The following is a 51,737-nucleotide window of genomic DNA, read 5'->3' on the forward strand; positions in this document are numbered from 1 at the left end:
CCGGCTTCCCAGGGCTGGCCCTTGTCCTTGGCGGCGTTCTGCAAGTCCCGGCGCGTCAGGTCGACGCCGACCGCGTAGCCATAGACCAGGTCGAGGGCGCGCTCGACGGGGACGTTGGCGCCACCGCCCTTCAGCGCCACCACCAGCTCGATCTCGTGGTGCAGGTTGGCGGTGCGGGGGGGATAGGAGACCGCGCCGCCGGGAATGACGACGGCGTCGGCGGGCTTGGCGAAGAAGAACGGCGGGTCGCGGTCGTCGCCCCCCATCTCGCGCCGGTGGGCGGCATAGTTGCGGCCCACGCAATAGACGCGGCGGACGGGGAAGAGGGCGTTCGAGCCCTCGACGGGGACGCTGGTCTGGGCCGGCGGAGCAAGGACGTAATCGGTCATGAGAGCCGCCTTACGCCCGCGCCGGGTGGAAGGGAACCCCGCGCGGGCGCGCGACGGGAACCCGGCCGGCGAGATTGACAGACGCGGGGTCAGGCGGGTCCAACGGGTCCGCCATCCAAGCCGACCTGCCCGGAGCCCCCAAATGACCGACGCCGCCAACCAAGGCCCCCTGAAGGACCTGGTGGTCATCGAGATGGGCACCCTGATCGCCGGGCCCTTCGCAGGGCAGATCCTGGGCGACTTCGGGGCCCGGGTGATCAAGATCGAGGATCCCAAGGTGGGCGACCCCATGCGCCAGTGGGGCCGCAGCCTGCCCCAGGGGCTGTCGCCCTGGTGGCCGGTGATCGGGCGCAACAAGCAGTCGGTGGGCCTGGACCTGCGTACGCCCGAAGGCCGCGAGATCGCCGCGGGCCTAATCGCCAAGGCCGACATCCTGATCGAGAATTTCCGGCCTGGCACCATGGAGAAGTGGGGCATGGGATATGAGGCCCTGTCGGCCATCAATCCGGGGCTGATCATGGCCCGGGTCTCCGGCTTCGGCCAGACCGGCCCCTATGCCAGCCGCGCCGGCTATGGCCTGATCGGCGAGGCCATGGGCGGCCTGCGCCACGTCACCGGCGAACCCGACCGGCCCCCAGCCCGGGCCGGCATCTCCATCGGCGACAGCCTGACGGCCATGCACGCGGTGATGGGGATCACCATGGCCCTGCACCACCGGGCCAATACGGGCCGTGGCCAGATGCTGGACGTCGCCCTCTATGAGAGCGTGCTGGCGGTGATGGAGAACCTGGTCACCGAGTACGACCTGACCGGCTATGTCCGCGAACGCTCGGGCTCCATCCTGCCGGGTATCGCGCCGTCGAACGTCTATCCCTGCGCGGAGGGCGAGATGATCCTGATCGGCGGCAACGGGGACACCGTCTTCGCCCGGCTGGCGCAGACCATGGGCATGCCCGACCTCGCCAAGGATCCGAAGTTCGTCGACCACGCCTCGCGCGGGGTGAACCAGGCCGAGCTGGACGACATCATCGCGGCCTGGACCAAGGACTTTGCCTTGCCCGACCTGCTGGCCCTGCTGGAGGCTGACGGCATCCCCTCGGGCCGGGTGTTCCGCGCGCCCGACATGCTGGAGAACGAGCAGTTCAAGGCGCGCGAGACCATCGTGGAGACCGACCACCCGGTGTTCGGCAGGATCAAGATGCAGGGCGCCTTCCCCAGGATGTCGGAGACCCCCGGCAAGGTCCGTTGGCCCGGCCCGACCCTGGGCCAGCACACCGACGAGGTGCTGACCGGCCTGGCGGGGCTGAGCGCGGACAGGGTGGCGGAGCTGCGGGCGAAGGGCATAGTCTAGGGTCTCAGCCGGAGGCCGAGCCGATGTCCGATATTCCGCAAGACGCCTGGAAACACACCGGGGTCCGCGTGGTCCCCGGCGACCAGCTCGACACCAACACGCCCCAGACGCCGGGCATGGACCGGGCCGCGGCCATCAACTTCGCCCGCGTCGGCGCTCAGAAACTCTGGGCCGGCACCGTCCATATCCACGCCGACGCCAAGACCGGCGCCCATCACCACGGGCCGCTGGAGAGCGTGATCTATGTGCTGAAGGGCCGGGCCCGGATGCGCTGGGGCGAGAAGCTGGAATTCACCGCCGAGGCGGGCCCCGGCGACTTCATCTATGTGCCGCCCTATGTGCCGCACCAGGAGATCAACGCCTCGGCGGACGAAACCCTGGAATGCCTGCTGGTGCGCAGCGACAGCGACGCCGTGGTGGTGAACCTGGACATCGAGCCGGTGGAGAGGCCGGAGGGCGTGGCCTGGATCGACCCCATCCACAAGGCGCCCGGCTAGAACCGGCTCTGGTCTCGGCTCCGCCGGTCATCGAGGTTGCGCGCGCCGTAGATGTCGCCGGTCCGGGCCTTGGCGCGCCAGGGCCGGGCCTTGTTGAGCGCCATGTCGAGCGCCGGATCAGCCCGGTCCAGATCGGTGATCGCCAGGGCCGGCTGGCCGTCGCGGCGCGCCTGGGACAGCCAGTAGCCGTGAGGCCCTATGACGCCGGAGCTCAGGACCCGGCTGAACTGGGCCGGCGCCGACAGACTGACCCAACAGTTGGTGGCGGCCGCATAGGCCTGGGCCATCACCCCGAAGATCGGGTCCTCCGAATAGGTGGAGAACAGGACGACGTCGGCGCCCAGGGCGCCGTACTCCAGGAAGAGTTCGGGAAAGTTCACCTCGATGCAGAGCGCCAAGCCGAAACGGAAGCCGCCGGCCTCGAACACTAGGGGATCACGTCCCGGGGTGTAGAAGTCGGCGAGTTCGCTGCCCGAGATCAGCCGTTTGTCGTAGCGGCCCGCCAGTTCTCCCTGAGGCGAGATGACGTAGAGGCTGTTGTGGGGGCGGGTCTCCCCCGACAGCCGGTGGTTGGCGCCGACCACGACCCAGAGCTCGAGCTCGGCGGCGAGCTTGGCGATGTCTTCCAGCTCCCGGCGCAGGCCCTCCCAGTCCACCGACCAGCCCTTGAAATGGGGCTTGCCGGGGCCGGAGGGGTAGCCCGAAACCGCGCCTTCCGGAAAGTGCGCCAGGTCCGCCCCGGCGGCGCGGGCCTGACGCATCAAATCCCGCACCGCCGCAGCGTTGGCATGCTGGTCGAGACCGACAAGACTCTGGGCGACGGCGAGGCGAAACGTCATGGGGCGAGGTTCCAGGGTCCCTACGGGAGGTCAAGCCGAATACCGCTCCACCAGGTTCAGCAGCGCATCTTCCAGCCCTGGATCGGCCAGCACCGGCGAAGCCTCCAGCACCGCGGCGCGGATCACTCCGATCACCGCCCGGCTGATGACGAACCGGTCCAGGCGGTCACCGGGGTGGCGTTCGATCAGGCGGTTGGTGGTCTTCTCCTCGGTGGGGATAAGGTCGGTCGCCAGGATCGCCTTGAGGCAGGCCCGGCGCGTGGCGGGGCGGTCGGCCATGATGGCGATCTGGACGCGGATGGCGAGGCGCGCGCTGGACACCCCCTCCGGACCCGCCGCGGCCATCAGTTGCTCGCGGACCTTGGCGTTTTCGGCCAGCGCCATGGCCACCAGGATCGAGGCCTTGTCGGCATGATATTGGTAGAGGGTGCCGATGCTGATCCCCGCCCGCTCGGCGATGGCGTTTGTGGTCAGGGCGCCCTCCCCCTGCGCTTCGAGAATCTGAGCCGTGGCCTCGAAGATGGCGGCCTGGGTCGCCACCGCGCGGGCCTGTCTCGGTTGCCGGCGTTGGGATTGGGCCATGTGCGGGAGGTCTCCGGGAAAGGCGAGTAGCCGAACATGAGCTTAGCTCGGATTGTCTGCGCCTCAACAGTTGGAGGTGTTTTGGATGACCTGGGCGACGCAACGACTTGATGCGCTGAAGGCCGGCGACATGACCGTCCCACCCGTCGTGACCACCCTGAAGATGGGGACGCTGGAGGACTGGGGGACGGGCTGGGTGCGCAAGACCTGGCAGCCGGCGCCGGAGGTTCTCAACGGCGACGGCTCATTGTTCGGCGGTTACCTGGCGGCGCTGGCCGACCAGATCCTGGCCTTCGCGGCCATGACGGTGGTCCCCGACGAGAACTACTACCGCACCATCAACCTGCAGATCCTGTTCGTGAAGGTTGGCGCCGCCCGGCCTCTCACCATCGAGGGCAGAGTAACCGCCGTCACCCGCCAACTGATCACCGTGGAGGCCGACTTCCGCCGCGAGGACGGCGAGTTGATCGCCCGCGCCTCGGCGCAGCAGATTCTGATGCCGAAGGTCTAGGCGGAGAGGCCCAGGCGCTTAGCCACCATCCGGTCCACCGTCCGCCGGGGCAGGTTGGCCATCATGAAGGTGGTGAGAGGGTTGGGGGCGACGGTGTAGCGGACCTTGGGCCGGGCGGTGGTCAGGGCCTTGGCCACCGCCTCGCCGATCGCCTCGGGGGGCAGGCCGGCGGCCCCGCTGGCGGTCATGAAGGCGTGGACCTTCTTCAGCGCCGGATAGAAGGCGGTGTCGCGATAGGGTTCGATGTCCTCCGGCTTGGCCTTGCCCCAGATCGGTGTGGCCACGGCCCCGGGCGCCACCACGATCACCTCGATGCCGAACAGCATCAGCTCGCGGCGCAGGGATTCCGAGAGGCCTTCCACCGCGAACTTCGAGGCGTTGTAGGGCGCCATGAAGGGCGAGCCGTTCTTGCCCCCCACCGAGCTGATATTGACGATCCGGCCGGGGTCGCCCTTGCGGTCGGGACCGAGCGCCAGCAGCGGGGCGAAGGCCTGGGTAGCGATCACCACACCGGTCAGGTTGACCTCGATCTGCTGGCGGAAGTCGGCCACCGGCAGGTGCAGCAGGGGGCCGGCGACGGCCACTCCGGCATTGTTCACCAGGCCCATCAGCGGCTCGCCGGCCAGGGTGACGCGCACCTGCTCGGCGGCGGCGCGCACCGCGGCCTCGTCGGTGACGTCAAAGATCAGGGGGACGAAGCGGTCGCCGAATTCCTGGCGCAGGCGGTCGGCGTCGGCGGCCTTGCGCACGCTGCCGAACACCCGGACGCCCTGGCCGGTCAGCACCTTGGTGATCCCCCAGCCGATGCCGGTGGAGACTCCCGTGACCACAACGCTTTTCATGATGCTTCCCCGCTTGCCTGACGGACCCGCCCGTCCGAACCTAGGTGAGGCTGCGCCGTCGCCGTCGCAAGGAGAAGCTGCATGCCCACCGCCCACGTGAACGGCCTGGATATCTACTACGAACAGGCCGGGGCGGGCGCGGCCCTGCTGTTCATCTCGGGCACCGGCGGCGACCTGCGCAACAAGCCCAACCAGTTCGACGGGCCGTTCCCGAAAGCCTTCGACATGGTCTCCTATGACCAGCGGGGCCTGGGACGGTCGGCCAAGCTGGATGTCGCCTATTCGATGGCAGACTATGCCGACGACGCCAGCGCCCTGATGGGCGAACTGGGGATCGAGCGGGCGCATGTGGTGGGGGTCTCCTTTGGCGGCATGGTGGCCCAGGAGCTGGTCCTGCGGCATCCGCACCGGGTCGATCGCCTGGTCCTGGCCTGCACTTCACCGGGCGGGGCCGGCGGCGCATCCTTCCCCTTCCACGAGATCGGCCACCTCAAGGGCGAGGCCCGCGCCAAGCACCTGACGCCGATCTCCGATACCCGCCGCGACGCGGCCTGGGCCGCCGCCCATCCCGACACCTACAACCAGATCATCGCCATGAGCGCCGCCGATCCCTATGCCGACGAACCCGGCCACGAGATGGGCGCCCGGCGGCAGCTGGAGGCCCGCGCCCACCACGACACCTGGGACCGGCTGGAACAGATCGAGGCCCCGACCCTGATCGCCGCGGGCCGCTATGACGGCATCGCCCTGCCGGAGACGCAGGAGAATCTGGCCAGCCGCATCAAGGGTTCTGTCCTGCGATTCTTCGAGGGCGGCCACCTGTTCATGATCCAGGACCGCACGGCGAGCGCCACTATGATCAAGTTCCTGAACGGGGAAGCGGTCTAACCCGCGTCGAGCAGCGCCGAGACCGCCGCGGCCACCTGGGTGACGTCATAGGGCTTGCGGATGATGGGGGCGTCAAAGCCCAGCGGGGCGCCGGTGTCGCCGTAACCGGTGGCGAAGACGAAGGGTATGCCGCGGGCCGCCAGGGCCTCTGCCACCGGATGCACCGACAGGCCGTTGAGATTGGCGTCCAACACGGCGGCGTCGATCTGGCCGTCCAGCAGGGCCATGGCTTCGGACAGTTCATAGGCCGGCCCCACCACCTCGGCGCCGGCGTCCGAGAGGCCCGTCTCCAGCTCCAGCGCCAGCAGCACCGCGTCCTCGACGATCAGCACGCGGGACCCGCGCAGGTCGGTGGGGCGGTTCGTCTTGGGCGTGGTCTCGAACACCCGAACCACCGGGGCGTCGGGCACGTTGTCGGGGCGGTCCACAATGGTCCGGGCCCCGGCGGTGACGCGGACCCGCACGCCGCTGGCGCGGAATTCGGGAACCACCTCGCCGTTCAGCTCGCGGCCGGTGACCTGGGCCAGCAGGGTGGAGCCGAAGCCCCTGTGACCGGGAACGCCCACCGGCGGCCCGCCGCTCTCATTCCAGATCAGTTCGAATCCGCCGTCCGGCGTCCGGGTCCAGCGGACATCGACCCGGCCGGTGTCGGTGGAGAGTGCTCCGAACTTCACCGCATTGGTGGCCAGTTCGTGCAGGGCCAGCGACAGGGCGTTGGCGGCGCGCGGCGTGAGGAAGAGTTCGGGCCCTTCCCAGCGGGTCTGGCCGGGCGCGATGCCCCCCAGCTCAGCGGCCGCGAGATGGGCGATGGCCGCGCCGCGCCAGCGGGCGGCGGTGAGCAGTTCGTTGGCCGAGCCCATCGACTTCAGCCGGCCGGCGAAGTTGGACAGGAAGCTTTCCAGCGAGGTGGTGCGCTTGGCGGTCTGGTAGGCCAGCGACTGGACGGCGGCGAGCACGTTCTTAACCCGGTGGTCCACCTCGGCCATCAAGGTTCGGCGCTGATCTTCCTCGACGCGGCGGTCGGTGATGTTCTGGATGACGCCGCAGATCGAGGTCATTTCGCCCTTGGCGTTCAGCACCTGGATGCCGGCGGCCCGAAGCCAGGTGATCTCTCCGTTCGGTCCCGGACGCAGCCGGTACTCGGCCTCATACCGGCCCTCGGCGCTCAGACCCTCCACGATCGTCTGGCGCAGGCTGTCGCGGTCGTCGGGATGGACCAGTTCCTGGATTTCTTCGGCGTCGCGGACTGAGGTTTCACCGGCAGGCAGGCCGGTGATCGCGGCCATGCGGTCGCTGACGACAAAGACGCCCCGGACGATGTCCCACTCGAACTCGCCCAGACGCGCAGCCTGCAGCGCGAGGTCGAGGCGCTTGCGGTCCAGGTTCAGGCCGGTGGCCTTCTCGCTCATGGGAGGATCATAGATCGCTGTTTGCACCGACGCGACAGGAACCGTGGGTTTAGGTTCCTCATTCCGGACACAATTTGATCAGGCGCGACCGCTTTGCGCTGGCGCAGGAACCGGCCTAGGATGTCGGCGTTGTGGCTGTGCTTCCCCATGCCCGCAAGGCGTTGCGGGGGCAGTCCTAATTTTCTGGAGAGTCTTCAATGCCTACGAACGCTGTCGAACGGACTGCCGAGGAAGCCAAGGCCGCCGCCCACTCCGTGGCTGAGGCCGCCACCCAGATCGCCAGCCAGGCCGAACGCAGCTTCGCCGAAGCCGCCAAGCGCTTTGAGAAGGTTGTCGCCGAGGGCATGGAGCAGGTTCGCGCCCAGAGCCGCACCTATGCCGACAACGCCGGCGAGCATCTGGACGAAGCCCAACGCTATGTCGTCGAGCGGGTCCGCGAGAAGCCGCTGATGGCCGCCGGCACCGCGCTGGGCGTCGGTCTTCTGGTGGGTCTGCTGCTGGCCAGCGGTCGCAACCGTTGATCTTCAAGAAGGCGGTTCTCTACGTTTCGGCCGTCTCCGCGCTGGCCGCGGCGGCGGTCGTCGTCGTCGTGGCCCTGGCCTTTGCGCTCTATGCCGCCGTCTTGCCGCAGGTCGGCCCCGCCTGGGCCGCCGCCTGCGTGGCCGGCGCGGCCGCCCTGTTGATGGTGCTCTGCGCCCTGGCCCTGGTGATCAAGGTCAACCCGCCGAAGTTCGGGAAGCAGGCCGAGGAGCGCGACACGCTCACCCGGCTCATCGACCTGGCCAAGGACAAGCCCATCGTCGCGGCCAGCGCCATTATCGGCGCCAGCCTGGTGGCGCTGAGAAACCCGAAGATCGTCGCCACGGTCCTGGCCACGGCCATGGCCACACGATCCACCACCACGCCAAAGAAAAAATAGCGAACCCGACATGGGGTTGAGGGGTTTCGGAAGGGACGGGCGCACCGCGCCCCTGCATCCGGGACCCCATCATGTTCGAACTGCCGCCGCTGCCCTACGACCACGCCGCCCTTGAGCCGGTGATCTCGCGGGCCACGATGCATCTGCATCACGACAAGCATCACAAGAAGTACGTCGAGACGCTCAACAAGCTGCTGGGTGATGCTGCGCCCAGGAGCCTGGAGGACGTCGTCCTTGAGGCCTTCGCCGACGACGGGAGCCGCAAGCTGTTCAACAACGCCGCCCAGGCCTGGAACCACACCTTCTTCTGGAACGCCATGAGCCCGCGGCGCCAGACTCTGGACGGATCCCTGGTCCAGGCGGTGGCCCGGGACTTCGGCGGAGCCGAGGCCCTGAAGGCCGCCTTCGTGAAGGAAGGCGCCGCTCACTTCGGGTCGGGCTGGGTCTGGCTGGCCGCGGAGGGCGAGGCTCTCAAGGTGCTCTCCACCCACGACGCCGAGGACCTGTTGATCCATCGGGGCCTGACGCCTCTCCTGGTCTGCGACCTGTGGGAGCACGCCTACTATCTGGACCACAAGAACGACCGCGAGGGCTTCCTGAACGCCTGGTTCGACGGCCTGCCCAACTGGAGCTTCGCCGAGAGTCAGTACGCCGCGGCGCGCGGCGAGGGTAAGGCCTGGACCCATCCCGCACCGGTCGAGCCAGCCAGGGGAACGGCTGCGCTTGGCGAACGTTCGAACTAGGTACGCAAACCAACCGGAGCTTCTCCCATGCTGAGCTGGGCCCTGACCTTCCTGGTGGTCGCCTTGATCGCCGGCCTCCTCGGCTTCACCTCCATCGCGGGCGCCGCGATGGGTGTCGCCAAGATTCTGTTCTTTGTTTTCCTGGTGCTGTTCGTGGTCAGCCTCGTCATGCACCTCGTCCGCGGGCGAAGCGTCTAGCCACGCCCCAGACAATCGCGAAGTGCGCGCCTCCGATCTGGTCGGGGGCGCGTTTTGCCATGCGCGACGAGGCAGGGCTCTAGCGCCGGGTCAGGGACCAGGTGCGTTGCGGCTCGAACTTGGAGCCGGTCCAGGCCAGGGCGGTGACCCGCATCTCGGCGTCGTCGGTCTCGATGATGTTGAAGCCGGGGGGCACGCCGCGCTCGCGCACCGACAGGGTGCCGCAGCCGGCCGCGTAGGTCTTCCCATCCCCATAGCCATAGGGCCAGGTGAAGGGGGCGTGGATGTGCCCCGACAGCACCAGGTCGACCCCGGCTTCGGCGAAGGCCTTGGCGGCGGCCTCCCCGTGCCAGACCTTGCCGGTCATCGGCCCACCGATCATCTCGGTCAGCGGGTGGTGGCAGACCACGATCCTCAAGCATCCGGCCGGGACGGCGGCGAGCCAGGCCAGCGCCTCCTCCACCTGATTTTGGGAGATTTGCCCCTTGGACCAGTTGGCCCGAGGCTGCACGCCGCGCGCCGTGTTGAGGCCATAGACCGCCAATCCCGGAGCCAGGTGGGTCTGGAAACGGGCGCGGCCGATGGCGCGTTCGTAGCGGGCGAAGGGGGTGAATAGGCGATCGTACCAGGCGAGATAGGGCGCGTCGTGATTGCCCGGAGTCACCAGCTGGGGCTCGGGAAGCTGTTTCAGCCAGGCCGCGGCCGAGGCGAACTCGCCCTTCTCCCCGAACCGGGTCAGGTCGCCGGAGACCACCACCAGATCGAGGCGCTCGGCGGCCAGCCAGTCCCGCACCGCCGCCACGGCCTCGACGTTCTCGCCGCCGAAGTGGATGTCGGACAGATGGGCGATACGCATCAACGCCCCGCCTTGGCCGCAGCCCTGTCCGCCGTCGAGTCGGAGGCCGGCTTCCTCGGCGGGGCCAGCACGCGGGTGACCTCGCTTTTCCAGCTCACCTGGACGCTGGCCTTCAGCCTGGCAGGCTCGCCGTCGAGTACGGCGGGAATGCCGCTGGACGCCCATACCCGGGCCTGGCGGCAGGCGACGGACTGGACCGAGGGATCGTCCCGCCAGTCCCCGATGACACTGTGCAGGCCGATGCGCAGCGCCTCCGCCACGCCCGCCGGATCGAGCGCCGCGGCCTCCAGGAACTGGTCGTCGTCGTCCAGGGCGCGCGAGGCGATGGGGCACATGAAGGTCATGGCCTCGGCCTTGCCGCGCCCGGCCCCGTCAAGGCTGTAGCGCAGCCGACCGGAAAAGGCGCGGCGCCAGGCGCGGCGGGCGCGGTGGAAGGCGAGCATCGGACGCCCCTCGCGCACCGCCTCGCGGGCCGGCGCCAGCAGGGCGCCGGAGCCGAGGATGGCGGCCACCAGGAACAGGCGCCCGTCCACCATCCCGCCGCCGAGAGGCCGTTCCTCGCCATGTTCGAGGGTGTCTCGCAGGGCGGCCTTCCAGTCGGTGGTGCCGTAGACCGCCTTGGGCAGCATGTTCATGGTGCCGCCCGGCAGGGGTGCGATCATCGGTCCTGACATGCCGCAGAGCTCGGCCGCCGCGCGGGCCGTGCCGTCGCCGGCCAGGATCACCAGCAGGTCCGGCCCCCGGTCGATGGCCGCCTGCAGGCAGCCCGAGAGGTCGCCGTTCTCCGGGACGCAGACATTCGTCTGGCCGCCGAACTCGGCCAGGATGGCGCGCGCCTCATCGGGCGCGCCGGCGCTGACACTCCCCGAGGCGGTGTTGGCGATCAGTTCGATGCTGCGGATCTTCGCCCCCACGGAAACCTCAGCTTTCCGTCTGGCTGAACGTCTTGGCCCTGAGGTCGCGGGCGGCGTCCATCATCACCGGCTGGGCGCGGTCGGTGGCCACGGCCAGGCCATGATCGACAATGCCGCCGCTGCGGGCGAACGAGCCTTCCTTGGCGGCCAGGGCCAGGACCACCGTGCCCACCAGGGCGGCGGCGAAGGTCAGGGTCATCATGATCGGGTGACGCTTGCGCGCCTTGCGCTCGTCGCGGCGGCCCCGAGCATAGGCATCCTGGACCTCGGGCTCTTCAGGGGCCGGGGTCGGGTGCGAAATCGTCGTGCGGCGTTGCCACAGCATGGTCGTGGTCTCCGGTCGCGGATTGGGACTCACCAAACGGTGGAGGCTGTTAGGGGTTCCGGTGTGGCGCGCCGGGAAACGCCAAGCGTCGCCATGCGTTGCCCCTGTGGATGGCTATGTCATGGCGCTGGGCTATGGTGTCGGCTGGTTCAAAAGGGTGTGCTCATGACGACGGTTCGTGGACTTGGCGCGGCGGTTCTGGTGGTGGCGGTCCTGGGGGCGGGCTGCACGACGATGACCAGCGCGCGCGACCGCATCGTCAAGCGCGAGGCCAGCTGCGCCGACGTGACCGTCGACATCTATTTCGAACCTGACTCGGCCGAGGTCACCCGGGAAGGCCGCGCCGTGCTGCGCGCCGCCGCCGATCAGGCCAAGGGCTGCCAGGTGGACAAGGTGCTGGTGCTGGGCCTGGCTGACGCCGCCGGCGCGCCGGCCGCCAACCTGGAACTGTCCAAGCAGCGCGCCACCTCGGTCACCAAGGCCCTGACCGCCACCGGCCTGCCCGCCGGGGAAATCGATCTGGCCGCCGCGGGCCAGTCCGGCTCCGTGACCGCCTCGGGCGACAATCGTCCCCTGCGCCGCCGGGCCGACGTCACCCTCAAGCTCTCGACGCCCCGGAAATAGGGGCGGACTCGCCGATAGCGCGCAAAAAGAAGGGCGGCTCCGGGGAGAGCCGCCTTGAAGGTGTGCACATCGAGAATGGGGTGCGAAGGCGGCAGACCGGCGTGTGCGCCGGTCTCAAGTCGGGGGGGGCGTCGCCGCCTTCGCAAATATCAAACTCACCCACGATTCCTTGGTTCCCGCTTCGCGCGAGTTTTTTCGAAAATTATTTCGCCTCCAGATCCACCGCCGGCATGGAGTCGAACTCCGCCTTGCTGAGGGGGATGACGAAACGGTCGCCCTCGGGGCTCAAGGCCTTGTAGGGCAGGCTGCGTGGACCGGCGGCCCGCGCGCCCTTCGGCTGGACCAGCACCTGCAGCGGACGACCGTCGGCGCCGGTGATCACCTTGGCGATCGTGCCGAGCACCGCGCCGTCGGATGCGCGCACCTCGCGCCCCTCAAGGGCGAGCCCTTGCGCGGACGCCAGGTTGGCGAAGGCGAGCAGCACACTGGCGGCGAGGCCGGCGACGAGAACGTGTCTGGGCTTGATCATGATGCTCAACAGATGGGGAGGCCGTGACCTCATTGCGACCATCTTGGCGCAGCGCACCTGAACCGTCGATGAGCGGGAACAGCAGAACGACTGTGGCGTTAGCCAGATGCGGGCGCCCGGTCCGCGACAGAACTAACTCGGGGGTCCCCCAATGATCCGTAGCTTTGACGCGCCTGGCGGGATCGTCCTCTTCACCGCGTCGAGCCCGCGCCAACGTCAGGTGCGCCGCCGCTCGGCCGCCATCGCCGTGATTTTCGCGATCGCCTTCGCCGGCGGTCTCATCGGCCAGCTCAGCGCGGCTCGCGACGCCGTTGGCCCGGTTCCCCCCGGTCCGTTCAGCTATTTCCCGAACTAGGTAACAAGGAGCCACCCCCATGGCCGTCCTCTCCCGTAATTCCGACCACACCGTCCTCAACGCCACCCGCGCCCGCCAGGGGCGGTTTGGCCGGCACGTCTTCTGGGTGCTGCTGGTCTCCACCGCGCTGGCCGCCATGGCCCTGTTCGGCGCCTGGACCTGGCAGGCCGACAACCTGGCCTCCACCGAGGTGAACAACGGCAAGCAACCGGCGGACGCCCAGGCTTTCGAGATGGGCGCGCCGGCGGAGGGGACGCTGCAGACTTCGCCGGACACGCCGCGCTAGGCTGCGGCGACCTCATCGAATGCAGAACGGCCGCCCAACGGGCGGCCGTTTTCATATTTGGATATCGACCTGACTACAGAACCGACTGTCCCCGCACCGCGCGGATGACGAAACTCGCCACCAGCAGCACCAGGAAGAGGACGAACAGCACCTTGGCCACGGTGGCGGCGAGGCCGGCCAGGCCCATGAAGCCCAGGAAGCCCGCCACGATGGCGAGGACGGCGAAGGTCAGGGCCCAACCCAACATCAGATCTACTCCCGGAAACGCTGCGCCCCCGTTGTGGACGCCTGAACACGAAAACGCCGGCGCGAGGCCGGCGTTCCGCTCAAGCCGGGGCTTGGGAGATCAGGCGGCCTGTTTGGCGTTGCGCGGGTGGAAGAACAACGCCTGGCCGATCGCCGCCTTCACCGTTTCCGGCTGGAAGGGCTTGGTGATCAGGAAGGTGGGCTCCGGGCGTTCGCCAGTCAGCAGGCGCTCGGGGAAGGCGGTGATGAAGATCACCGGCACGTCGTAACGCGCCAGGATATCCTTCACGGCGTCGATGCCCGACGACCCGTCCGCCAACTGGATGTCAGCCAGGACCAGGCCGGGGACCTTGCGGTTGACCGCGTCCACCGCTTCGGTGCGGGTGGCGGCGATGTCCACCACCGTGTGGCCCAGTTCCGTGACCAGGGCCTCGATGTCGGCGGCGATCACCGGCTCGTCCTCGATGATCAGAACGTCGGTGGCCAGTTCGGCGTCGATTTCCTGCTGGGCTTCGCTGATCAGGCCCTCGACCTCGGAGAAGTCGGCGCCCAGGATCTGAGCCGCCTCCGACGGCGTGAAGCCCTCAAGCGCGGTGAGCAGGAAGGCCTGGCGCGACCGCGGCGCGATCCGCATCAGGCGGCCGCTGGCGTCGTCTCCGGTGACGCCGCCGTCGCGGGGCTCGAGCTTGGCGCCCGTGCTCAGCCAGATGGCGTGGAAGACATGATAGAGCGCCACGCGGGGCGTGAGGTTGGCCTCCAGCACCCGCTCTCCGGCGGCCAGCGCTTCAAGCGCGACACGGACATAGTGGTCGCCGGTGGTCTGATCCCCCGTCAGGGCGCGGGCATAGCGGCGCACATAGGGCAGATGGGGCGCCAATCGGGCTAGCAGACTCAAGGTGATACCCTCCCCGTAGGAAACACGCGAACGCCTCGGGTTGCATGCCCCGACAGCGCTCACCATAGCGCCGGAAACGTCGCTGTGGGGAACCGGTTCCCTCAAGCGTGCGTTTTGTTCATCCTGGAGCGCATCGCGGTTAGGCGGAATCCGGTTGACCCGCCCAACCCGCGCGACACTTCTGAAGCTAGAGCCTTTTCGAGCACACCAGATGATTTCATCTGATCCTGACAGGCTATAGGGGCCCGAGATGGGAACCGGAATCGGAGCGGGGCGTTGACGGGCGACGATGACCAATCGAGGGGGCAAGCGCCGCGAAAGCGGAGCGCCGAGGACATGATCGAACAAACACCCAATGAGGACCGGCGGAAGGTCTCTGCCGCCCTCGACGAAGCCCGGCTCCGCCAGCAGGCGATCGGCGCGCGGCTGCGCCAGATGTTCGACGAAGTTGTCAATGAACCTGTGCCCGACGAGTTTCTCGACATCCTTCGCAAGGCCGACAAGCGTTCCTCGGAGAACGGCTGATGGCGGGCGACGACGCCAAGAACGCCAGCCGGACGCCGGCGGAGGACGAGGCGTTCAAGCGTGAGCTGGTCAAGCTGATCCCCCACCTGCGCGCCTTCGCCCGCACCCTGGCCGGAGAGCCAGCCGGCGCGGACGATCTGGCTCAGGACGCCATGATGAAGGCCTGGGACGCCCGCAACTCATTCCAGATGGGCACCAACATGAAGGCCTGGACCTTCATGATCCTTCGCAACCAGTTCTATTCCGAAAAGCGCCGCTCCTGGCGCCAGACCCAGCTCGACCAGGAAGCGGCCGAGCGAACCCTGGTGGCCGTGGACGACCCCGAGGCGCCTGTGGCCCTGGACGAACTGCGCCTGTCCCTGGCCATGCTGCCGCCCGAACAGCGGGAAGCCCTGGTGCTGGTGGGCGCGGGGGGCTTTGCCTACGAGGAAGCCGCCGAGATCTGCAACTGCGCCGTCGGCACCGTGAAGAGCCGGGTCAGCCGGGCTCGGCGCGCCCTGCACGCGATCCTCGACGACGGAGCCTATGAGCGCGATGGTGGAGCCGCCGGCGACGCCATGCGCTCCATCCTCGCGGATGCGGAGCGCCTCTCAAGCGCCCGCTAGGCGACGGGCTCGACATGATCACTTCCCCTTGGGGCTCACTATCGACGATCCGGGTGCGCCTCACCGCCGCGCTGGCGGCCGCCCTGTTGCCGGTGTTGATCCTCGGCGCCATCCAGTCCTCCATGGCCTTCCAGCGCGAGGGTGAGATCGTGCGGCAGAACCTCGCCGCCGCCGCCGAGCGCAGCGCCGCCACGGCGCGGGCCCGGATGGAGGCCGCCGACATCCTGCTGGAAACCCTGGCGCCCGCCTCCGTCGGCTTCCAATGCGCCCAGCGCCTGGCCGAGGTGACCCGGCGCATTCCGGGCTATTCGAACCTGATCCGCTTCGACCGCCGCGGCCGGGTGGCCTGCGCGGCCCATGATGTTCCCGTCGACCTCCGCCGCGCCGAGCGCCCCTGGTTCCAGCAGCTGCAGAAGGGCGACAACCTGGTGGTCACCCGCGACCCCGGGGCGCTCTACGCCAAGGAGCCGGTGCTCCTAGCGGCGGTGCGCTCCACCGATCCCAAGGTCGGTTTCGACGGCGCACTGGTGGCGGTGATCTCCCTGCAAAGCCTGGCCCCGCGCCTGGCCGACCGCTCCTTGCCCGACGAGGCCGAGGTGGCGCTGGCCGACAAGCAGGGCCGCTACATGAACTTCACCGATGGCCAGGCCTTCCCCGCCCTGCCCTCCGCCTGGCGGGCCAAGGCCGACGCCCGGGGATCAGTGGTCTGGTACGCCAAGGACCGGCGCGGCGACGCTAGGGTCTATTCCGCCGCGCCCCTGGTGGGCGACGATCTCTATGTGATCCTGTCGGCAAAGTCGGGAAGCCTGTTCTCCTGGGCGCGGCTCAACCCCCTGACGGGCCTGCTGTTCCCGATCCTGGCCTTCGTCCTGGCCCTGCTGGCGGTGCTGGTGGTGACCGATCGGGTGGTGATCCGCTGGATCGCCTATCTGCAACGGATCGCGGCCCTCTATGCGCGGGGCCGGCTCACCGTCCGCCCCGTCCAGGCCGAACAGGCGCCGCCGGAAATCCGCGACCTGGCCGAGACCCTGGAACAGATGGCCGACGCCATCGTCGGGCGCGACGCCACCCTGCGCGACAACCTGGCCCAGAAGGACGCGCTGATGCGCGAGATCCATCACCGGGTGAAGAACAATCTGCAGGTCATCTCCTCGCTGCTGAACATGCAGCAGCGGGCGCTCACCGACCCCGCCGCCCGCGCGGCCATGTCCGACACCCGCCAGCGGATCACGGCGCTCGCCCTGATCTACCGCGCCCTCTACCAGGGACCCGACCTGAAGCGGGTCGACCTGCGGCCCTTCCTGGAGGAGCTCACCGCGCAGCTGCTGTCCGCCGACGCCCTGCACGGGGCCCCGGTGAGGACCGAGATGCACATCGACGCCCTGGTGATCGATCCCGACCGCCTGGCGCCGCTCGCCCTGTTCGCCGTCGAGGCCATCACCAACGCCCAGAAGCATGCCTTCGCGGGCCGGGGCGGCACGCTGACCGTGACCTTCAAGGTTCACGGCGATGAGGCGGTGCTGGAGATCAGCGACGATGGGAGCTCCGACAACGACGTGCTCACCGCCTCCGGCGTGGGCCGCACCCTGATGACCGCCTTCGCGCGACAGCTGCGGGGGCGAACCGAGCTGGTGCGCAGCGAAACGGGCGGCGTCACCGTCCGCCTGATGTTCCCGACACCGGGCGTGGAAAATACAGTGAAGCCTGAACCGCAATCAGGGAACCAGGCGGCGGCCTGACCGTTCGTCTCCGGCAAGTTCAACAATCCCCCGGGGAGAATAACCCAATGCGTAAGATCGCTCTGCTGGCCGTCGTGGCCGCCACCTTCGCCATTTCCGCCTGCAACACCCTGTCGGGCGCCGGTCGTGACGTTTCGGCCGCCGGTTCGGCCGTGACCAGCACCGCCGAAGACGCCAAGCAATAGGCTTCTAAGCCCCTTCAGGGGCTTGAAATCCCGTCGCAGTTCCTGCGGCGGGATTTTTCGTGGGCGGAGGTCTCAGTCGCCGCCGAACCACACGAAGGCGCGGTTGATCTTCTGGCCCATGGCGGTGAGCGCCCCGGTCAGCACGGTCTCCTCGGCCCCGCCGGCATGGACCCGCTCCAGGGCCTTGGGGTCGATCTGGCCCTCGAAGCTCACCTGGCCCAGCACATCGTCCTGGCCGCGGAAGCTCAGCTGTCCGGCGGTCACCTTGTAGGCGTTGGGCAGGACCCGGCGGCTGACCTCGTGATAGGGCTGGCCCAGTTCATTCTCCCGCAGCGGGCTGGTGACGTCGTCGAACTCCAGCATGATCGGCGCGTAGTTGGGCGAAATCCGCTGGCCCTTCTCGTAGTTGGCGAAGTCCTCGGGCGCGCCCAGATGCAGCCCCCTCAGCTTGAAGTTTCCGAACTGGATCGGCGCCTTGGCGAAATAGTAGCCGAACAGGTTGAGGCCCGGCTGATGGAAGAAGCCGGTTAGCGGCGCAGCTGGCGCGATCGGCGCCACGGGCTCGGGCGGCGCCACGGTGGCCGTCGGCTGTCCCGGAGAGACCGGCGCGGACGGCTCCTGGGTCGGCTTGTTGCAACTGGCCAGGGCCAGGGCCGCGGCCAGGACAGCGGTAGAAGCGGACAACAGGCGTCTGGACATCAAAAATCCCCCGAGTGACCGGGTGATCCTAGGTCTTGTGGCCCTGCTTGTCAGGCGGCGGCGCGAAAGGAAGGATTGCGGGCGTAGAGGCCGGGGCGCCCGCTGACCGGCTGGAACGCCTCGGAAAGGCCCATGGCGGCCTCGCCCAGGCCCAGGAACAGGAAGCCGTCGGGGCTTAGCGCCCGGGCCAGGTTCTCCAGCAGGCGCGCCCGCATCGGTTCCACCAGGGCGCCCAGGACATAGCGGCAGAAGATCACGTCGAACCGCCCGGCCGCCGAGAGGTCGGCCACCAGGTTGATGCGCCGCCAGCGGACCATCTGCCGGATGCGCGGCGACAGCGCCCACATCTCGTCGGCCTTCTCGAAGTGGCGGACCAGCTGGCGGATCGGCAGGCCCCGCTGGATTTCGAACTGGGTGTAGAGTCCGCTCTGGGCCTTCTCCAGGGCGCGCTCGGAGAGGTCCGACGCGAAGAGCTCCAGCTTGGCGCCCGGAATCAGGGCGCGCTGGTCCTCGATGATCATGGCCAGGGAGTAGACTTCCTGGCCCGAGCCGCAGGCCGCGCTCCAGATGCGGATCGGCTCGCCGTCGCGCAGGCGGGCGAGGGTCGGCAGGATCTCGTCGCGGAACAGGTTGAAGGGGCCCCGGTCGCGGAAGAAGGCGGTCTCGCTCGAGGCCATGCACTCCACGATCGCCCAGGCCAGCCGGTCCTCGCGCTTGGCGCGCAGGGCCGCGATCATGTCGTCGATGGAGCCGAAGTTCTCCCGACGGGCCACCGGGCCCAGGCGGCTTTCCAGCAGGTAGGTCTTTCCGGGGTCGACGAACAGGCCGGCGCGCGCGGCGCAGAGCTGGACCACCAGGTCGATGTCCTCAGGCCTCATATCAGTCCGGCCTCGGCGAACTTCGAAGCGATGATGTCACCGTCGAAGGGCTTCATGATGTACTCGTTGGCGCCGCAGTCCAGGGCCTCGCGGATACGTTCGATATCGTTCTCGACGGTGCAGAACACCACCGTGGGCTTGTCGCCGCCCGGCTCCAGCCGCAGATGGCGCAGGAACTCGATCCCCGTCATCATCGGCATGTTCCAGTCCAGCAGCACCGCGTCCGGCATGGCCGCCCGGCACCAGGCGAGCGCCTCCATCCCATCGGACGCCTCGGCGATTTCAAAGCCGATGTCCTCCAGGATTCTGCGGGCGACCTTGCGGATCACTCGGCTGTCGTCAACGACGAGGCAGGTCTTCAACGCGATACTCCACCCTTCAACCGTCTTCTCGCGCGCGGTTGGTTAAGGAGCCGTATTAACCGATCGGAAATTCACATTTCGCGCGGGTGTGTCGCACGCCCTTTTCAGGCCGGAATACTGGCCGCGAAGGTGACCTTCTCCTCGCCGACGTCGGCGAAGATGCGGCCGCCCGCATCGGTCAGGAACAGGTGAACGTAGTAGGCCTGAACCCAGTGACCGTGCAGGCCTTCCCCCATGGCCTCGCCTCGCAGGCCTGCCAGCACCTCGGGGCGCAGACGGGCGCGAGGACCGATGGCTTCCACGGCGATCACCACGGTGGCGCCTTCCTGCACGGCGCGAATCTTGGCGGTCCCGCCGGTGGGCAGGGCCGCGCCGGCCATCTGGGCCAGGTTGAGAATGGCCCGCGCGGTGGGCTTGTTCAGCGACGGCGCCTCCACCTGCCAGTCCATCTCGGCCCGCATGTGGGCGAAGACGCCTTGGGCCAGCTTGGCCAGTTCGCGGGCGTCGAAGGTCTCGGCGGTGGCCGAGGCGCCGAAGGCCACCCGGGTGAAGGACAACAGGTCGGCCAGCTTGCGGGCGCTGCCGGCGATCAGGTTCATGGCGTCTTCGCGCATGTCCTGGGCGCTGGGATCGTCCAGCAGATCCAGGCCCGAGACGATGGCGCTGGCCGGGCTGATGAAGTCGTGACACATGCGCGCCGCCAGATAGGCGGCGACCTCCGCGGTGCGCGGCGCAGGTTTGGGCTCAGCCTCCACGGAGGGGTCGGCGGCGGCGTTCTGATCTGGCTCTGACATAAGGCTTTGAACTTGGCCTGATTTGGCGCTTTGGCAAACCGGGACGGGCGGATAGGTAACCGGCTCATGAGTGGTTCCGATCCCTTCCTTGAGCCCGGCGTCGTCGTACGCCATCCGGGCCGTGAAGACTGGGGTCTGGGGCAGGTGCAGTCGGTGGCGGGGCGCAAGGTGACGGTGAATTTCCAGGATGGCGGCAAGCAGGTCATCGACACGGCGATCGTGCCCCTCGCCTTCGTAAGCAACGATCCCCGGAGCGCCCGGCGATGAGCGGCTTCAACACCGACATCGGGCCCTTGCTGGCCGACATCGTCGAGGAGGCCGGCCGCCTGGTCCTGCCCCTGTGGAAATCCGGCCTGGAGGTCTTTTCCAAGGCCGACGAGAGCCCGGTCACCGAGGCCGACCGCCGCGGCGAGCTGCTGATCCTGGAACGGCTGGAGACCCACTTCCCCGGCGTCCACGTGATCTCCGAGGAGGACGCCAGCGAGTTCGGCACCCCCGACGCGATCGGCGATCGCTTCTTCCTGGTGGACCCGGTGGACGGCACCAAGGCCTTCGTGCGCGGCGATCCGAATTTCACGGTCAATATCGCCCTGATCGAGGGTCGCCGCCCGGTCGCCGGCGCCGTCTGCGCGCCGGCTTCAGGCGAGACCTGGTACACTGAGGGCGGCCAGACGATGAAGCGCATGGTGGGCGAGGCCGGCAAGCCGGTCGCGGCCCGCGCCTGGCCCAAGGGCGAGGCCGTCGCCCTGGTCAGCCACACCATGAAGGAAGACACCCTCAAGGCCCTGGCCGACAAGTACGGGTTCGACGCCACCCGCGCGATGGACTCATCCATCAAGTTCTGCCGCCTGGCGGAGGGCTCGGCCGACGTCTATCCGCGCCATGGCCCCACCATGGAGTGGGACATCGCCGCCGGTCACGCGGTGCTGGAGGCGGCGGGGGGCAGCGTTCTGACGCCGGAGGGCGAGGCCTTTGTCTACGGCAAGGCCGATGAGAAGTTCCGCAACGGCTGGTTCGTGGCGCGGGGCAGGTAGTCCCCGGCTAGATCGCCTTGCGGCTGTCCCAGTCGATATGGTCCGAGGAAATCGGCGCGGCGTGGGTGCGGGAATAGGCGGTGGCGACACTGCCGGCGCCCGCCACCAGGTAGGTCGCAAAGCCCACGAAGAACGCAAACACCGCCAGCACCACGAAGGGCCTGACCAGATCGAACGGATTGGGTTCGGTACGCGAAACCGACATGGACGGGGTCCCTTGGTCCTGAAGAAGCCTGACACGGGAACAACCGATCGCCGCGGAAGGTTGCGACGCTCTGTCTACAGACTCACATGATTCGCGCTGCGGGCGAGTGGGCGGACTGTCGCAGGGTCGACTTGAGGTCGCTCTCCTCTGAGCGCTGATCGGCTGAGCGCCTCGAGGGGCGCCCTTTCGCGCCCACGCCTTAGGCCTTGCCTCCGCCGCCCATTGCACGCGAGGCTTGGGCAAAAGGGGAAACGCGCATGACCTGGCAGACGATCGACTATGAGACCCGCGGCCACGTGGGGATCGTCACCCTCAACCGCCCCGAGAAGCTGAACGCCATCAGCGGCGAACTTCGCGCCGACGTCCATGCCGCCTTCGGCCTGGCGCGGGAGGACGACGAGGTCCGCGCGGTGATCCTCACCGGGGCCGGCCGCGGCTTCTGCTCCGGCGCCGACCTCACCGGCCAGGTTCCACCGGCCGAGACCAGCCAGAACGCCCGCCTCGACGAGATGAGCTGGGTCGGGCGCTGGGCCAAGCTGTTCCACGAATTCGACAAGCCGCTGATCGGGGCCATTAACGGGGTCTGCGCCGGGGCCGGCATGAGCGCGGCCCTGGGCTGCGACGTCCGCATCGGCTCGGAACACGCCCGCTTCAAGACCACCTTCGTCGAGCGCAGCCTGTCGCCCGACTCAGGCATGAGCTGGCTGCTGCCGCGCATCGTCGGCTATGCCGACGCCGCCGACCTGATCCTCACCAGCCGGATGGTGCTGGCCGACGAGGCCAGGTCTCTGGGGCTGCTCAACCGCCTCGTAACCCACGACGACCTGCTGGACGCGGCTCTGGCCTATGCCGAGGAGATCACCCGCTGGCCGCCGCTGGCGGTGCGGACCGCCAAGAAGGTGCTGCAGACCAACTTCGAGAGCGACCTCGACACGGCGCTCAAATACGAGTCCGTCGGCCTTTCCTTCGCGCGGCGGGCCACCAACGATGTGCAGGAGTCCCGCGCCTCGTTCCTCGAGAAACGCAAAGGCGTCTACACAGGGACCTGACTTGGCGTCATAACGCCCCCAACGCACGCAAGGGGAAACGCCATGGCTCAGGACAGCGCCGCCAAGACCTTCGACTGGGAAGACCCGCTGGACATGAAGTCCCGGCTCTCCGAGGAGGAGACCATGGTCTGGGACGCCGCCCGGTCCTATGCCCGCGAAAAACTGCTGCCCCGGGTGGTCTCGGCCTATGCCGAGGAGCGGTTCGACCGCGAGATCATGACCGAGATGGGGGCGCTCGGCTTCCTCGGCCCGACGCTTCCCGAGGAATACGGCGGGGCCGGCGTCAACCACGTGGCCTATGGCCTGATCGCCCGCGAGATCGAGGCGATCGACTCTGGCTACCGCTCGGCCATGAGCGTGCAGTCGTCCCTGGTCATGTACCCGATCTACGCCTTCGGGTCGGAGGAGCAGAAGCGCAAGTACCTGCCCGGCATGGCCAAGGGCGAGATCATCGGCTGCTTTGGCCTGACGGAAGCCGACGGCGGCTCCGATCCCGCCTCCATGCGCACCGTGGCCCGCAAGGCGCCCGGCGGCTACACGCTCTCGGGATCGAAGATGTGGATCAGCAACTCACCGATCTGCGACGTCGCCCTGGTCTGGGCCAAGCTGGACGGGGTGATCCGCGGCTTCCTGGTGGACCGCGGCTCGGAAGGCTTCACCACGCCGAAGATTCTCAACAAGCTGTCCCTGCGCGCCTCCATCACCGGCGAGATCGCGCTCGCCGACGTCTTCGTGCCGGAAGACCAGATGCTGCCGGGCGTCTCTGGCCTGCGCGGACCGTTCTCGTGCCTGAACAAGGCGCGCTACGGCATCTCCTGGGGGGCCATGGGCGCCGCGGAGTTCTGCCTGCACGCCAGCCGCGACTACACCAAGACCCGCAGCGTGTTCGGCAAGCCGCTGGCCGCCCGGCAGCTGGTGCAGAAGAAGCTGGCCGACATGCAGACCGAGATCGCGCTCGGCTTCGAGGGCTCGCTGGCGCTGGGCCGCCTGCTGGACCAGGGCGCCTGGGTGCCGGAAGCCATCAGCCTGATGAAGCGCAACAACTGCGGCAAGGCCCTGGCCATCGCCCGCGAGGCCCGCGACATCCACGGCGGCAACGGGATTTCCGGCGAGTACCACGTGATGCGGCACGCGGCGAACCTGGAGACCGTCAACACCTATGAAGGCGCCCACGACGTCCACGCCCTGATCCTGGGCCGGGCCATCACCGGCGAGAACGCCTTCTAGGCCAGCGAACTTCGCGCCAAGAAAAGGCCCAGGGCGGGGATCCGCTCTGGGCCAGTCTTGCGTCCGGGGAGGACACCGCTTTCGCGGATCTTCAGGACTCCAGCTCCTTGACCTCACCGGAGCCGGAGATGTTCTTTTCCAGCTTCAGGGGCCGGGTCGTCAGCTCGACCTCGCCCGAGCCCGAGATGTCGAGCTTGGCGCTGGTGCGCGGCGCGATGGTGGCCTCGGCCGCGCCGGAGATGCTCACCTCGGCGCTCTCGGCGTCCAGGCCCGCCAGGTCGGCGTCGCCGGCCCCCGTCATGCTGAGCTTCAGCGCCTTGGTCTTGCCGTGGCCGGTGACCTTGGCCATGCCCGTGGTGCTGATCTCCAGGCTGTCCTGATCGTAGGCCTCGATGTTCAGGCGATCGACGCCCTTCAGCTCGAAGCGGGTGACCTTGGGGGCGGTCATGACGATCTTCAGCCGCCGGTCGGTGTGGGCGACCCCGTCGCTCAGCCGGCCACCCGAGAGGGTCAAGGTGTCGACGGAGCGCTTGGGGCCCGTGACGGTGAGCGTGCCGGGACCTTCGCCGCCCTGGGTGAAGGTGACCTCGCCGGGAACGTCAAGGATCAGGGCGGTCCCACCATCCCAGGCCAGGGTGCGGCTGGTGGTGGCCCACTCCGGATCGTCGCGGTGATGGTTGCGCCAGTTGCTCTGGCGCTTGCCGTTTTCATCCCAGCCAATGTTCCAGTCGCGGTCCGACCAGTCCCAGTGGTCCCAGCCCTGGGCGGCGACGTCGCGGCCGCCCAGGGCCACGGCGCCCCCAAGGGTGACGATGCAGGTGAGGAAACCGACGACGGCGATGATGACGAGAAGGCGGATCATGTCAGGGGCCTTCAGGCTTGAGGTTCAATGGCCGGCTTGAGCAGCCGGTAGTGGAGACGCCCGTACCAGACGAGCAGGTTCACGAAGCCCACGGTCACCAGGCAGAGCACGGCGCCCAGCGACACCGAGCCGGCCATCAGGCCGATCCCGGCCAGCATGGCCGCGGCCACGCCGCCCGGGGGATCGAGGAACGGCCCGGCGGCGAAGACGAAGCCGCCCGAGCCGAACACCGCGATCACCGCCACGAACAGGCCCAGCAGGGTGCCGGCGATGGACAGCACGATGGGCAGCAGGATCAGCAGATCGATGGCGCCGAGGCCCAGCACCGCGAACACCGCCGAGGCGGCGGCCGAGGGATTGCGCTCGGACTCCCAGCGCTTCAGCCCCGCCTCGGCGCGCAGCTCGCGGGCCAGGCGGCCGGGCTCGCCCAGGGCGGCGGCCACCTCGGCCTCGGTGCGGCCGGCGGCCTCACCTTCGGCGAAGTGCGCCTCATAGTCGGCGACGATGTCGGCGATGGCGTCGGCGGGCAGGCCGCTGAGGCCTGCCTTCAGCCGGGCAAGGAACGCCTGGCGGGTCATTGGGCCTCTCCCAGGATGGCGTTGACGGCCTTGGAGAACGAGCTCCAGGCCAGCTTCTGCTCGGCGAAGCTGGTCTTCCCAGCCTCGGTCAGACGGTAGTATTTGCGCGGCGGGCCCGACGAGGACTCCACTAGGTAGGTGTCCACCAGGCCATCGGCCTGCATCCGCCGCATCAGCGGATAGATGGTGCCTTCCCCCATATCGATCCCTTCGGCCAAACGGCTGGCGATCTCGTAGGCGTAGTTGTCGCCCCGGGAGAGGAGCGCGAGCACGCAGAGCTCGAGCACCCCCTTCTTCAGTTGAACTTCCACGGCTTCCACGCGGCCTGCCTCCAAAACCCGCGATCGAACACCGCAAGGTACTGCGTCATACAAGGTAGTGGGCGACGCACGATAGTGAATTCTCTGTAAGGCTGAATATCGTTTGTCTAACAAACGATTTGCTGGAGAACGCGGCCTATGAAGATCATCCCCCTCGCCCTGGTGCTCGCGCTGACGGCGACCCTGGCCCAGGCCCAGGCGCCCGCCGCGACCACCCGTCCCAACATTCTGGCCGTCCCGGCTGACGCCCCGCCGCAGCACGCCCCGGCGCTCGGCCCCTATGCCGTGACCATCGAGACCGACGCCAGCCTGCCGACCCACACCCTCTATCGGCCCACCGACCTGGCGGCGGTGAAGGGCAAGCTGCCCATCGTCGCCTGGGGCAACGGCGCCTGCGCCAATTCCAGCGAGCGGTTCACCCCCTTCCTCACCAAGATCGCCAGCCACGGCTTCCTGGTGGTGGCCATCGGGCCGAAGGACGCCCCGCCCTGGACGCCCAATGCGGCGCCCGGCCAGGGCGCGCCCATCGTCGCGCCCAAGACGAGCGCCAGCCAGCTGATCGACGCCATCAACTGGGCGGAGGCCCAGAACGCCAAGAGGGGTCCCTATAAGGGCCGCATCGACACCAAGGCCGTGGCGGTGATGGGTCAGTCCTGCGGCGGCCTGCAGGCCATCGAAGCCTCGTCCGATCCCCGAGTGAAGACCACGGTGGTCTGGAACTCCGGCGTCATCATCGACCAGGGCGGCATGCCCAAGCTGTCCAACGCCACCAAGGACAGCCTGAAGGCCTACCACGCCCCGGTGGCCTACTTCATCGGCGGCCCGGTGGACGTGGCCTGGCCCAACGCCAACGACGACTTCGCCAGAATCACCGCCGTCCCGGTGTTCATGGGCAACCTGAGTGTCGGCCATGGCGGCACCTATCGCCACGTGAACGGCGGTTGGTTCGGCGAGGTGGGGGCGGCCTGGCTGGCCTGGCGCCTGAAGGGCGACAAGGGCGCCGCCAGGCTGTTTGAAGGTCCGGGGTGCGGCCTCTGCGTCGCGCCGGAATGGAAGATTCAGAAGAAGAACATGGACTAGGGGGCCTGCCTCCGCCGGTTGAGGCCGCTTCAACTTTCGCGATCAAACGGCGTTCTTCGAACGTTGCGTTTACGCTTCCCGCCTAAGAGTTCGCCTCAAACGCGGGGGACGATTTCCATGCCGGCAGAGCGTGCGAACAACACGCCGACGGAGCACGGCCTGATGATCCAGTGGCTGTTCACCAACAGTCAGGAGCTGTTGCTCGTCATCGGTCCCGACGCCCGCTTCAAGCTGGTGAACCCGGCCTGGACGGCGGCGACCGGCTGGGCCAGCGACGAGATCCTCGGCAAGTCCGCCGCCGACTTCGTTCATCCCGACGACATGGACGCCTTCGGCAAGTTCGCCGAACAGCTGATCGAGACCCGCACCGGCCAGAACCTCGCCCGCATGCGGATGAAGGACGGGTCCTACCGCTGGTTCGAGGGCCGAAGCCAGCTCACCGACGACGGGCACATCATCGGAACCCTGCGCGACGCCACCCAGGACCGGGAGCGCCAAGCCGAGTTGGAGGATGCCCGCCGCACCCGCCTGCTGCTTTCGGAGAGCGCGGGCGTCGGCACCTGGTCCTTCGAGCCGGCCGGCGAGCACCTCGACTGGTCCGACGATATCCTCGCCATCACCGGCTACAGCCGCGACGAGATGGACAGCGCTGACGCCTTCCGCGAGATCCTGCATCCCAATGAGGCCGAGGCCGTCCGGGCCGCCTTCAACCGCGGCATCCTGGAGGGTGTTCCCCAGACCCTCGAACACCGGATGCGCAACAAGGACGGTCGCTGGTCCACCTGGCGCGCCACCTTCCATTGCGAGCCCCGACCGGGGGGTGTCTTCGCGCTCAACGGGATGTCGCAGGACATCACCGAGATGATCGCCGCCCGCGACGCGGCCGTGGCCGCCGAGCGCCAGATTCGCCAGCTCATCGAGAACGCCCCATTCGCGGTGGCCATGTTCGACCGCGATCTGCGCTACCTGATGATCTCCAACCGCTGGCGGCACGCCTTCGGTCTGGGGCACCGCGAACACCTGGGCCGGCGGCTCGACGAGGTCTTTCCCGACGTACCGCGCAAGTTTCTGGCCGCCCAGCGCCGGGTCCTCGAGGGGGAGGTGGTATCCAGCAAGGAAGACCGCTTCACCGACAGCCAGGGTAACCGCCACTGGGTGCGCTGGGAGGTTCGACCCTGGCTGGACGCCTCGGGCGAGATCGGTGGCATGTTGGCCTATGTCGACGACATCTCGGCGGTGGCCAGCGCCCGGCGCGAGGCCCAGACCAACGCCCGGCGGCTGAAGGTGGCACTCAGCGCCGCCGACGCCGGGGTCTATGAGATCGACCACGTCAACAAGACCTTCTGGGCCAGCCCGGAATTCAAGAAGCTGATCGGCCGCTCCTCACGCAGCTATGGCGACGCCCTGAAGCTGAACTTCCCCAAGTTCCACGCCGACGACATGGAGGGCGTGCGTCAGGCCTTCCTCGATATCAACGCCGACCGCCGCAAGTCGGGCGAAGCCTTCGAGGCCCGCATCATGACCCCCTCCGGCGAGGCCCGCTGGATGCGGGTCTTCCACCACCTCAAGCGCGACGCCAAGGGCCGCTGGCTCAAGGGCGTCGGCCTGGTCCACGACTTCGACCAGCGCAAACGCCAGGAGCTGGCCCTCATCGAGGCCCAGGAGGCCGCCCAGGCCGGCGCTGAGGCCAAGGCCGCCTTCCTGGCCAATATGAGCCACGAGATCCGCACGCCGATGAACGGGGTGATGGGGGTCCTGCACCTGCTGAAGACCGAGAGCCTCAGCCCGGACGGCCGGGCCATGCTGGAGGAGGCCCTGTCCTGCGGCCAGATGCTGGCCGAGTTGCTGAACGACGTCATCGACTTCTCCAAGATCGAGGCCGGCGCCCTGGCCCTGGCCGAGGAGTCCGTCGATCCGGCGGCGCTCATCCAGGGGGTCACCCGCCTGCTGCGGCCCCAGGCCGAGGCCAAGGGGCTGGAGCTGAAGCTGGAGGGTTTGGCCGATCTCGGCTGGGTCTTCACCGACCCGGTTCGCCTGCGCCAGGCGCTGTTCAACCTGGTGGGCAATGCGGTGAAGTTCACCCTGGAAGGACAGGTCACCGTCCGGGCCGCCCTGCACAACACCAGCGCCGGCCGGATGCTGCGCTTCGAGATCGCCGACACCGGGGTCGGCATTCCGGCGGACGCTCAAGGCCGCATCTTCCAGCGCTTCGACCAGGGCGACGCCTCCACCACCCGAAAGTTCGGCGGCTCGGGCCTGGGCCTGGCCAGCACCCAGAAGCTGGCCCAGATGATGGGCGGCGCCGTGGGCTTCACCTCGGTGGAGCACCAGGGATCGGTGTTCTGGCTGGAGGTCGCCGCCCCCAGCGCCGAGCCCGTGGCCGCCGTAGCCGACACCGGCGAGCCGGTGCTGGAGGGGCTGCACATCCTGGTGGTCGAGGACAATTCCACCAACCGCATGATCGCCACCAAGCTGCTGGAGAATCTGGGCGCCAGCGTCGAGACCGCCGCCGACGGCCTGCTGGGGGTCGAGGCCGCGGCCCGCGGCGGCTTCGACCTGATCCTGATGGATGTCCAGATGCCCGGCATCGACGGCCTGGAGGCCTGCCGCCGCATCCGGGCCCTGGGCGGCCCTGTGGCCCGGACCCCGATCGTGGCCCTGACCGCCAATGTGCTGTCCCACCAGCACCAGTCCTACCTGGAGGCCGGCATGGACGGCGTGGTGGGCAAGCCGATCTCGCCCACCTCCCTGCTGACCGAGATCGCGCGGCTGAGCGGGCCGGCGGAAGCCTTGCCGGAAGAGGCTGTGGCCTAGCCGCTTCCAACCCCGCCCACGCCAATGCTAGACCTTGGCCACAAAGAGCTCGGGGGAGAGACGTATGGCGGCAGTTGAAGAGGCCCAGGCGCCGAAGAAGGCTTCGTTGCGCACGGTGGTGGCCGCCTCGGCCGCCGGGACCACCTTCGAGTGGTACGACTTCTTCGTCTTCGGCAGCCTGACCCAGGTCATCTCCAAGACCTTCTTCTCCGGCCTTCCAGAGACCGCCGGCTATATCGCCGCCCTGGCCCTGTTCGGCGCCGGCTTCGCCTTCCGGCCCCTGGGCGCCCTGGTCTTCGGCCGCATCGGCGACCGGGTGGGGCGCAAGGGCGCCTTCCTGTTCACCGTGGTGCTGATGGGCGGGGCCACCGTGGCCATCGGCCTGCTGCCCTCCTACGCCCAGGCGGGTATCATTGCGCCGGCCCTGCTGGTGCTGATGCGCATCCTGCAGGGCTTCGCGCTGGGCGGGGAATACGGCGGGGCCGCCATCTACGTGGCCGAGCACGCGCCCCCCGGCGCCCGTGGCCGCTCCACCAGCTGGGTGCAGACCTCGGCGGCGTTCGGCCTGTTCGCCGCCCTGCTGGTGATCCTGGTGACCCGGGTGATCGTCGGCCGCTACTTCGGCCCCGAGGCCTTCGACGCCTGGGGCTGGCGCATCCCGTTCCTGTTCTCGGCCGGCCTGCTGGCCATCTCCATCTTCATGCGTCTGAAGCTCTCCGAGAGCCCGGCCTTCGCCAAGATGAAAGAAGAGGGCGAGATCGCCAAGGCCCCCTTCACCGAGGCCTTCGGAACCTGGAAGAACCTGAAGATCGTGCTGCTGGCCCTGGTGGCCATCATGTTCGCCCAGGGCGCCGTCTGGTACACCGCCTTCTTCTACACCCAGACCTTCATGGACAAGTTCCTCAAGGTCCCGGCCGAGACCATCAACATGCTGATGATGGCCGCCACCGCGGTCAGCGCCATCTTCTACGTCGCCTTCGGCTGGCTGTCGGACAAGGTGGGCCGCAAGCCGGTCATGCTGTTTGGCATGACCCTGATGCTGATCGCCTACTTCCCCGGCTTCCACATGCTGGCCAAGACCGCCAACCCGGCGCTCGCCGAGGCCGAGGCCCGCACCCCCATCGTGGTGGTGGCCGACCCGACCGAGTGCTCCCTGCAGTTCGACCCCGTGGGCAAGGCCGCCTTCACCTCCTCCTGCGATATCGCCAAGAGCACGCTCGCCAACGCCGGCGTCTCCTATGACAACCAGAAGGCCGCGCCGGGCGCCAAGGCCCAGGTGAAGATCGGCGAGACGGTCATCGAGTCGGCCTCCATCGCCGGCCTTTCCAAGGACCAGGCCAAGGCCGCGAAGGCGGAGATCGAGGGCCGCATCAAGGGCGGGTTGAAGGCCGCCGGCTATCCGGAAAAGGCCGATCCCGCGCGGATGAACCTGCCCGGCGTGTTCGGGGTGCTGATGGTGTTCGTGATCGCCGCCACGGCCCTGTTCGGGCCCATCGCCGCGACCCTGGTGGAGCTATTCCCCACCCGCATCCGCTACACCGCCATGTCCCTGCCCTACCATATCGGCACCGGCTGGGTCGGCGGGTTCGTGCCCTTCACCGCCTTCGCCATCGTGGCGGCGGTGGGCAACATCTATTCCGGCCTCTGGTACCCCTTCGCCTTCACGGCGATCTCGGTGGTCACCTGCCTGCTGTTCCTGCCAGAGACCAACAAGCGGTCCCTGCACGACTAGAGTGGCTCAAGCGGTCAGCGAGCTGACCGCTTGAGCGAAGGCCTGCGTCTTCATCCCGGCAAGGGCCTCGGCCAGCCGCGCCTTGCCATAGGCGACCTGACCGTCCCAACCGTCGAGGACAAAGGTCCCGGCGCCGAGGCCCTGGTGGATCTCGGCCAGGGATGGGCCGTCCAGCCCACCGGCTACCCGCTCGCCCGGCCTCTGCCGCGCCACCGCCGTCAGCATGATCAGGCCGTAGAACAGGTGGTTCACCTGCCGCATGACCACCTGCCGCGCCCGCTGCCGGGCGTCCGGCGCCTGGCCGAAATAGGTGCGCAGCAGCAGGTCTTCCTCAGCTTGGCTGTGGGTGATGAAGTTGGCGAGCGTCGCCAGGTCGACGTGCCTGTCGGCCAGGAACGCGCTCTCCCAGTCGATGAACCACAGCCGCCGCCCGTCATAGAGGATGTTGCGCGGGTTCAGGTCGTTGTGGCTGGAAACAAGGTCGGTCGGTTCGGTGCGATAGATCGCCCGAACCCGGCGGTAACGGTCCAGCAGGTCCGAGGTCGCCTCAGGCGCCAGCAGGCCCGTCGCCTGGAACCCCTCGAGGACGGCGTCCATCCCCTCCATATAGTCCACCAGCGGCGGGAAGGCCGGCGCCTGGTGCAGGGCGCGGATCGCCTGGGCGGCCTCGACAATCAGATCTTCGCGGGTTCCGGCATAGTCCAGGGCCCAGGACTGCTCGGGGATGAACTCCATGATCGCCACCCCGTCCGTGGCGTCGGCATAGCGGACCCGGGGCGCCAGGCAGGCCTGGGCGGCGATGGTCATACAGCGATACCAGCGGTGGGGGTCCTTGACGTCGTCGCGCTGCGTCTCGAGCCGCAACAGATAGGCGATGCCCCCCACTCGGATCCGATAGGTCAGGGCGCCCGAGAGCCCGCCCCTGACCGGGGCGACACTGTCCATCTCCGTCGTGCCGAACGCAGCCATCAGGGCGCGGTCGACGGCGGGCTGTTTAGCGTGGGGAATGGACATGGGGCGGCTCCGGTGCAGCGCCGCCTTTTACCCGGATATAAACATCAGTCAATAATACCCGGATAAATACCTATGTGGCCCCGCGGGACGTCCGGGTCGCCAGCCGCCCCACCAGGTCGGAGATCAGCACCGCCCCGATGGCCAGCGCGGCGGCCACCAGGCACAGCACGCCGGCCCGCACCTCGTCCCCCGGCGACTGGGTGGCGCCATAGATGGCGGCGGGCAGGGTCAGGGTCTCGCCGGGGATGGCGGCGACAAAGGTGATGGTGGCCCCGAACTCCCCCAGCGCCTTGGCGAAGCCGAGGATCGCGCCGGCCGCCACGCCGGGCAGGGCCAGCGGCAGGGTGATGCGGAAGAACCGCACGAGGGGCGGGGCGCCCAGGGTCCGGGCCACCTCATCGACCTCCTTGTCCAGGGCCTCGATGGCCAGCCGCATGGGCCGCACCATCAGCGGAAAGGCCATGATCCCCGCCGCCAGGGCCGCCCCGGTCCAGTCAAAGGCGAAGACGATCCCGACCCTCTCCAGGGCCTCGCCGATCAGGCCGCGCCGCCCGAACAGCAGCAGCAGGACATAGCCGGTGGCCACCGGCGGCAGGACCAGCGGCAGGGTGACCAGCACGTCCAACAGCACGCGAACAGCAAACCGCCCCCGCGCCTGGGCCATGGCCGTGACCAGCGCCAGCGGCAGGCCAAGGGCCGTCGCCGCCAGGGCCACCTTCAGGGACAGCCGCACGGCGGCCCAGTCGTCGGGGGTGAGCAGGATCACGAGGCCGACGCCAGGACCTCGACCGCCACCCCGGCCGCGACCAGGGGTTGGAGCACCTGTGCAGGCGGCGCCAAAACTCCCACTCGCACCACCCGGCGGCCGGACCTGGCAAGTTCTATCATCGCCTCGGGGGTCGCCTCGGCCGGCGTCATCCGCTCGGCGTCGCGGCGCGCCATCGCCAGGATGTCGGGGTCGCAGCCCTCATCGGCGGCGATCACGTCGGCGGCGGCCAGGGCGCGGCTGGCGCGCAGGGTCAGCAGGTCGGCAGGCCCTCGCCCGGCCACGAACTGCACCTTGCCCGCCGCCTTGGGTCCCTTGGCGATGGCGTCGCGGAACAGCGCCTGCGCCGTCTCCATGTCGCCGCCCTGAGCCGCCTGCGCCACCGCGCCCGAAAGGGTCTCGCGCAGGAAGGCGCGCCGCGCGTGCAGCTCGGGGAACTTGGCGCGGACATCATCCTGGAATTTTCGGAACAGGGCCGCGACCCGCCCGGTCCCCTCCGGCACGCGCTGCTCGATGTCGTTGCGCAGCATGGTGGCCAGCATCGGCGAGGCGCCGCCGGTGCCGATGGCCGCCACCACTTCGCCGCGGTCGATCACCGCCGGGGTCGTGAAGTCGCAAAGCTCGGGACGGTCGGTGACGTTGACCAGGGCGCGCGCGGCGCGGGCCGCTGTGGCCGCCCCCTTGGCGAAGGCCTCGTCCTCGCCATCGATGAACACCAGCAAGGCGCCGGAATAGCTGCCGGTCAGGAAGGCGTCGGGGCCCTCCACCCGGACGAGCGTCGCCGGCGACGAGGCCAGCAGCCGCAGCTTGTTCTCGGCGGCCTCGCCGGATCCGGCCACGACGATCTTGGCGCCGGCCAGCGGAAAATAGGCGGGGAAGGCGTCCACCTAGCCGGTTCTGCAGTTCCGGTAGGGACCCGCCGGCGCGCCATCAAGGTCGGCCATCGCGCCCTTGGTGGTCAGGGTTACGCCCCCGGCGGCGAAGATCGGATCGCCCCTCTTCTTCTTCACCTGGCGCAGGATTTTGGTCTGGCCACCGGCGGTGACCCGCACGATGCGGCCGTCCAGGGCGTACGACGCCACGAACCGCTTCCCGGCCCCGCAGCTGTAGGTCATCGGCGCGTCGCTGGCGTCTTCCGGGGCGACGGTGGCGCAGGCGCTCAGCGCGAACCCGGCGGCGGCCAGGGCGATCCAGCGAGCGGCGCTCATTTCAGGGCCTTCACATAGGCCACCACCGCGGCGCGGTCGGCGGGATTGGCGACCCCGGTCATCATCTTGGTCCCAGGCGCGAACTTGGCCGGCGCGGCGAGATAGGCGTCGAGATTGGCGTCGGTCCAGGTCGCCCCGGCCTTGGCGGTCAGGCCCGCGGAATACTTGAAGTCCGCCAGGCCCGCGATCTTGCGGCCGGCCACCCCGGCCAGGCTGGGGCCCATCGGCGTGGACTTGGCGCCGTGACAGGTCTTGCACTGCAACTGGAAGGTCTTGGCCCCATCGGCGGCCAGGGCGGGCGACCCCGTCAGCAGCCCGGCGAAGGCGAGAATGGCGAGAACACGGCGTGTCATGAAACCCCTCCGGAAACGTCGTTAGCCTACCTAGCGCGTCGCGGGCCGCCCCGCCACGACGGCGACATTTACCGCGACGACTAAACGACGTTAAGATGCGACTTCATTCTCACTGGGGGAGGGACAGACCCATGGCCATGACACTCGACGTGAACGGCAAGCCATTGGCCGTCAAGGCGGCTCCTGACACGCCGCTGCTGTGGGTGCTGCGCGACGAACTCGGGCTGACCGGCTCCAAGTTCGGCTGCGGCGTGGCCCAGTGCGGGGCCTGCACGGTGCTGGCCGACGGCCAGCCGATCCGCGCCTGCGTCATGCCCATCGAGGGTCTGGCCGGGGTGAAGATCACCACCATCGAGAGCCTGGGCGGGAACTCACCCCTGCAGCAGGCCTGGGTCAAGCACGATGTCCCGCAGTGCGGCTACTGCCAGTCGGGCCAGATCATGAGCGCCACCGCCCTGCTGGCCGCCAAGCCCAACCCCAGCGACGCCGACATCGACGCGGCCATGGACGGCAACATCTGCCGCTGCGGGACCTACCAGCGGATTCGCGCCGCCATCAAGGACGCCGCGGGCATGGCCCCGGCCGCCACCCCGGTCGCGGCCCCCGCCGCCCCGGCCAAGAGCTAGGAGCGGACCGCCATGAACAAGATCCTCTCCCCCCGCGAAACCCAAGGCGCCACCAGGCGCGACCTGGTGGTCGGCGCGACCCTGGTGGGCGGCGCCCTGCTGGTGGGCTGCTCTCCCGGCGACCTGCTCAGCGTCGGCGCCAAGGAGGACTTCGGCGCCTTCGGGCCCTTCATCAAGATCGGCGCCGACGGCGCGGTGACGGTGATCTCCAAGCACATCGAATTCGGCCAGGGCAACCATGCGGGCCTGGCGGCGATCGTCGCCGAGGAACTCGACGCCGACTGGACCAAGGTCAAGGTCGAGCAGGCCCCGGCCATCGCCAAGGTCTACGCCAACACCGGCATGGGCGTGCAGGGCACCGGCGGCTCGTCGGCCATCTCCAACTCCTGGACCCAGCTGCGCCAGGCTGGCGCCGGCGCCAAGGCGATGTTCGTCGAGGCCGCCGCCAACAAGTGGAACGCGCCCGCCGGTGAGATCACAGTCAAGGACAGCGTCGTCAGCCACGCCAAGACCGGCAAGTCGGCGACCTTCGCTGAACTTCTGCCCGAGGCCGGCAAGATCGCCCCGCCCAAGGCCCCAGTGCTGAAGGATCCCAAGACCTTCACCCTGATCGGCTCCGACCGCGTGCGCCGCAAGGACAGCCAGGCCAAGAGCGACGGAACCGCCCGCTTCACCCAGGATGTCCAGATGCCGGACATGCTGGTCGCAATGGTCGCCCACGCCCCCCGCTACGGCGCCAAGGTCGGCAGCTTTGACGCCACCGAGGCCAAGAAGGTCGCCGGCGTGGTGGAGGTCTACCAGATCCCCACCGGGGTCGCCGTGGTGGCGCAGAACACCTGGGCCGCCCGCAAGGGCCGCGAGGCCCTGAAGGTGACCTGGGACGAGACCGGCGCCGAAAAGGCCAGCTCCGACACCATGGCCGCAAACTACCGCCAGTGGGCCGCGGGCAAGGGCACGTTGCCGGAAAAGACCGAGTGGCAGGCCTTCGAGACCAAGGGCGACGCCGCCAAGAAGGTCCAGGGCACGATCTTCGAGACCACCTACGACTTCCCATTCCTGTCCCATGCGGCCATGGAGCCGATGAACTGCGTGGCCCAGGTCGGGACCGGCAAGGCCAAGCTGACCTTCGGCTCGCAGATCCCGACGGTGGACCAGCTCAACACCGCCAAGATCGTCGGCATGCTGCCCGGCGCGGTGGAGATCGAGACCCTGTTCGCCGGCGGCTCCTTCGGGCGCCGCGCCAACTTCCAGTCCGACTACGTGGCCGAGTGCGTCGAGATCGCCAAGAAGGTCGGCAAGATGCGGCCGGTGAAGCTGGTCTGGACCCGCGAGGACGACATGGCGGCGGGCTATTTCCGCCCCCTGACCCACCACGCCCTGAAGATCACCCTCGACAAGGACGGCTACCCGGTCTCCTGGCGCCACCGCGTGGTCACCCAGACCCTGATGAAGGGCTCGCCCATGCCCACCAAGGGCGTGGACGAAACGACTGTCGAAGGGACCAAGGGCTCACCCTATCTGAAGGCCACCCCGGTGGTGGACGCCCAGGTGCTGATGCCCGACGTCAATATCCCGGTGCTGTGGTGGCGCTCGGTGGGGGCGACCCACACCGCCTTCGTCATGGAGCACACCATCGACCAGCTGGCCCGCAAGGCCGGAAAGGACCCGGTGGCCTATCGCCGGACCCTCTATGAGAAGGCCGGGGCGACCCGCCATCTGGCGGTGCTGAACCTGGCGGCCGAGAAGTCGGGCTGGGACAAGCCGGCCCCCGCCGGCTGGACGCGCGGCATCGCCGTGCACGAGAGCTTCGGCACCCTGGTGGCCCAGGTCGCCGAGGTGAAGCTGGTGGACGGCCAGCCCAAGGTCGGCCGAGTGGTCACCGCAGTGGACTGCGGAACCGCCATCTCGCCCGACCAGATCGCCGCCCAGATGGAAGGCGGCATCTGCTATGGCCTGTCGGCGGCCCTCTACGGCAAGATCAGCCTGAAGGACGGGGTGGTCGAACAGACCAACTTCGACACCTACCGGGTGCTGCGCAACTCCGAGGCCCCGACCGTGGAGACCTATATCGTCCCCTCCGGAAACGCCCCCTCAGGCACCGGCGAACCGGGCACCCCGGTGATCGCACCCGCCGTCGCCAACGCCCTGCTGGCCCTCAACGGCCAGGCGACCACCAGCCTGCCGTTCGTAAAGGCCTAGTCGCCGAGAAGATCGCCCAGATCCCGGGCGCCGTGGAGGATTCTCAGAATCTGCACGGCGTCCGGATCGACCCGATAGAAGATGACGTAGTCGCCGACCACCCAACTGCGCAGATCGGGCAGGAGTTTAGGTCGAACGCGGCCCAGTTCCGGAAAGTCGGCCAGCTGCTCTTCGGCATCGTAGATGCGTGAGACCACGCGGTCGGCGGCGTTGGGATTGGCGAGCGCGATGGTCAGCCAGATGTTGCTGAGGTCCTAGAGCGCAATTGGCGTTCGGCGCAGTCTAGCCATTCTGGCGTTCGGCCAGCGCTTTCCGATTGCGGGCCAGGAAGACGTCCCGCGGTTCGCGCTCGACGGGCTCTCCGCTATCGAGGCCTTCCTGCATGAGACGCCTCAGTTCGGAGAGCGATAGACAGTTTTTCGACCTTGGACATCGCGATCTCCTTGGCGAAAAAATACTACTTCTTCGCACCAACGTCGAGATCAGCCGGTTTGTCCACATCGAACAGCACCCCATCATCGGGCGCCTCGATCAGCACCAGCCGGTCGCCCAGACCCTGCAGCACCGCCCGCGCGCCGGCGTCGCCTTGGAGCGTCAGCAACTGTGGGATCAAGGCCGCGCCGATCACCGCCGGGTGGCCGCGCTTGCCCCCGAAGGTCGCCGCGGCGGCGGGGGCGCCGTCGCGCACCGCCTGGGCCAGGGGCTCCAGCACCGCCAACGGAATGCGCGGCATGTCGCCGAGGAACACAAACACCCCCTGTGTGTCGGCCGGCAGGGTCTGCGCGGCGCGGCGCAGGGAGGCCCCCATGCCCTCGGCATGATCGGCGGCATGGACAATCTGCAGCCGCTCATACTGGCCGGTTTGCCGGGCATGGGCCATGACCGCCGCACCCACCCGGCTGGGGTCGGACCCCGTGACCACCGTCACGCCGCGCACCGGGGCGGCAAAGGCCGCGCGCAGGGCGCCCTCCAGCAGGACGCCGCCGCCATAGGGCGCCAGCAGCTTGCCGCCGCCGAACCGCGTCCCGGCGCCCGCCGCCAGGACGATCGCTTCAAATCCGCCGCCCCCTGTCACCAACCGTGGTTCCCCTCTATGTTAGGGTTCGCATGACGCCCTATGACGCCCCCCCTCCGCAAGCGACTTCGCAGGCCAGCCTGATCGACGGGTTCGGCCGCACCGTGACCTATCTGCGAGTCTCGGTCACCGACCGCTGCGACCTGCGCTGCGTCTACTGCATGGCCGAGCACATGACCTTCCTGCCCAAGGCGGAGGTCCTGACCCTGGAGGAGCTCGACCGCCTCGCCTCGGGCTTCATCAGGCTCGGCGTCCGCAAGCTGCGGATCACCGGCGGCGAGCCCCTGGTTCGCAAGGGCGTTATGGGCCTGATCGAGAACCTGTCGCGCCATCTGAAGTCCGGCGCCCTGGATGAGCTGACCCTGACCACCAACGGCACGCGGCTCACCGAGTTCGCGAGCGACCTGGCCCGGTTCGGCGTGCGGCGCATCAATGTCTCCATGGACACCCTGAAGCCTGACCTGTTCCGCCAGCTGACCCGGGGCGGGGACCTGAACAAGGTCATCGCCGGGATCGACGCGGCGCTCGCCGCCGGCATGGCGGTGAAGGTCAACGCTGTGGCCCTGAAGGACGACAACGCCGCCGAACTGCCCGACCTGATCGCCTGGGCCCACGCCCGTGGCTGCGACATGACCCTGATCGAGGCCATGCCGCTTGGCGAGATCGAGATCGACCGCACCGACCAGTTCCTGTCGCTGAAGGACGTCCGCCGCGAGCTGGAAAGCTTCTGGACCCTGACCGACAGCGACCACGTCACCGGCGGCCCGGCCCGCTATGTGACAGTGGAGGAGACCGGCGGCCGCCTGGGCTTCATCACCCCGCTCAGCCACAATTTCTGCGAGGCCTGCAACCGGGTGCGGCTGACCTGCACCGGCACCCTGCACACCTGCCTGGGCCGTGAGGACGCCAGCGACCTGCGGGCCGTGATCCGGGCCGGGGCAGACGAGGCCGGTCTGGAGGACGCCATCCGCCTGGCCGTCGACGCCAAGCCGCAGGGCCACGATTTTCAAATCGTGCGAGCATCCGCCCCCGCGGTCGCCCGGCACATGTCCACCACGGGAGGCTAGAGCATGTCAGGCGCAAGTGGGAACCGGTTCGCCGCCCGGACATGCTCTAGTTTCAAGAAGATAGACCCTTTTCATCCGATCAGGTTCCAACCTGATCCGGAAAGGGTCTAGGGTGGCCAAGGTCCTGCTGTTCGGGCGCCTGAGCGATATCGCCGGCTGGCGCGAGCGGACCCTCGATCCCCCGCCCGCCTCGCTGTCGGCCCTGCGCGATCAACTCTGCGCCGAGGACGAAGGTCTCGCCGAAGCCCTGTCCGCCCCCGGCGTCCAGGTGGCCCTGGACCAGGCCATCGTCCGCGGCGACGCCGCCCTGACCGCCCGCTCCGAGGTTGCCTTCCTGCCGGCCATGAGCGGCGGATGATCACCCTGACCGGCCAGCCCTTCGAACCCGGCGCCCTGCTGACCGCCTTTTGCCAAGGCCGCACCGAGACCGGGGCCATCGCCACCTTCACCGGCCTGGCGCGGGCTGAACAGGGCGCCACCACCACCCTGGAGCTCGAGGCCTATCCGGGCTTCACGGAAGCCGAGATCGGCCGCATCGCCGACGGCGCCCGCGCGCGCTTCGGCCTCGACGATTTCTGCATCGTTCATCGCGTGGGCCAGATCGAGCCCGGCGAGGCCATCGTCTTCGTGGCCACCGCATCGGGTCACCGCCGCGCGGCCTTCGAGGCCTGCGATTTCCTGATGGACTACTTGAAGAGCCGCGCCCCCTTCTGGAAGAAGGAGACCGGTCCCGATGGCGCGGCGCGCTGGATCGAGCCCAAGCCGCAGGACCACGCCGACATCACCCGCTGGGAGACCCCATGAACGCCCCGACCCTGAGCCCTGGCGGCCGCATCGATGAGAAGCTGCAGATTGTTCCGGTCCGCATCGCGGTCCTGACCATCTCCGATACCCGCGACGAGGAGAGCGACACCTCCGGCCACGTCCTGGCCGAACGCATCACCGGGGCGGGGCACGAGCTGGCCGCCAAGGAAATCGTCAAGGACGACATCGACCAGATCCGGATGCAGGTGAAGGCCTGGGTCGCCTCAGGGAGCGTCGACGCCATCATCACCACCGGCGGCACCGGCATCACCGGCCGCGACGTGACCCCGGAAGCCATTGAGCCGCTGTTCGACAAGAAGCTCGACGGCTTCTCGGTGGTCTTCCACATGGTGAGCTACCAGTCGGTAGGCCTGTCGACCCTGCAGAGCCGCGCCACCGCCGGCCTGATCGGCGGGGTCTTCGTCTTCTGCCTCCCCGGTTCAAACGGGGCGGTGAAGGACGGCTGGGACAAGGTGATCTCCGCCCAACTCGACAGCCGCCATGGCCCCTGCAACATGGTCGAGCTGATGCCGCGCCTGCTCGAGAAATGAGCCGCCTGACCCACATCGACGAGACCGGGCGCGCCAACATGGTCGACGTCTCGGCCAAGGCGGTCACCACCCGAGAGGCCCTCGCCGAGGGCTTCGTGCGCATGTCGCCGGAGACCCTGGCGCTCGCCCTGTCCGGTGACGCCAAGAAGGGCGATGTGCGGGCCACCGCCGAGATCGCCGGGATCATGGCGGCCAAGAAGACCGCCGACCTGATCCCGCTGTGCCACCCCCTGGCGCTCTCCAAGATCGAGGTCCGGGTCGAGCCCGGCGAGGGTGGCCTGGCCGTCACCGCCAAGGTCCGCACCAGCGGTCAGACCGGGGTGGAGATGGAGGCGCTGACCGCCGTCTCTGTCGCCTGCCTGACCGTCTATGACATGCTCAAGGCCGCCGATAAGGCGATGACCATCGAGGCCGTGCGCCTGATGGAGAAATCCGGCGGCAAGTCCGGCGACTGGAAGCGTCCGTGAAACTGCTGAGCGTCGAGGCCGCGCGCGCCGCCATGGTGGCGGAAGCCGCCGCCCTGCCAGCTGAGACCATCGCCCTCTCCGCCGCCGTCGGCCGGGTGCTGGCCGAGGATGTCACCGCCGTCCGCGCCCAGCCCCCCTTCACCAACTCCGCCATGGACGGCTGGGCCGTGCGCGCCGCCGATACGCCGGGGGCGCTGACCATCGTCGGCGAGAGCGCCGCGGGCCATGGCCATGAGGGCACGCTCGCCGCCGGCCAGGCCATCCGCATCTTCACCGGCGCGGCCCTGCCACAGGGCGCCGACAGCGTGGTGATCCAGGAGAACGCCACCCGCGACGGCGAACAGGTCACCGTTCCCGCCGCAGCGCCGGCCGACAATATCCGCGACGCCGGGAAGGACTTCCGGGCTGGCGACATCCTGCTGATCCGCGGGACCCGCATCGATCCCTGGGGCCTGTCGCTGGCGGCCTCGGCCGGCCGCGCCGAGGTCAGCGTCCACCGCAAACCGCGCATCGCCATCCTCTCCACCGGCGAGGAGATCGTCGAGGCGCCGGCCAGCCCCGGGCCCTTCCAGATCTACGACTCCGGCTCGCCGGCTCTGAAGGCCATGTGCGAGGCCTGGGGCGCGGAAGCCAGCAAGCTCAGCGGCGTCCGCGACCAGCTCGACGCCGTGATCGAGGCCATGCGCAACGCCGACGCCGACCTCATCGTCACGGTGGGCGGGGCCTCGGTGGGCGACCACGACCTGGTGCGCACCGCCGCCGAGGCCCTTGGCATGCAGTACCGGGTGGAGAGCGTCGCGGTGCGGCCCGGCAAGCCCACCTTCTTCGGCGTCCTGGCCGACGGCCGCCGCCTGCTGGGCCTGCCCGGCAACCCGGCCTCGGCCTTCGTCTGCGCCGAGCTGTTCCTCAAGCCCCTGATCGCCGCCTATTCCGGCGCGGCCCACGCCCCGCGCATGGCGAGCGCGCGCCTCGCCGAACCACTCGCCGCCAACGGCCCGCGCGAACACTGGCTGCGGGCCAAGCTGACCTACGCGGACGGCGCGATCACCGCGCGCGCCTACCGCGACCAGGACTCCTCCCTGATCACCGTCTTCGCGGCCGCCGACGCCCTGCTCAAGCGCCCACCCGGCGCCCCGGCCTCAGCGGCAGGCGACCTCGTCGAGGTGCTGCTGCTGGACCGGGCCGGGTAGTCGGCTAGAGGATGAAGTTGGCGGAGCTTAGGTTGACGCTGTTCACCCACAGAGAGGCGTCGGCCACCTGGTCGCCGTTTACGTCGAACTGCAGCAGGTAGATGCCATAGAGGGGAGGGCCGACGATCACTTCGCCCGCCTGTCCGGTGAACTGCTGCTCGGGCAAAGTTTGACCGATCGGCGGGATCGTGAACGCGTGGAATGCCTGATTTCCGGCCAAAGTCGTATCGGCGTCGATGGCCGAGAGATCGATCTTGTCGCCGTTGAGCATGTCGTCCCACACGGTGTCCGCATCGTTCCCGTTCCCCAGCTCGGCGAGACTACGGAAGACGAAGGTGTCGTAGCCATCGGCCCCGTACATGAGGTTCTTCGCGGCGCCGGCGGAGATGACGTCGTTGTGGTCCGTACCGTAAATCTGTTCCACGTTGGACAGGGTCAGAACGTGTGTCGCGTCGATCTGCTGCGGGCCGCCGTAGCCCAGGTCCACATGCACGCCGTTGAGTTGCGGCCCGTCTCCGCCGAAGCGGTAGTAGATCAGATCAATCCCCTCGCCGCCTTCGACGACAATCTCGGTGGCCTGACCGGGAACGAACATGTCGTCGCCCTCACCGCCATCCAGGACGTCCTCCCCAGCTGGGAGCATCGGGGGCGCAGCGCCGCTGCCGTCAGCCCAGAGGACGTCGTTGCCGGCCCCTCCGAACAGGTAGTTGCCGCCGCTGTCGCCGCCGATGTTGTCGTCAAAGGCCGTGCCATAGACGTTCTCGATAGACACCAAAGAGTCGTCGCCGTGTCCGCTGACGAAGTTCGTGGCGAGGTTGACCGCGACCCTTTCGGACACGCCATCATCGAAGCTGACGGTGTCGATCCCCGCGCCCCCGTCGATCATGTCCTTCCCAGAGCCGCCGGCCAGGAAGTCATCCCCGCCGCGGCCCGAGAGGCTGTCATGGCCGTCGCCACCGAAGATGTAGTTGAAGCCCGACGTGCCCATCAGCGTGTCGCCGTAGGACGAGCCGTAGACGTATTCGATGGAGACCAGCTGGTCGATTCCGGCGCCCAGGGTGTTCTGGGCGGTGGTCAGGGCCAGGTCGACCCTTACGGCCGCGGTGGCGTCCTCGTAGCCGGCCCAGTCGAAGCCGGTGCCGCCGTCGATGCGGTCGTTGCCCAGGCCGCCCATCAGGTAGTCGTCGGCGCCGCCGCCCGAGAGGGTGTCATTGCCGTCGTTGCCGGCCAGGACGTCCTCGCCGCCCAGACCGGAGAGCGAGTCGTCGCCGCCCAGGCCATAGATCGTATCGGCGCCCGCGCCGCCCGTGAGCTTGTCCTTGCCCGAACCACCGTTGAGAAACATGTCTGCCCGCCCCTGGCCTGATGCCGTGGTGCGCAACCTACGGGTGCTCGTCAGGGCGCCAATCGCGCGCAACCTGGAGCGGGCAGGGTAACCTTAAAGCACGCCTCGGAACGGGCGTTTCCGTTAAGGAGTCAGGGTTTCCACCTCGTCCCAGGTCAGGTCGCGCCCTGGGAAGGCCACTGCCGTGAAGGGCCAGTCGGCCTGCAACCAGGATTTGAAAGCCTGATACAGCGGCTGATCCAGCTGCGCGTGGCTGGTGCGGGCCCAGCAGAAGGCCTCGGCGTCGTAGCCGGCCAGCTCGGTCGGCTCGATATAGGCGCAGCCCAGGCAGATCGACTCGTCGGGCGCCATCACCGTGTAGGCGAAGGAGCGGCGGATCTTGAACTCCTTGTGGTGCCAGCCGAGGTCGATCAGGTCGTCCTCAAAGGTCAGCCCCTCCGGCCAGCGGGTCTGGCGGGCGAAGACGTTCCGCAACTCGGCGGCGCTGGACATCACCGCGTCGTAGTCCTTGACCACATCGGTGATCAGCAGGGGCCGCAGGACGAAGTCCGGGGTCTCCAGGCGCAGGGGCACAACAAAATCGGGCGGGACGAAGCGTTTCATGAGCCGAGCATCGCTGACGCACGGGGGCCCGCCAAGACGCTAAGGCCGCCATCACCCCATCAACGCCTCGGGCGCCTCGGAATCAGGCGTCGGCCTTGTCGCGCTTGGATACCGGTTCGCGCGGGGTCTCCGGCGCCCGGGCGTGGCGCAGGGCCATGATCTCGCCGATCACCGACACGGCCACCTCCCAGGGGGCCTTGCCGCCGATATCCAGGCCGATGGGGGCGTGGACGCGCAGCAGCACACTCTCCGGCACGCCCGCGGCGCGCAGCGGCGCCATGCGCTCGGGCAGGCGCTTGCGGGCGCCCAGCAGACCGACATAGGCCGCCTGCGACGGCAGGGCGGCGGCCAGCGCCGTGCGGTCGGTCTCCAGGTTATGGGTAGCGATGGCGATGGCGGTCCAGGCGTCGGTCCCGATGGCGGCCAGGGCCTGGGCCGGCTCGTCCCGGCGATAGGCGACGCCAGCGATGGGCGGACCCGCCTCCGGGCCTTTCGGACGCACCAGGGTGGTCTCGAAGCCGCTCTGGGCGCCGAGCTGGCTGATGGCGAGCGCCGTGGGATCAGAGCCGAACACCACCAGGCGCGGGGTCGGGTCGTAGCGGCGCAGAATCGCGCCCTCCCAGGCGGTCTGGGTGTCGGGCTCCACGCAGAGCCGCTTGAGCCCATCGCTGATCCAGACGGCGGGCCGCCGCTCGGCCTGGGCCGCCAGCAGTTCGGAGAGCGCCGGGTCCCCCGCCGGGACCCGTTCCAGGAAGATCTCGATGCGCGCGCCGCACAGCAGCTGAATGTCCGGCCAGGGGCTGCCCTCGCCATAGACCAGGCGCCGGGGCTGGCCGTCTTCGAGGCAGGACGCCGAATGGTCGGCGATATCGCTCTCCACACAGCCACCGGAAAAATAACCGCAGACGATCCCGTCGGCGAACACCATCTGGGTTCCGACCGGTCGCGGCCCGCCGCCCTCCACCGACACCAGGGTGGCCAGGGCAAGCGGTTGATTTTGTTGCACGGCTTGCCTCAGGGCAGGCCGCACATCCTCGGCCATGCCGAACAATGGCCACTCGGGCAGGGGCTCTCTCATGCCCTTGAGCTTAACCCCCGTGAAAGGTTCCAGACACCGCTTCTTTAGGCCTTGCCCCCTAAATGGGGTCTCCTAGCGTTCGCAACCAGCGTTGTTCATGACGTCTCCGCTTTCCAAGCTCGGTCTCGGCTCCGGCCAGTTCGCCCTCGAACAGGCGAGCCTGCGTGGGCGTCCGCCTCAGGCCGAGGTGCGTGACATCCTGGACATCGCCGCGCGGACCCAGCTCGCCGTCTTCGACGTCGCCGGCCGCTCGCCCCAGGTGGAGAGCGTGCTGGGGGAGATCATGCCCCGGCCCAACCCCTTCAGGATCTCGATCTCTACGGTCCGCGCCGACCGCGGCCCCGACTTCGTGGAGGCCGAGGCCCGCGCTACCCTCCGCCGCCTGGGCGTGGAAACCGCCGACGCCATCCTGGTGCCCTCGGCCACCGACCTGTTCGGCCCCCATGGCCTGGCGCTGTGGGATCGGCTGAAGGCGCTGAAGGACCAAGGGCTCACCAAGAAGATCGGCGTCTCGGTCTTCGCCTCCGACGATCCGCTGGGCGTGGCCCGCCGGTTCCGTCCCGACATCATCCAGGCCCCGGCCTCCCTGCTCGACCAGCGCCTGCTGATCGACGGCACGCTCGCGGCGCTGACCGGCATCGGCATCGAGGTGCACCTGCGCTCGATCTTCCTGTCGGGCCTGCTGTTCCTGCCCGCCGACCGGGCCCCCAACCACCTGAAGGAAGCCGCCAGCCGGATTTCCCGGGCCCGCCGGCTGATCGCCGAGGGCCGGTCCGATCCTCTGCAGGCCGCCCTCGGCTTCGCCCTGTCCCGTCCCGAAGCCGCGGCCGTCCTGGTGGGCGTCACCACCGCGGCCGAGCTGAACGCGGTGATCGCCGCGGCCTCCAGCCCGCCCCCCGACCTCGACTGGGACGACATGGCGATCGACGACCCGGTCGCCCTCGACCCCCGCGCCTGGAGGGCCGCTTAAGCGCCCGCCACGGCCTGGCTCAAAAGGAGCCTGCCGCCCATGATCCTCGCGATCCTGCAAGCCCGGATGACCTCGCCCCGACTGCCCGGCAAGGCTATGGCCCCCCTGCGCGGCGAGCCGATGATCCTGCGCCAGGTGGAGCGCATCCGTCAGGCCCGCTGCCTGTCCAAGCTGATCGTCGCCACCAGCGACGAGGCCGTCGACGACCCCATGGCCAGCTTCCTGGTCGCCCGCGGCCAGACCGTGTTCCGCGGCGCCTCGGAGAACCTGTCGCGCCGCTTCATGCGCTGCGTCGAGGCGGCCGGCCCGGTCAGCCATGTGGTGCGCATCAAGGGCGACTCGCCCTTCGTCGATCCCGGCGTCATTGATGAGACCATCCGCCTGGCGCTCACCACGGGCGCCTCCTACGCCTCCAACCGCGTCGAGCGCACCTTCCCAAAGGGTCTCGAGGTCGAGGTGGTCACCGCCGCCGCCCTGGCCCGCACCGCGGCCGAGACCGATGAGGCCACGGCCGCCGGGACCTCCCCCCTGGCCCAGATCCGCAGCCAGCCCGAGCGCTATCCCCAGGCCCACTGCCTGGCTCGGCGCGACTGGTCGGGCCTCGACTGGCGGGTGAAGACCTCCGCAGACATGGCCTTCGCCAACGGCGTCTATTCCGCCCTGCACGCCGACGACCCGGCCTTCGGCCACGAGGACGTGCTGGGCGTGCTGCAGGGCCGCCAGGACCTCGCCCGCTGGGCGGCGTAACTGAGTGTCATCCCGGTTTCTGCGCAGCGGAAGACCGGGACCCAGAAGCACCGATTTCTCCGTATAGCCCCGCGCATATGGGTCCCGGACAAGCGCTGCGCGCTTTCCGGGATGACAGTTGGGCGGCCCGAGCTACACCGCCCACGCCCCGTACGGATCGCTGAACGGCTTGCCCAGAGCCTGCGCCACCGCCGGGTGGGTGATCTGGCCCTTCAGGACGTTCAGGCCCTTGGCCAGATGCTTGTTGGCCGCCAGCGCGCCCAGCCCCTTGTCCGCCAGCGCCAGGCCGAACGGCAGGGTCGCGTGTCCGAGCGCCTCCGACGAGGTGCGCGGCGCGGCGCCCGGCATATTGGCCACGCAGTAATGCACGACCCCGTCGATGGTGTAGGTCGGATGGACGTGGGTCGTGGGCTTGGAGGTTTCGAAACAGCCGCCCTGGTCGATGGAGACGTCCACCAGCACCGAGCCGGGTTTCATGCGCGCGAGGTGCTCGCGGCGCACCAGAGTCGGGGCCGCGGCCCCGGCGGTCAGCACCGCGCCGATCACCACGTCGGCCTTCAACACCTCCTCCTCCACCGCGTCGAGGGTGGAGTAGCGGGTCAGGATGCGGCCAAGGAACATGTCGTCCAGCACCCGCATGCGCGGGATGGAGCGCTCCACCACCACCACCTCGGCGCCGAGGCCGGCGGCCATGCGCGCGGCGTTCATGCCCACCACCCCGCCGCCCAGCACGCAGATCCGCGCCGGGGGCACGCCGGGCACGCCCGACAACAGGAGGCCCATGCCGCCATTGTGTTTCAGCAGGGTCTCGCCAGCCGAGAACACCGCGATCCGGCCGGCCACCTCCGACATCGGGGCCAGCAGCGGCAGGCCGCCATTGGCGTCAGTCACCGTCTCATAGGCGATAGCCGCCGCGCCCGAGGCCAGCAGGCCCTCGGTCTGGGCCGGGTCGGGCGCCAGGTGCAGATAGGTGAAGAGGATGTGCTCCGGCGTCAGCCGCGCCCACTCCACGGCCTGGGGCTCCTTGACCTTGATGATCAGCTGGCTGCCGGCGAACACCGCCTCGGCGTCGGGGGCGATCCTGGCGCCTGCCCGCACATAGGCCTCGTCGGCATAGCCGGCGCCTTGGCCGGCGCCGGCCTCCACCAGCACCTCATGGCCATGGACGACATATTCACGGACCGCCGTGGGGGTCAGGCCCACGCGATACTCGTCCGCCTTGATTTCGCGGGGCACGCCTACGCGCATCGAAGTCTCCCTTTTGCGAATTTGTTTCGCTTCAGAGAGGAGTTGGGGGCCTAATTTTGTTCCGTCAACCCAGAACGCAGCTCGCCATCCCCTCGCGGCGGACGGTCCCGGCGGCCTTGTCGATGCGGCCCGACCGGCGTTTCACATAGGGGCCCGGCTTGGCGGCGCGCCACTTCAGCGGGCTGGGCAGGATGGCCGCGAGCCGCGCGGCTTGGGCCGGGCTGAGTTGATCGGCGCCGACCCCGAAGTTCTTCATCGCCGCCGCCTGGGCGCCATAGACACCAGGGCCCCATTCGACGCTGTTGAGATAGACCTCCATGATCCGCCGCTTGCCCCACAGCCCCTCGATCAGGACGGTGAAATAGGCCTCAAGGCCTTTGCGGACATAGGAGCGGTCGGGCCAGAGGAAGATGTTCTTGGCGGTCTGCTGGCTGATGGTCGACCCGCCCCGCACCCGCTTGGAGCGTTCATTGTGGGCGAAGGCCTTCTGCATGGCGCCGAAGTCGAAGCCGCGGTGACTACAGAACTTGGCGTCTTCGGCGGCGATCACCGAGCGTACCAGGCGCGGGGAAATCTCGTCCAGAGAGCGCCACTGGCGGGAAAAGCCACGCCCCTCGAACACCCGCTCCACCATCAGATAGGTGATAGGCGGCGGAACGAACCGATAGGCGGCGGTCACCAACACCGGACCGATCAGGCCGAAGATCAGCACCAGACTGACCACCGTACGGCCGACCCGGCCCCAGACACTGCGCCTGTGCGGCGAGTCCCGTGGAATCTGGATCGGCGGGGCGTCGCCGCGATCATCCACCGACCGGGGCTTTTCGTTGAGCGAGATGTCGTCCCAGGACCTGGTCAGGTCTTCCCAGCCCCCCGACGCCTCAGGCGTCAGGCGCAGGGCGTCGTCCTTGTCGGAACCGGGGGTCGTTTCGCTCAAGTTACTGGCCCTTGCCTTGACCTAGGGTGTCACTGCTAGCGAAGCCGTGGAACCGGTCAAGCCGCCGCACCCCAGGAGCGCAGATGAACGTCACGCAAGCCGTCGCCAGGCGAATCTCCATCCGCGCCTTCAAGCCCGACAGGCCCCCGGCCGCGACCGTGCGCGAGATCCTGGAGCTGGCCGCCCGCGCCCCTTCGGGGGGGAATCTGCAGCCCTGGCGGGTCTACGCCCTGGCCGGCGAAGCGCTCGAGGAGCTGAAGGCCAAGGTGGCGGCCAATCCCTTCGGCGAGACCCCGGAATACGAGGTCTATCCAGCCAACCTCTGGGACCCCTTCCGCACCCGGCGGTTCCAGAACGGCGAAGACCTCTACGCCGCCATCGGCATCCCGCGTGAGGACAAGCCGGCCCGCCTGCGGCAACTGGCCAAGAATGGTGAGCTGTTCGGGGCGCCCGTCGGCCTGTTCTTCTGCCTGGACCGCAAGCTGGGGCCGCCGCAGTGGTCGGACCTGGGCATGTACATGCAGACCGTGATGCTGCTGGCCGCCGAGCGGGGCCTGGACACCTGCGCCCAGGAATACTGGGCCCGCTATCCGCAGACGGTCGCCGACCTGGTGGGGCTGCCTGAGGACCACATGCTGTTTTCCGGCATGGCGCTCGGCTACCGCGATGAGAGCCACCCCATCAACACCCTGCGCTCAGCGCGCGACCCCTTCGAGACCTGGGCGGAAATGAAGGGGTTCGACTAAACCACCTCGAACACCCCGGCCCCGCCCTCTTCGTCGCCCCAGGCCACCCGCTTGCCGTCCGGGGTCATGGCCAGGGCCGAGATCGGCGGGCCCTTCTCGGCCTTCAGCATGTCGATGGCCTGATTGGAAAGGTCGCAGACCCACACCCGGCCGTCGTCCAGGCCCGCGGCGAGCCGGTTGCCCACCGGGGTGGCGGCCACGCGATTGACCATCGAGCTTTCGTCGAAGCCCACCTCGGCCGCCTGCTTGCCCAGAGGCCCGGCCGAACCGGTGAACGGCCAGATGACCGCGCCATTGGCGCCGGAGGTGGCCAGCATCTGGCCCTTGTAGAGGAAGGTCAGGCTCTTCACCTTGGCCGGATAGCCGCCCATCTTCAGGTTCTTCTCGTCGGCGACCCGCCAGCCGTGCAGCTGGTTCTCCTGCATCGAGCTCATCAGGAACTTGCCATCCGGGCTGAAGGCCAGGGCCACGTGGCTGCCGGCCCACTTCAACACCGTCGGCTTCTGCTCGGCGATGCGGGCGTACCAGAGCCAGGCGCCGTTATAGGTGGCCGTGGCGATCCGCCGCCCCTTGGGGTCGAAAGCCACGTCGGCCACCGACTTCTCGTGGACAAAGACGCGGCTGAAGGCCAGGTCGCCGGCGTCGCGGACGTGCAGCTCCTTGCCGGCGGCGAAGGCGATCAGCTTCGACTCAGCCGACGCCGCCACCGACTCGATCCAGCGGCCGGGAATCTTCGCGATCTCCGTGACCTCGGCGCCCCGCGACCAGACCACCGCCCCGTCGTCGCCACCGGTGAGAATCCCTTCGCCGCTGGGATGCAGACAGGCCGACAGCGCCACCCCCTTGTGGGCGGCCGCGGTCTCCCCGCCCTCGAATCGGACCGTGCCGTCGCCGAGCGCAAAGGCCGCCTTGCCGTGGCGGTCGAAGAGGGCGGCGGTGACATAGGCGTCGTAGGACATGCTCATGCCCGCCTCTTAGCCGCCTAACACCGGTCTTGGCGAGCCATCGGGCGCCTGGAAAATTCGCCTGGGACGAGACCAACTGAGGCAGCGCCTGGACTTGGCCGCCAGCGGACGGCGGTTCGGGCTTTACAATCCCGATTTGATTGGCGAAGGGTGTCCGGACTGTGGATGGGCGCGACGTCATACGCGCCCCTAGGGAAGGAATTGCATATGGGTGCGAAGCTGGGCGGCGGGGGCGGCGGCAAGTTCGACCTCGGCCAAAACAGCGACATCAACGTCACGCCCTTCGTGGACGTGATGCTGGTGCTCCTCATCATCTTCATGGTGTCGATCCCCGCCGCGACGGTGTCGATCAAGCTCGACCTGCCGCCGGCGATTCCGCCGCCCCCGGGCACGAAGGTGGAAGAGCCGACCCTGATCAATATTCAGGTGGCCGGCCTCTATATCGGCGACCAGCCCACCACCCTGGACACCCTGCCCGCGGACCTCGCCCGCACCTTGAACAAGCCCAACCCCACCGAAGAGCGCGTCTATATCCGCGCCGACCGGACGGTGCGCTACGGCGAGTTCATGTCGGTGATGAACGCCCTCCAGGGCAACGGCTACTTCCAGGTCGCCCTGATCAACGAAGACCTCTAGGTCTTCGGCCCGAGACAAGGAAAAGCCCGCCCAGGGAAACCCGGGCGGGCTTTTTCGTTTCTGGATCCCACCAGGCGCGTGGCGCCGGGAGGGATCGTCTTGGGCTTTAGGCCGCGCAGGCCTCGAAGCCGGCCCGCAGCGCGGCTTCGTCCAGGTTGCGGCCGATGAACACCATGCGGCTGAAGCGGTCGTCGCCGTCCTTCCACTCACGCTGGAAGTCGCCCTCCAGGATCATGTGCACCGCCTGGAAAACCAG

Annotated in this window: 67 protein-coding genes (1 of these 67 running past the window's edge); 34 read left to right on the plus strand and 33 right to left on the minus strand. The window is 68.7% G+C overall.

Annotated features, from left to right (window positions below):
- A partial coding sequence (locus Q7J39_RS02880) for a fumarylacetoacetate hydrolase family protein (protein ID WP_304820228.1) occupies positions 1-389 on the minus strand: 389 nt, incomplete at its 3' end.
- Between the two features lie 142 nt (positions 390-531).
- On the opposite strand from Q7J39_RS02880, the gene Q7J39_RS02885 reads away from it, so the two are divergent.
- Together Q7J39_RS02885 and Q7J39_RS02890 are read left to right on the plus strand one after the other, a co-directional pair.
- Positions 532-1,740 carry a CaiB/BaiF CoA-transferase family protein gene (locus tag Q7J39_RS02885; protein ID WP_304820230.1) on the plus strand — a complete coding sequence of 403 codons (1,209 nt, stop codon included), beginning with the start codon at positions 532-534 and terminating at the stop codon, positions 1,738-1,740.
- A 23-nt stretch (positions 1,741-1,763) separates the two neighbouring features.
- Positions 1,764-2,237, plus strand: a complete 474-nt coding sequence (locus tag Q7J39_RS02890; RefSeq protein WP_304820232.1) for a cupin domain-containing protein — start codon at positions 1,764-1,766, stop codon at positions 2,235-2,237.
- Here Q7J39_RS02890 and Q7J39_RS02895 read toward each other — a convergent pair.
- Together Q7J39_RS02895 and Q7J39_RS02900 are read right to left on the minus strand one after the other, a co-directional pair.
- A complete protein-coding gene (locus Q7J39_RS02895) occupies positions 2,234-3,076 on the minus strand; it encodes a carbon-nitrogen hydrolase family protein (RefSeq protein WP_304820234.1) in 843 nt (280 codons plus the stop codon). The two genes, Q7J39_RS02890 and Q7J39_RS02895, sit on opposite strands and share 4 nt — an antisense overlap.
- 30 nt (positions 3,077-3,106) lie before the next feature.
- Positions 3,107-3,658: a TetR/AcrR family transcriptional regulator gene (locus Q7J39_RS02900; protein ID WP_304820236.1), complete on the minus strand. Its 552-nt coding sequence runs from the start codon at positions 3,656-3,658 to the stop codon at positions 3,107-3,109.
- A gap of 85 nt (positions 3,659-3,743) precedes the next feature.
- Between Q7J39_RS02900 and Q7J39_RS02905 the strand changes: the two genes are divergently transcribed.
- On the plus strand, positions 3,744-4,169 hold the full coding sequence (locus tag Q7J39_RS02905) for a PaaI family thioesterase (protein WP_304820238.1): 426 nt from the start codon (positions 3,744-3,746) through the stop codon (positions 4,167-4,169).
- Here the strand turns inward: Q7J39_RS02905 and Q7J39_RS02910 are convergent.
- The gene (locus tag Q7J39_RS02910; RefSeq protein WP_304820240.1) at positions 4,166-5,011 is read right to left on the minus strand and encodes an SDR family NAD(P)-dependent oxidoreductase; all 846 of its coding nucleotides are present in this window, start codon (positions 5,009-5,011) and stop codon (positions 4,166-4,168) included. The genes Q7J39_RS02905 and Q7J39_RS02910 overlap by 4 nt on opposite strands.
- Before the next feature lie 81 nt (positions 5,012-5,092).
- On the opposite strand from Q7J39_RS02910, the gene Q7J39_RS02915 reads away from it, so the two are divergent.
- Complete coding sequence (locus tag Q7J39_RS02915) at positions 5,093-5,899, plus strand: alpha/beta fold hydrolase (RefSeq protein WP_304820242.1); 807 nt, start codon at positions 5,093-5,095, stop codon at positions 5,897-5,899.
- On the opposite strand, the gene Q7J39_RS02920 is transcribed toward Q7J39_RS02915, so the two are convergent.
- Entirely contained in the window at positions 5,896-7,308 is a 1,413-nt protein-coding gene (locus tag Q7J39_RS02920; protein WP_304820244.1) for an HWE histidine kinase domain-containing protein, read from the minus strand. The two genes, Q7J39_RS02915 and Q7J39_RS02920, sit on opposite strands and share 4 nt — an antisense overlap.
- Positions 7,309-7,505: 197 nt before the next feature.
- Here Q7J39_RS02920 and Q7J39_RS02925 point away from each other — a divergent pair, with 197 nt between their 5' ends.
- The 4 genes from Q7J39_RS02925 (at position 7,506) to Q7J39_RS02940 (ending at position 9,168) form a co-directional block, all read left to right on the plus strand.
- A complete protein-coding gene (locus tag Q7J39_RS02925) occupies positions 7,506-7,829 on the plus strand; it encodes a hypothetical protein (protein WP_304820246.1) in 324 nt (107 codons plus the stop codon).
- Complete coding sequence (locus Q7J39_RS02930; protein ID WP_304820248.1) at positions 7,826-8,227, plus strand: hypothetical protein; 402 nt, start codon at positions 7,826-7,828, stop codon at positions 8,225-8,227. The genes Q7J39_RS02925 and Q7J39_RS02930 overlap by 4 nt, the downstream gene beginning before the upstream one ends.
- A 71-nt stretch (positions 8,228-8,298) precedes the next feature.
- A complete protein-coding gene (locus Q7J39_RS02935) occupies positions 8,299-8,970 on the plus strand; it encodes a superoxide dismutase (protein WP_304820250.1) in 672 nt (223 codons plus the stop codon).
- Positions 8,971-8,997: 27 nt separating this feature from the next.
- Positions 8,998-9,168 carry a DUF1328 domain-containing protein gene (locus Q7J39_RS02940; protein WP_215338125.1) on the plus strand — a complete coding sequence of 57 codons (171 nt, stop codon included), beginning with the start codon at positions 8,998-9,000 and terminating at the stop codon, positions 9,166-9,168.
- Between the two features lie 79 nt (positions 9,169-9,247).
- On the opposite strand, the gene Q7J39_RS02945 is transcribed toward Q7J39_RS02940, so the two are convergent.
- Genes Q7J39_RS02945 through Q7J39_RS02955 form a run of 3 tightly spaced genes read right to left on the minus strand, consistent with a single transcriptional unit; the run spans position 9,248 to position 11,263 of the window.
- Positions 9,248-10,024 carry a metallophosphoesterase gene (locus tag Q7J39_RS02945; protein WP_304820252.1) on the minus strand — a complete coding sequence of 259 codons (777 nt, stop codon included), beginning with the start codon at positions 10,022-10,024 and terminating at the stop codon, positions 9,248-9,250.
- Positions 10,024-10,938, minus strand: a complete 915-nt coding sequence (locus Q7J39_RS02950) for a diacylglycerol kinase family protein (protein WP_304820254.1) — start codon at positions 10,936-10,938, stop codon at positions 10,024-10,026. The genes Q7J39_RS02945 and Q7J39_RS02950 overlap by 1 nt, the downstream gene beginning before the upstream one ends.
- Before the next feature lie 7 nt (positions 10,939-10,945).
- Positions 10,946-11,263, minus strand: coding sequence for a hypothetical protein (locus tag Q7J39_RS02955; protein ID WP_304820256.1), 318 nt, complete (start codon positions 11,261-11,263; stop codon positions 10,946-10,948).
- 165 nt (positions 11,264-11,428) lie between these two features.
- Between Q7J39_RS02955 and Q7J39_RS02960 the strand changes: the two genes are divergently transcribed.
- Positions 11,429-11,887 (plus strand): OmpA family protein, encoded by a 459-nt coding sequence (locus Q7J39_RS02960; protein ID WP_304820258.1) that lies wholly within the window; start codon positions 11,429-11,431, stop codon positions 11,885-11,887.
- A 202-nt stretch (positions 11,888-12,089) separates the two neighbouring features.
- Here Q7J39_RS02960 and Q7J39_RS02965 read toward each other — a convergent pair whose 3' ends face one another.
- The gene (locus Q7J39_RS02965; RefSeq protein WP_304820260.1) at positions 12,090-12,416 is read right to left on the minus strand and encodes a PRC-barrel domain-containing protein; all 327 of its coding nucleotides are present in this window, start codon (positions 12,414-12,416) and stop codon (positions 12,090-12,092) included.
- A gap of 151 nt (positions 12,417-12,567) precedes the next feature.
- Here Q7J39_RS02965 and Q7J39_RS02970 point away from each other — a divergent pair, with 151 nt between their 5' ends.
- Both Q7J39_RS02970 and Q7J39_RS02975 read left to right on the plus strand, forming a co-directional pair.
- The gene (locus Q7J39_RS02970; RefSeq protein WP_304820262.1) at positions 12,568-12,771 is read left to right on the plus strand and encodes a hypothetical protein; all 204 of its coding nucleotides are present in this window, start codon (positions 12,568-12,570) and stop codon (positions 12,769-12,771) included.
- Between the two features lie 19 nt (positions 12,772-12,790).
- Positions 12,791-13,057 (plus strand): hypothetical protein, encoded by a 267-nt coding sequence (locus Q7J39_RS02975; RefSeq protein ID WP_304820264.1) that lies wholly within the window; start codon positions 12,791-12,793, stop codon positions 13,055-13,057.
- A 73-nt stretch (positions 13,058-13,130) separates the two neighbouring features.
- Here the strand turns inward: Q7J39_RS02975 and Q7J39_RS02980 are convergent, their stop codons facing one another.
- Both Q7J39_RS02980 and Q7J39_RS02985 read right to left on the minus strand, forming a co-directional pair.
- Positions 13,131-13,304, minus strand: coding sequence for a DUF1328 domain-containing protein (locus tag Q7J39_RS02980; protein WP_304820266.1), 174 nt, complete (start codon positions 13,302-13,304; stop codon positions 13,131-13,133).
- Between the two features lie 99 nt (positions 13,305-13,403).
- Positions 13,404-14,198 carry a response regulator gene (locus Q7J39_RS02985; RefSeq protein WP_304820268.1) on the minus strand — a complete coding sequence of 265 codons (795 nt, stop codon included), beginning with the start codon at positions 14,196-14,198 and terminating at the stop codon, positions 13,404-13,406.
- 336 nt (positions 14,199-14,534) lie between these two features.
- On the opposite strand from Q7J39_RS02985, the gene Q7J39_RS02990 reads away from it, so the two are divergent.
- Genes Q7J39_RS02990 through Q7J39_RS03005 form a run of 4 tightly spaced genes read left to right on the plus strand, consistent with a single transcriptional unit; the run spans position 14,535 to position 17,252 of the window.
- On the plus strand, positions 14,535-14,723 hold the full coding sequence (locus Q7J39_RS02990; protein ID WP_304820270.1) for a NepR family anti-sigma factor: 189 nt from the start codon (positions 14,535-14,537) through the stop codon (positions 14,721-14,723).
- Positions 14,723-15,328 carry a sigma-70 family RNA polymerase sigma factor gene (locus Q7J39_RS02995; protein WP_304820272.1) on the plus strand — a complete coding sequence of 202 codons (606 nt, stop codon included), beginning with the start codon at positions 14,723-14,725 and terminating at the stop codon, positions 15,326-15,328. The genes Q7J39_RS02990 and Q7J39_RS02995 overlap by 1 nt, the downstream gene beginning before the upstream one ends.
- 14 nt (positions 15,329-15,342) lie before the next feature.
- The gene (locus Q7J39_RS03000) at positions 15,343-17,067 is read left to right on the plus strand and encodes a sensor histidine kinase (RefSeq protein WP_304820274.1); all 1,725 of its coding nucleotides are present in this window, start codon (positions 15,343-15,345) and stop codon (positions 17,065-17,067) included.
- A 47-nt stretch (positions 17,068-17,114) separates the two neighbouring features.
- A complete protein-coding gene (locus tag Q7J39_RS03005; RefSeq protein WP_304820276.1) occupies positions 17,115-17,252 on the plus strand; it encodes an entericidin A/B family lipoprotein in 138 nt (45 codons plus the stop codon).
- A 72-nt stretch (positions 17,253-17,324) separates the two neighbouring features.
- On the opposite strand, the gene Q7J39_RS03010 is transcribed toward Q7J39_RS03005, so the two are convergent.
- The 4 genes from Q7J39_RS03010 to chpT form a co-directional block, all read right to left on the minus strand.
- Positions 17,325-17,936 (minus strand): hypothetical protein, encoded by a 612-nt coding sequence (locus Q7J39_RS03010; protein WP_304820278.1) that lies wholly within the window; start codon positions 17,934-17,936, stop codon positions 17,325-17,327.
- A gap of 65 nt (positions 17,937-18,001) precedes the next feature.
- Positions 18,002-18,829: a protein-glutamate O-methyltransferase CheR gene (locus Q7J39_RS03015; protein ID WP_304820279.1), complete on the minus strand. Its 828-nt coding sequence runs from the start codon at positions 18,827-18,829 to the stop codon at positions 18,002-18,004.
- Positions 18,826-19,197 carry a PleD family two-component system response regulator gene (locus Q7J39_RS03020; RefSeq protein WP_304820679.1) on the minus strand — a complete coding sequence of 124 codons (372 nt, stop codon included), beginning with the start codon at positions 19,195-19,197 and terminating at the stop codon, positions 18,826-18,828. The genes Q7J39_RS03015 and Q7J39_RS03020 overlap by 4 nt, the downstream gene beginning before the upstream one ends.
- 98 nt (positions 19,198-19,295) lie before the next feature.
- Positions 19,296-19,985, minus strand: a complete 690-nt coding sequence (gene chpT, locus Q7J39_RS03025; RefSeq protein ID WP_304820281.1) for a histidine phosphotransferase ChpT — start codon at positions 19,983-19,985, stop codon at positions 19,296-19,298.
- 66 nt (positions 19,986-20,051) lie between these two features.
- Between chpT and Q7J39_RS03030 the strand changes: the two genes are divergently transcribed.
- A complete protein-coding gene (locus tag Q7J39_RS03030; protein WP_304820283.1) occupies positions 20,052-20,252 on the plus strand; it encodes a DUF3553 domain-containing protein in 201 nt (66 codons plus the stop codon).
- Positions 20,249-21,019, plus strand: coding sequence for a 3'(2'),5'-bisphosphate nucleotidase CysQ (gene cysQ / locus Q7J39_RS03035; protein WP_304820285.1), 771 nt, complete (start codon positions 20,249-20,251; stop codon positions 21,017-21,019). Before Q7J39_RS03030 ends, cysQ begins: the two co-directional genes overlap by 4 nt.
- A 7-nt stretch (positions 21,020-21,026) precedes the next feature.
- Here the strand turns inward: cysQ and Q7J39_RS03040 are convergent, their stop codons facing one another.
- Entirely contained in the window at positions 21,027-21,224 is a 198-nt protein-coding gene (locus tag Q7J39_RS03040) for a hypothetical protein (protein WP_304820287.1), read from the minus strand.
- Between the two features lie 257 nt (positions 21,225-21,481).
- Here Q7J39_RS03040 and Q7J39_RS03045 point away from each other — a divergent pair, with 257 nt between their 5' ends.
- Together Q7J39_RS03045 and Q7J39_RS03050 are read left to right on the plus strand one after the other, a co-directional pair.
- Entirely contained in the window at positions 21,482-22,273 is a 792-nt protein-coding gene (locus Q7J39_RS03045) for an enoyl-CoA hydratase/isomerase family protein (RefSeq protein ID WP_304820289.1), read from the plus strand.
- Between the two features lie 42 nt (positions 22,274-22,315).
- Positions 22,316-23,500 (plus strand): acyl-CoA dehydrogenase, encoded by a 1,185-nt coding sequence (locus Q7J39_RS03050; RefSeq protein WP_304820291.1) that lies wholly within the window; start codon positions 22,316-22,318, stop codon positions 23,498-23,500.
- A 91-nt stretch (positions 23,501-23,591) separates the two neighbouring features.
- Here Q7J39_RS03050 and Q7J39_RS03055 read toward each other — a convergent pair whose 3' ends face one another.
- Genes Q7J39_RS03055 through Q7J39_RS03065 form a run of 3 tightly spaced genes read right to left on the minus strand, consistent with a single transcriptional unit; the run spans position 23,592 to position 25,260 of the window.
- Positions 23,592-24,362 (minus strand): GIN domain-containing protein, encoded by a 771-nt coding sequence (locus Q7J39_RS03055; protein ID WP_304820293.1) that lies wholly within the window; start codon positions 24,360-24,362, stop codon positions 23,592-23,594.
- 11 nt (positions 24,363-24,373) lie between these two features.
- Complete coding sequence (locus Q7J39_RS03060; RefSeq protein ID WP_304820296.1) at positions 24,374-24,940, minus strand: DUF1700 domain-containing protein; 567 nt, start codon at positions 24,938-24,940, stop codon at positions 24,374-24,376.
- Positions 24,937-25,260 (minus strand): PadR family transcriptional regulator, encoded by a 324-nt coding sequence (locus Q7J39_RS03065; protein ID WP_304820298.1) that lies wholly within the window; start codon positions 25,258-25,260, stop codon positions 24,937-24,939. Before Q7J39_RS03065 ends, Q7J39_RS03060 begins: the two co-directional genes overlap by 4 nt.
- Before the next feature lie 138 nt (positions 25,261-25,398).
- Between Q7J39_RS03065 and Q7J39_RS03070 the strand changes: the two genes are divergently transcribed.
- From Q7J39_RS03070 to Q7J39_RS03080, 3 genes are all read left to right on the plus strand, one after another.
- Positions 25,399-26,340, plus strand: coding sequence for an alpha/beta hydrolase (locus Q7J39_RS03070; RefSeq protein ID WP_304820300.1), 942 nt, complete (start codon positions 25,399-25,401; stop codon positions 26,338-26,340).
- A 117-nt stretch (positions 26,341-26,457) separates the two neighbouring features.
- A complete protein-coding gene (locus Q7J39_RS03075) occupies positions 26,458-29,154 on the plus strand; it encodes a PAS domain S-box protein (RefSeq protein WP_304820302.1) in 2,697 nt (898 codons plus the stop codon).
- Positions 29,155-29,218: 64 nt separating this feature from the next.
- Complete coding sequence (locus tag Q7J39_RS03080; protein ID WP_304820304.1) at positions 29,219-30,886, plus strand: MFS transporter; 1,668 nt, start codon at positions 29,219-29,221, stop codon at positions 30,884-30,886.
- A 6-nt stretch (positions 30,887-30,892) separates the two neighbouring features.
- Here the strand turns inward: Q7J39_RS03080 and Q7J39_RS03085 are convergent, their stop codons facing one another.
- From Q7J39_RS03085 to Q7J39_RS03105, 5 genes are all read right to left on the minus strand, one after another.
- A complete protein-coding gene (locus Q7J39_RS03085; RefSeq protein WP_304820306.1) occupies positions 30,893-31,900 on the minus strand; it encodes a phosphotransferase in 1,008 nt (335 codons plus the stop codon).
- 70 nt (positions 31,901-31,970) lie between these two features.
- Positions 31,971-32,666, minus strand: coding sequence for a molybdate ABC transporter permease subunit (gene modB / locus Q7J39_RS03090; RefSeq protein ID WP_304820308.1), 696 nt, complete (start codon positions 32,664-32,666; stop codon positions 31,971-31,973).
- The gene (locus Q7J39_RS03095; protein ID WP_304820310.1) at positions 32,663-33,553 is read right to left on the minus strand and encodes a siroheme synthase; all 891 of its coding nucleotides are present in this window, start codon (positions 33,551-33,553) and stop codon (positions 32,663-32,665) included. Before Q7J39_RS03095 ends, modB begins: the two co-directional genes overlap by 4 nt.
- Positions 33,554-33,874 carry a hypothetical protein gene (locus tag Q7J39_RS03100; RefSeq protein ID WP_304820312.1) on the minus strand — a complete coding sequence of 107 codons (321 nt, stop codon included), beginning with the start codon at positions 33,872-33,874 and terminating at the stop codon, positions 33,554-33,556.
- Entirely contained in the window at positions 33,871-34,227 is a 357-nt protein-coding gene (locus Q7J39_RS03105; protein WP_304820314.1) for a cytochrome c family protein, read from the minus strand. Before Q7J39_RS03105 ends, Q7J39_RS03100 begins: the two co-directional genes overlap by 4 nt.
- A 131-nt stretch (positions 34,228-34,358) precedes the next feature.
- Here Q7J39_RS03105 and Q7J39_RS03110 point away from each other — a divergent pair, with 131 nt between their 5' ends.
- Entirely contained in the window at positions 34,359-34,853 is a 495-nt protein-coding gene (locus tag Q7J39_RS03110) for a (2Fe-2S)-binding protein (RefSeq protein ID WP_304820316.1), read from the plus strand.
- Between the two features lie 12 nt (positions 34,854-34,865).
- A complete protein-coding gene (locus Q7J39_RS03115; protein WP_304820317.1) occupies positions 34,866-37,052 on the plus strand; it encodes a xanthine dehydrogenase family protein molybdopterin-binding subunit in 2,187 nt (728 codons plus the stop codon).
- Here Q7J39_RS03115 and Q7J39_RS03120 read toward each other — a convergent pair.
- Together Q7J39_RS03120 and Q7J39_RS03125 are read right to left on the minus strand one after the other, a co-directional pair.
- Positions 37,049-37,294, minus strand: coding sequence for a type II toxin-antitoxin system RelE/ParE family toxin (locus tag Q7J39_RS03120; protein ID WP_304820682.1), 246 nt, complete (start codon positions 37,292-37,294; stop codon positions 37,049-37,051). The two genes, Q7J39_RS03115 and Q7J39_RS03120, sit on opposite strands and share 4 nt — an antisense overlap.
- Before the next feature lie 215 nt (positions 37,295-37,509).
- Positions 37,510-38,127: an NTP transferase domain-containing protein gene (locus tag Q7J39_RS03125; protein ID WP_370689989.1), complete on the minus strand. Its 618-nt coding sequence runs from the start codon at positions 38,125-38,127 to the stop codon at positions 37,510-37,512.
- 32 nt (positions 38,128-38,159) lie between these two features.
- Here Q7J39_RS03125 and moaA point away from each other — a divergent pair, with 32 nt between their 5' ends.
- From moaA to glp, 6 genes are all read left to right on the plus strand, one after another.
- The gene (gene moaA, locus Q7J39_RS03130) at positions 38,160-39,194 is read left to right on the plus strand and encodes a GTP 3',8-cyclase MoaA (protein ID WP_304820321.1); all 1,035 of its coding nucleotides are present in this window, start codon (positions 38,160-38,162) and stop codon (positions 39,192-39,194) included.
- Positions 39,195-39,306: 112 nt separating this feature from the next.
- A complete protein-coding gene (locus Q7J39_RS03135) occupies positions 39,307-39,552 on the plus strand; it encodes a MoaD/ThiS family protein (protein WP_304820323.1) in 246 nt (81 codons plus the stop codon).
- Positions 39,549-39,998, plus strand: a complete 450-nt coding sequence (locus Q7J39_RS03140) for a molybdenum cofactor biosynthesis protein MoaE (protein WP_304820325.1) — start codon at positions 39,549-39,551, stop codon at positions 39,996-39,998. Before Q7J39_RS03135 ends, Q7J39_RS03140 begins: the two co-directional genes overlap by 4 nt.
- A complete protein-coding gene (gene moaB, locus Q7J39_RS03145) occupies positions 39,995-40,549 on the plus strand; it encodes a molybdenum cofactor biosynthesis protein B (protein WP_304820327.1) in 555 nt (184 codons plus the stop codon). Before Q7J39_RS03140 ends, moaB begins: the two co-directional genes overlap by 4 nt.
- Positions 40,546-41,016, plus strand: a complete 471-nt coding sequence (gene moaC, locus Q7J39_RS03150; RefSeq protein ID WP_304820329.1) for a cyclic pyranopterin monophosphate synthase MoaC — start codon at positions 40,546-40,548, stop codon at positions 41,014-41,016. The genes moaB and moaC overlap by 4 nt, the downstream gene beginning before the upstream one ends.
- Positions 41,013-42,206, plus strand: coding sequence for a gephyrin-like molybdotransferase Glp (gene glp, locus Q7J39_RS03155; protein WP_304820331.1), 1,194 nt, complete (start codon positions 41,013-41,015; stop codon positions 42,204-42,206). Before moaC ends, glp begins: the two co-directional genes overlap by 4 nt.
- A gap of 4 nt (positions 42,207-42,210) precedes the next feature.
- Here the strand turns inward: glp and Q7J39_RS03160 are convergent, their stop codons facing one another.
- The 3 genes from Q7J39_RS03160 to Q7J39_RS03170 all read right to left on the minus strand — a co-directional run bounded on the left by Q7J39_RS03160 (position 42,211) and on the right by Q7J39_RS03170 (position 45,232).
- Positions 42,211-43,551: a calcium-binding protein gene (locus Q7J39_RS03160; protein ID WP_304820333.1), complete on the minus strand. Its 1,341-nt coding sequence runs from the start codon at positions 43,549-43,551 to the stop codon at positions 42,211-42,213.
- A 123-nt stretch (positions 43,552-43,674) separates the two neighbouring features.
- Positions 43,675-44,154 carry a hypothetical protein gene (locus tag Q7J39_RS03165; RefSeq protein ID WP_304820335.1) on the minus strand — a complete coding sequence of 160 codons (480 nt, stop codon included), beginning with the start codon at positions 44,152-44,154 and terminating at the stop codon, positions 43,675-43,677.
- A gap of 82 nt (positions 44,155-44,236) precedes the next feature.
- On the minus strand, positions 44,237-45,232 hold the full coding sequence (locus tag Q7J39_RS03170) for an XdhC family protein (protein ID WP_304820337.1): 996 nt from the start codon (positions 45,230-45,232) through the stop codon (positions 44,237-44,239).
- Positions 45,233-45,329: 97 nt separating this feature from the next.
- Between Q7J39_RS03170 and Q7J39_RS03175 the strand changes: the two genes are divergently transcribed.
- The gene (locus Q7J39_RS03175) at positions 45,330-46,202 is read left to right on the plus strand and encodes a bifunctional regulator KidO (RefSeq protein ID WP_304820339.1); all 873 of its coding nucleotides are present in this window, start codon (positions 45,330-45,332) and stop codon (positions 46,200-46,202) included.
- 39 nt (positions 46,203-46,241) lie between these two features.
- Complete coding sequence (locus Q7J39_RS03180) at positions 46,242-46,949, plus strand: cytidylyltransferase domain-containing protein (protein WP_304820341.1); 708 nt, start codon at positions 46,242-46,244, stop codon at positions 46,947-46,949.
- A 132-nt stretch (positions 46,950-47,081) separates the two neighbouring features.
- Here the strand turns inward: Q7J39_RS03180 and ald are convergent, their stop codons facing one another.
- Positions 47,082-48,197, minus strand: a complete 1,116-nt coding sequence (gene ald, locus Q7J39_RS03185; protein WP_304820343.1) for an alanine dehydrogenase — start codon at positions 48,195-48,197, stop codon at positions 47,082-47,084.
- Positions 48,198-48,261: 64 nt separating this feature from the next.
- Entirely contained in the window at positions 48,262-48,975 is a 714-nt protein-coding gene (gene mtgA, locus Q7J39_RS03190; protein WP_304820684.1) for a monofunctional biosynthetic peptidoglycan transglycosylase, read from the minus strand.
- A 242-nt stretch (positions 48,976-49,217) separates the two neighbouring features.
- Between mtgA and Q7J39_RS03195 the strand changes: the two genes are divergently transcribed.
- Positions 49,218-49,880, plus strand: a complete 663-nt coding sequence (locus Q7J39_RS03195) for a nitroreductase (protein WP_304820345.1) — start codon at positions 49,218-49,220, stop codon at positions 49,878-49,880.
- On the opposite strand, the gene Q7J39_RS03200 is transcribed toward Q7J39_RS03195, so the two are convergent.
- Positions 49,877-50,845, minus strand: coding sequence for a WD40 repeat domain-containing protein (locus Q7J39_RS03200; RefSeq protein WP_304820347.1), 969 nt, complete (start codon positions 50,843-50,845; stop codon positions 49,877-49,879). The genes Q7J39_RS03195 and Q7J39_RS03200 overlap by 4 nt on opposite strands.
- A 207-nt stretch (positions 50,846-51,052) precedes the next feature.
- Here Q7J39_RS03200 and Q7J39_RS03205 point away from each other — a divergent pair, with 207 nt between their 5' ends.
- Positions 51,053-51,481 (plus strand): biopolymer transporter ExbD, encoded by a 429-nt coding sequence (locus tag Q7J39_RS03205; protein ID WP_304820349.1) that lies wholly within the window; start codon positions 51,053-51,055, stop codon positions 51,479-51,481.
- Between the two features lie 106 nt (positions 51,482-51,587).
- Here the strand turns inward: Q7J39_RS03205 and Q7J39_RS03210 are convergent, their stop codons facing one another.
- On the minus strand, positions 51,588-51,737 hold the 3' end of the coding sequence (locus tag Q7J39_RS03210; RefSeq protein ID WP_304820352.1) for a GTP-binding protein. It continues 924 nt past the right edge of the window; 150 of the gene's 1,074 nt are visible here — the last part of the coding sequence; its start codon lies off the right edge, out of view — the gene reads right to left on this strand; it ends in the stop codon at positions 51,588-51,590.

This window comes from Phenylobacterium sp. (genome assembly GCF_030651185.1).
Classification (GTDB): Bacteria; Pseudomonadota; Alphaproteobacteria; order Caulobacterales; family Caulobacteraceae; genus Phenylobacterium.

What these genes read in the sequence shown, in the direction of transcription:
- Q7J39_RS02885 (WP_304820230.1), top strand. Translation starts at nt 532, where the DNA reads ATGACCGACGCCGCCAACCAAGGCCCCCTGAAGGACCTGGTGGTCATC.
- Q7J39_RS02890 (WP_304820232.1), top strand. Translation starts at nt 1,764, where the DNA reads ATGTCCGATATTCCGCAAGACGCCTGGAAACACACCGGGGTCCGCGTG.
- Q7J39_RS02895 (WP_304820234.1), bottom strand. Translation starts at nt 3,076, where the DNA reads ATGACGTTTCGCCTCGCCGTCGCCCAGAGTCTTGTCGGTCTCGACCAG.
- Q7J39_RS02900 (WP_304820236.1), bottom strand. Translation starts at nt 3,658, where the DNA reads ATGGCCCAATCCCAACGCCGGCAACCGAGACAGGCCCGCGCGGTGGCG.
- Q7J39_RS02905 (WP_304820238.1), top strand. Translation starts at nt 3,744, where the DNA reads ATGACCTGGGCGACGCAACGACTTGATGCGCTGAAGGCCGGCGACATG.
- Q7J39_RS02910 (WP_304820240.1), bottom strand. Translation starts at nt 5,011, where the DNA reads ATGAAAAGCGTTGTGGTCACGGGAGTCTCCACCGGCATCGGCTGGGGG.
- Q7J39_RS02915 (WP_304820242.1), top strand. Translation starts at nt 5,093, where the DNA reads ATGCCCACCGCCCACGTGAACGGCCTGGATATCTACTACGAACAGGCC.
- Q7J39_RS02920 (WP_304820244.1), bottom strand. Translation starts at nt 7,308, where the DNA reads ATGAGCGAGAAGGCCACCGGCCTGAACCTGGACCGCAAGCGCCTCGAC.
- Q7J39_RS02925 (WP_304820246.1), top strand. Translation starts at nt 7,506, where the DNA reads ATGCCTACGAACGCTGTCGAACGGACTGCCGAGGAAGCCAAGGCCGCC.
- Q7J39_RS02935 (WP_304820250.1), top strand. Translation starts at nt 8,299, where the DNA reads ATGTTCGAACTGCCGCCGCTGCCCTACGACCACGCCGCCCTTGAGCCG.
- Q7J39_RS02940 (WP_215338125.1), top strand. Translation starts at nt 8,998, where the DNA reads ATGCTGAGCTGGGCCCTGACCTTCCTGGTGGTCGCCTTGATCGCCGGC.
- Q7J39_RS02945 (WP_304820252.1), bottom strand. Translation starts at nt 10,024, where the DNA reads ATGCGTATCGCCCATCTGTCCGACATCCACTTCGGCGGCGAGAACGTC.
- Q7J39_RS02955 (WP_304820256.1), bottom strand. Translation starts at nt 11,263, where the DNA reads ATGCTGTGGCAACGCCGCACGACGATTTCGCACCCGACCCCGGCCCCT.
- Q7J39_RS02960 (WP_304820258.1), top strand. Translation starts at nt 11,429, where the DNA reads ATGACGACGGTTCGTGGACTTGGCGCGGCGGTTCTGGTGGTGGCGGTC.
- Q7J39_RS02965 (WP_304820260.1), bottom strand. Translation starts at nt 12,416, where the DNA reads ATGATCAAGCCCAGACACGTTCTCGTCGCCGGCCTCGCCGCCAGTGTG.
- Q7J39_RS02970 (WP_304820262.1), top strand. Translation starts at nt 12,568, where the DNA reads ATGATCCGTAGCTTTGACGCGCCTGGCGGGATCGTCCTCTTCACCGCG.
- Q7J39_RS02975 (WP_304820264.1), top strand. Translation starts at nt 12,791, where the DNA reads ATGGCCGTCCTCTCCCGTAATTCCGACCACACCGTCCTCAACGCCACC.
- Q7J39_RS02980 (WP_304820266.1), bottom strand. Translation starts at nt 13,304, where the DNA reads ATGTTGGGTTGGGCCCTGACCTTCGCCGTCCTCGCCATCGTGGCGGGC.
- Q7J39_RS02990 (WP_304820270.1), top strand. Translation starts at nt 14,535, where the DNA reads ATGATCGAACAAACACCCAATGAGGACCGGCGGAAGGTCTCTGCCGCC.
- Q7J39_RS02995 (WP_304820272.1), top strand. Translation starts at nt 14,723, where the DNA reads ATGGCGGGCGACGACGCCAAGAACGCCAGCCGGACGCCGGCGGAGGAC.
- Q7J39_RS03000 (WP_304820274.1), top strand. Translation starts at nt 15,343, where the DNA reads ATGATCACTTCCCCTTGGGGCTCACTATCGACGATCCGGGTGCGCCTC.
- Q7J39_RS03005 (WP_304820276.1), top strand. Translation starts at nt 17,115, where the DNA reads ATGCGTAAGATCGCTCTGCTGGCCGTCGTGGCCGCCACCTTCGCCATT.
- Q7J39_RS03015 (WP_304820279.1), bottom strand. Translation starts at nt 18,829, where the DNA reads ATGAGGCCTGAGGACATCGACCTGGTGGTCCAGCTCTGCGCCGCGCGC.
- chpT (WP_304820281.1), bottom strand. Translation starts at nt 19,985, where the DNA reads ATGTCAGAGCCAGATCAGAACGCCGCCGCCGACCCCTCCGTGGAGGCT.
- Q7J39_RS03030 (WP_304820283.1), top strand. Translation starts at nt 20,052, where the DNA reads ATGAGTGGTTCCGATCCCTTCCTTGAGCCCGGCGTCGTCGTACGCCAT.
- cysQ (WP_304820285.1), top strand. Translation starts at nt 20,249, where the DNA reads ATGAGCGGCTTCAACACCGACATCGGGCCCTTGCTGGCCGACATCGTC.
- Q7J39_RS03040 (WP_304820287.1), bottom strand. Translation starts at nt 21,224, where the DNA reads ATGTCGGTTTCGCGTACCGAACCCAATCCGTTCGATCTGGTCAGGCCC.
- Q7J39_RS03045 (WP_304820289.1), top strand. Translation starts at nt 21,482, where the DNA reads ATGACCTGGCAGACGATCGACTATGAGACCCGCGGCCACGTGGGGATC.
- Q7J39_RS03050 (WP_304820291.1), top strand. Translation starts at nt 22,316, where the DNA reads ATGGCTCAGGACAGCGCCGCCAAGACCTTCGACTGGGAAGACCCGCTG.
- Q7J39_RS03055 (WP_304820293.1), bottom strand. Translation starts at nt 24,362, where the DNA reads ATGATCCGCCTTCTCGTCATCATCGCCGTCGTCGGTTTCCTCACCTGC.
- Q7J39_RS03060 (WP_304820296.1), bottom strand. Translation starts at nt 24,940, where the DNA reads ATGACCCGCCAGGCGTTCCTTGCCCGGCTGAAGGCAGGCCTCAGCGGC.
- Q7J39_RS03070 (WP_304820300.1), top strand. Translation starts at nt 25,399, where the DNA reads ATGAAGATCATCCCCCTCGCCCTGGTGCTCGCGCTGACGGCGACCCTG.
- Q7J39_RS03075 (WP_304820302.1), top strand. Translation starts at nt 26,458, where the DNA reads ATGCCGGCAGAGCGTGCGAACAACACGCCGACGGAGCACGGCCTGATG.
- Q7J39_RS03080 (WP_304820304.1), top strand. Translation starts at nt 29,219, where the DNA reads ATGGCGGCAGTTGAAGAGGCCCAGGCGCCGAAGAAGGCTTCGTTGCGC.
- Q7J39_RS03085 (WP_304820306.1), bottom strand. Translation starts at nt 31,900, where the DNA reads ATGTCCATTCCCCACGCTAAACAGCCCGCCGTCGACCGCGCCCTGATG.
- Q7J39_RS03100 (WP_304820312.1), bottom strand. Translation starts at nt 33,874, where the DNA reads ATGAGCGCCGCTCGCTGGATCGCCCTGGCCGCCGCCGGGTTCGCGCTG.
- Q7J39_RS03105 (WP_304820314.1), bottom strand. Translation starts at nt 34,227, where the DNA reads ATGACACGCCGTGTTCTCGCCATTCTCGCCTTCGCCGGGCTGCTGACG.
- Q7J39_RS03110 (WP_304820316.1), top strand. Translation starts at nt 34,359, where the DNA reads ATGGCCATGACACTCGACGTGAACGGCAAGCCATTGGCCGTCAAGGCG.
- Q7J39_RS03115 (WP_304820317.1), top strand. Translation starts at nt 34,866, where the DNA reads ATGAACAAGATCCTCTCCCCCCGCGAAACCCAAGGCGCCACCAGGCGC.
- moaA (WP_304820321.1), top strand. Translation starts at nt 38,160, where the DNA reads ATGACGCCCTATGACGCCCCCCCTCCGCAAGCGACTTCGCAGGCCAGC.
- Q7J39_RS03140 (WP_304820325.1), top strand. Translation starts at nt 39,549, where the DNA reads ATGATCACCCTGACCGGCCAGCCCTTCGAACCCGGCGCCCTGCTGACC.
- moaB (WP_304820327.1), top strand. Translation starts at nt 39,995, where the DNA reads ATGAACGCCCCGACCCTGAGCCCTGGCGGCCGCATCGATGAGAAGCTG.
- moaC (WP_304820329.1), top strand. Translation starts at nt 40,546, where the DNA reads ATGAGCCGCCTGACCCACATCGACGAGACCGGGCGCGCCAACATGGTC.
- Q7J39_RS03160 (WP_304820333.1), bottom strand. Translation starts at nt 43,551, where the DNA reads ATGTTTCTCAACGGTGGTTCGGGCAAGGACAAGCTCACGGGCGGCGCG.
- Q7J39_RS03165 (WP_304820335.1), bottom strand. Translation starts at nt 44,154, where the DNA reads ATGAAACGCTTCGTCCCGCCCGATTTTGTTGTGCCCCTGCGCCTGGAG.
- Q7J39_RS03170 (WP_304820337.1), bottom strand. Translation starts at nt 45,232, where the DNA reads ATGAGAGAGCCCCTGCCCGAGTGGCCATTGTTCGGCATGGCCGAGGAT.
- Q7J39_RS03175 (WP_304820339.1), top strand. Translation starts at nt 45,330, where the DNA reads ATGACGTCTCCGCTTTCCAAGCTCGGTCTCGGCTCCGGCCAGTTCGCC.
- Q7J39_RS03180 (WP_304820341.1), top strand. Translation starts at nt 46,242, where the DNA reads ATGATCCTCGCGATCCTGCAAGCCCGGATGACCTCGCCCCGACTGCCC.
- ald (WP_304820343.1), bottom strand. Translation starts at nt 48,197, where the DNA reads ATGCGCGTAGGCGTGCCCCGCGAAATCAAGGCGGACGAGTATCGCGTG.
- Q7J39_RS03195 (WP_304820345.1), top strand. Translation starts at nt 49,218, where the DNA reads ATGAACGTCACGCAAGCCGTCGCCAGGCGAATCTCCATCCGCGCCTTC.
- Q7J39_RS03200 (WP_304820347.1), bottom strand. Translation starts at nt 50,845, where the DNA reads ATGAGCATGTCCTACGACGCCTATGTCACCGCCGCCCTCTTCGACCGC.
- Q7J39_RS03205 (WP_304820349.1), top strand. Translation starts at nt 51,053, where the DNA reads ATGGGTGCGAAGCTGGGCGGCGGGGGCGGCGGCAAGTTCGACCTCGGC.